We start from the raw sequence: 45,016 nt of genomic DNA on the forward strand, positions 1-45,016 counted from the left end.
GACGACGAGCACGTCGGGCTCCTCGTCCCCCGCGGCGGCGGCCGTCGCCCAGCCGGCCTCGTCGGCGCGCAGCAGCTCGGCCAGCACCTCCGGCAGCGCGTGCGGCTCGGCGCGCAGCCGCGCCACCAGGGCCAGCGCCCGGGTCGGCTCGTCCACCAGCTCGTGCGGGCGGGCCGGGACGACGGCGGTGCGCGTCCCGCCCGCCTCCTCCAGGGCCGCGCGCAGCCCCTCGGGGCCGGGCCCGCCGGGCGGCGCGGCGACGATGAACTCGTCCACCACCCCCTGGGTGTCGACCTGCACCGACAGGCCGAGGATGTTGGCGCCCCGCGCCGCGAGCGCGGCCGTGAGCAGGGCGAGCCGGCCGGGACGGTCGTCGATCTCGGTGCGGATGCGCAGCAGCGGCATGGAGCGTTCCCGTCTGTGGGGGCGGGTGCGTACCCCGTCACGATGGGCGGGCGGTGTTACGCGGCGGCTACGTCCCCGTGAGGCCACGGTTTCACCTTGCCGACGAGGCTTGAGCGATCGGCCGGGGCGGCCTACCGTGCGGTGGGTGATCGACCCTCCGAACGGGGATGTGGAGCGGCTGCCGCTGCTGCCGCCCGGACTGCTGAGCGAACGCCAGCGCGAGGTCTACGACGCGCTGACCGAGGGGCCGCGCGGCGAGCGGCCGCCCGCCTTCCGGCTGACCGACGGCGCGGGGCGGCTCCAGGGGCCGTTCAACGCGATGCTCTACAGCCCCGCCGTCGGGATGCCGCTGCAGGAGCTGGGCGCGGCGCTGCGGTTCCGGACCGCCTTCACCCGCCGGGAGCGGGAGATCGCGATCCTGGTCGTCGCCGCGCACTGGCGCAGCGACTTCGAGTGGTACGCGCACGAGGGCATCGCCCGCCACGCGGGGCTGACCGACGACGAGCTGGCGGCGCTGCGCGCCGGGCGGGCCCCGCTGCTGGCCGACGCGCGCGAGCGGATCGTCCACGAGGCGGCCCGGCAGCTGGCCGCCGAGCACGACCTGTCCGACGCGGTGCACGCCGAGGCCGTCGCCACCCTCGGCCGCACCGCGTTGGTGGAGCTGGTGACCCTGGTGGGCTACTACGCGGCCCTGGCCCTGCAACTGCGGGCGTTCCGGGTGGGGGTGCCGGACGGCGAGCCGGCGCCCGAGTGGGGGGACGATGACGGGCATCCCGGGTGACGGGCGCGGCGGGACCCTGCGGACCGGGCGGCTGGTGCTGCGCCCGGTGAGCATGAGCGACCACGCGGCGCTGCTGGCCCACTGGAACGGGCCGCTGGTGCGCCGCCACCTGTTCGACGGCCGCAAGGTGTCGCCCGAGCAGGTCACCGAGATCATCGCGGCGAGCCAGCGGGACTTCGCCACCGAGGGCTACGGGCTGTGGACGGTGCGGCCCGCGGTGCGGGGCATGGCGCGGGGCATGGCGCGGGGCGTGGACCTCGGCGACGCGGACGCGGTGCCGCTGGCGGGGGTGAGCGGGCTGCGCCGCCATCTGGGCCCCGTGGGGGCCGACGTCGAGATCGTCTACAGCGTGGAACCGGCGCGCTGGGGCCAGGGCCTGGCGGCCGAGGCGGCGCGGGCGGTGCTGGGGTACGCGTTCGACGTGGTGGGCCTGCGCCGGGTCACCGCCGAGATCGACACCGGCAACCCCGCGAGCGCCCGCGTGGCCGAGCACCTGGGGATGCGGCGCTGCCCCGACGGTCCCGACGGTCCCGACGGGACGCTGCTGTACGCCGCCGACCGGCTGCGTTGGCGCGGATCCAGTCGTGTTATCGACATGTGACGACAGAATCAGTCGAACACTGCACAATAGGGGAATGGATTCAGCGCCACTCGCCCCCGGCTTCGTCAACGGTGACGTCTCGTTCTGGTACCGCGATCTCGACCGGACGCCGCCCGGCGCGCCGCTGCCCGGACCGCGCACCGCCGACGTGTGCGTGATCGGCGCGGGCTACACGGGCCTGTGGACCGCCTACTACCTCAAGCGCGCCCAGCCGGACCTGCGCGTGGTGGTGCTGGAGAAGGAGCACGCCGGGTTCGGCGCGTCCGGCCGCAACGGCGGCTGGGTCGTCGGGGAGATCGCCGGGTCGCGGGAGCGGTACGCGCGGCGGCACGGGCGCGCGGCGGCGGTGGCGTTGCAGCGGGAGATGTTCGCGACCGTGGACGAGGTGCTGCGGGTCGCGGACGCCGAGGGCGTCGACGCCGACCTGGTGAAGGGCGGCGTGCTGACCGTCGCCCGCAACGCGCCGCAGCGGGCGCGCCTGGTCGACACCGTGCGCGAGTGCCACGCGTGGGGCTGGGACGAGGACGACATCGTTCTGCTCGGGCCGGGGGAGCGCGTCGACGTCGCCGGGTCGGCGGGCGCGGCCTGGAGCCCGCACGCCGCCCGCGTCCAGCCCGCCCGGCTCGTCCGGGGACTGGCGCGGGTGGTCCGCGACCTCGGCGTGGAGATCTTCGAACGGACGCCCGTCACCGGGATCCGCCCGCGCCGGGGGAGCGACCCGGCGGCGGCCGTCACCCCCCACGGCACGGTCACCGCCGACCTCGTCCTGCGCTGCACCGAGGGCTTCACCGCCCTGGTGCGGGGGCACCACCGCGACTGGCTGCCGATGAACAGCTCCATGATCGTCACCACGCCGCTGCCGCCCGGGGCGTGGGAGCGGATCGGCTGGGAGGGCCGCGAGGTGCTGGGCGACATGGCGCACTACTACATGTACGCCCAGCGCACCGCCGACGACCGGATCGCGTTCGGCGGGCGCGGCAAGCCCTACCGGTACGGCTCGCGCGTGGACGACGCGGGACGCACCGCGCCGGAGACGGTGGCGGCGCTGTGGCGGACGCTGACCGGCATGTTCCCCGCCGCGCGCGAGGCCCGCGTCGACCACGCCTGGTCGGGCGTGCTGGGCGTGCCGCGCGACTGGTGCGCGACGGCCGTGGTGGACCACCGCACCGGCCTCGGCCACGCGGGCGGCTACACCGGGCACGGCGTCGCCGCCGCGAACCTGGCCGGGCGCACGCTGCGCGACCTGGCGCTGCGCCGCGACACCGGGCTGACGGCGCTGCCGTGGGTGGGGTGGCGGGTGCGGCGCTGGGAGCCCGAGCCGCTGCGCTGGCTGGGCGTCCAGTCGATGTACGCGCTGTACCGGGTGGCCGACGCCCGCGAGGCGGCGACGGGCAGGTCCTCGGTCCTGGCCCGCGTCGCCGACACGATCACCGGTCACTGACGGCCGAGCCGCGCCTCCAGCTCCTCCAGGTCGGCGACGAACCACAGGTGGCGGCCCCGGTTGCTCTCCCGCACGAACGCGGCGAGCGCGTCGCCGCCCTCGGGGACGTCGCCGACGACGGCCAGGCCGACGCGGTAGTTGACGAACTTCTGCGCGACCGCGCCCGCCAGCCGGGTGCGCAGGCGGAAGAAGTCGCCGGCGAGGCGCTCCACGGGGAGGGCGACCCAGTCCGCACCGAGGTGGAAGGCGTTGCCGACCAGGTCGACGGCGTCCCGCTCCCCGCGCACCGCCGGGCCGCCGGGCGCGCACACCAGCACGGACGTGCCGCCGAGGTCGGTGAGGGCGTCGTCGTTCACGCGGGCTGCCCTCCGGGGCCGAGGAAGTCGAGGACGCGGCGGGCCTGCCCGCCGATGAGGTGACCGGTGTTCTCCAGCAGCACGTGCTCGGCCCGGGGCAGGCGGCGCAGCGTGGCGCGGGAGTCGAACATCGGGTCCCGGTCGCCGACGATGACGAGGACCGGCATCGCCAGCGAGGCCAGGTCGGCGTCGGAGAACACCGGCAGCCGGTCGCGGCGCGGCCGGAAGTTCTGGTGGACGAACGCCACGTACTCCCCGATCTCGCGGTCCTGCGGCGTCGCGGGCCGGGGCCCCAGCACGAGGTCCATGGCCCTGATCCTCGCCCGCCGCCCGAACGGCAGCAGCAGCGACGCCAGCAGCACCGCGCCGAACTTCTGCCTGCCGACGCCGCCGGGGCACAGCAGGACCAGGCGCTCGACGCGCCCGGGGCGGCGGACGGCGTAGTCGAGCGCGAGCCGCCCGCCCAGGGACATGCCCGCGACGGCGGCGCGGCCGACGCCCAGCCCGTCCAGGACCTCGTCCAGCCACAGCGCGTGCTCCTCGGTGGCGAGCGGCAGCCGCACCGGCTCGCTCAGGCCCGGCTCGCCGAGCACGTCCACGGCGTGGACGCGGAACCGCCCGGCCCACACGGGCATGTCGTCGCGCCAGGTGAGGGCGTTGCCGCCGGAGCCGTGCAGCAGGACCAGCGGCGGCGCGTCCGGCGGCCCGGCCGACACCACGAACGTGCCGCCCCGCCGTGTCGGCACGTGACGGCGTTCGATGGGGACGGGCCAGGACGCCAGCAGCTCCCGGTAACGCCCCTCGACGAGGCGCCGCCCTTCGGGGGATCGGTAGACCGCGTTCACGAGGGGCCCTCCGTCAGCGCGTGGACGACCTTCAGGATCTCGGCGGTGCCCTCCAGGCCGCCCACGACGACGACCTTGAGGGCGGAGCGGGGCTCGTCGTGGACGGTCTGGACGTGCAGTCCGTGGGCGCCGGGGCCGTTCAGCAGGGCCGCGACGGTGTTGGCGACCCGGTTGGCGGCGTCCCGGCCGATCCCGTCCACCCGCACGACCGTGGACGCCTCGGCGTACGTCTCCGCCGACGGCGCGGCCGGCGCGGGAGCGCCGGTGAACTCCTCCAGGTCCTCCCGCGCGATCCGGTACTGCTTGCCGATCCGGGTCGCCCTGAGCCTCCCGTCCCGCACATATCCCCGCACGGTCCGCACGTGGAGATCCAGAAGCTCGGCCACCTGCTCGACCGAGTAGTACTGCTGCGCCATACACCCCACCCCGAGACTCTCTATCATTACCTATCCTGCCATATGAGAGGACTGATAGGTAATTTTAGGGAGTGTCAGGGCTGTCGAAGGCGGTGGCCGGGCGTCAGGAGAACTGGGCGATGTACTCCTCGAACGGCGGGATGCCGACCTCGGCGCGGCGTTCGTCCATCCTCTCCGGCTCCACGCACGGCCACGGCACGGGCCGGCCGTCGCGGACCCCGGCGATCTGGGTGCCGTAGACCTGCTCGCGGCCCTCGTTGACCAGCGTCCGGTCCCGCAGGAACGCGTACTGCGCAGCGTCGGCCTCCCCGGCGGCCACGGCCTCGCCCATGAGCACCACGGCGCGGCGCTGCACGTCGAGCTGGCGGTCGGCGTGCTGGGCGATCAGCCAGGCGGCGCGCGCCGCGTCCGCGCCGACCGCCGGGACGGTGGGCCAGCCGTGCTCGTCGAGGATCTCGGTGAGGCGGTCGGCGTGCCGCGCGGTCAGCCGCCGCCACTCCAGCTGCTCGGCGAAGTCGTCGCTGTTGGCCTTGGGGGAGGCGGCGTGGTCGGCGGCGGCCATGGCGGTCAGTTCGTCGACGAGTTCCTTGATCATTTGCCGTATTGTGCCACCGCGCGCGGCTCGGGCTCAGAGGTCGGCGGTGCCCAGGTCGCGGACCACCCCGGCCAGGGCGCGGATCCGCTCGCACCGGGCGTCGCTCCGCCAGACCAGGCCCCACCGCAGGCGGGGGGCGTCCCGGAGGGGCAGGAACGCGACGTCCGGGCGGTTGTAGTAGCGGGCGGCGTGGGCGCCCAGGTGGTGGACGACCTCCCCGGTGCTGACGGTGGTGAGGATGTCATCCATCTGCCGGGCGACCGGGCCGCGCTCGATGGGGCGCCCGCTGGGGGTCTCGAACGGGAGGAAGGCGTCCTCCCAGTAGTCGGGCAGGGGCGCCGCCGGGCCGAGGACGCCGAAGTCGCCCAGGTCCTCGACCGAGGCGGACGTGCGCGCGGCCAGCGGATGGTCGGGCGTGGCGAGCAGCACCCGGGACTCGGTGAAGACGACCGGGCCGACGGTGAGGTCGGGCTCCTCCACCGGGAGCCAGGAGACCAGGACGTCCACGTCGCCGTTGCGCAGGGGGCCGAACGGGTCGATGAACGGGTTGTGGCGGATGCGCAGCCCCCAGTCGGGGTGGCGGTCCCGGAACGCCTCCCAGTAGGGGCGCAGGTCATGGGCGTTGCCGGGCAGCATGCCGACGCGCAGCACCGCGGTCTCGCCCCGCGCCGCCAGCCTGGCCCGCCGCATGCCCTCGCGCATCTCGCGGTAGGCGGGTCGCAGGTCGGCGTACAGCCGTTCGCCGATCGGGGTGAGGCGGACGCTGCGGCTGGTGCGCTCGAACAGCCGGGCGCCGACCTCGCGCTCCTGCTTCCTGATGGCCTGGCTGACCCGCGCCGGGCTCACGTGCAGCCGGTCGGCGGTCCTGGTGAAGTGCAGCTCCTCGGCGAGCGTCAGAAAGATCTCGATGTCACGCAGCTCCATGGCGCCCCTCGATCGTGAACCACGGTGTTAACCGATGTTGCGGAGACGGCCGTTGTTCTCCCTCGTGACCGGCCGGGATGCTCGACCTGGTCGCGCCGGGACCGCGACCGAAAGGCATTTTCGGAAGGAATTGTGACATGCGCCCGCCCGGGCGGGCGCCCGTCACGGAAGAGGCCGTTCCGCGAGCGAGGAGAGCTGATGGAGCCCACCGAGATCCTGCCGATCGTGGCGATCCTGTCGCTGGTGACGGTCGAGTTCGGCGGGCACGCGCTGCTGCGTTTCGCCACCACCGGCCGGGACCGGCTTTCAACGTTCCGTGAGCGTTTCTTCCGGGCCGGTCACGCGCACGCCGGGGTGCTGCTGGTGCTGTCACTGGTCTACCTGCTGTACCTGCCCCGCGCCGGGTTCTCCGACGGCCTTGAGTGGCTGTGCGGCGGTGTCCTGCTGGTCGGGGTGCTGGCGCAGTCGGGCGGGTTCTTCCTCCACCTGGGCGTCGGCAGGGAGGGACGGCGCTCGGCGGGCACGGCGCTCATCCGCGTCGGCGCCCTGCTGCTGGCGGCCGCGCTCATCGCCCTGGCGGCCGGGCTGATCAAGGCCGCCTGACCCTCGTCACGCACACCCAGAACGACGCGAACCGGAGTCCGACCATGCATCCCTCCCCGACCGTGAGCCCGAGCCCCCCGGCCGTGAGCCGCGCCCGCGGCAACCTGGCCCTGCTCTCGCTGTTCCTGGCCACGTTCGTCCTCGGCAGCACCGAGCTGGTGATCGTCGGTGTGCTGGACCTGATCGCCGCCGACACCGGCGTGACGGTCGGCACGGCGGGCGTCCTGGTCACCGCCTACGCCCTGGGGCTGGCCGTCGGCGGGCCCGCGCTGACCGCGGCGACCATCCGCCTGGGGCGGCGGACCCTGCTGTGGGCCTCCATGCTGGCCTTCCTGCTGGCCACCCTGGCGATGGTCGTCACCGACGGCTTCGCGTTCCTGCTGGTGGCCCGGGCGGTGGCCGGATCGCTGCACGGGGTGTTCGTGGGGGCGGCCTTCGTCGCGGTCGGCTCGTTCGTTCCCCCCGAGCGCATGGGGCGGGCCATCGCGGTCATCCTCGGCGGGATCGCCGTCTCCACCGCCATGGGCGTCCCGATCGGGACGCTGGTGGGCCGCAGCCTGGGCTGGCGCGGCGCGTTCGTCGCGATCATCGCCGTGGGCGCCGTCGTCCTGGCGGGCCTGCTGCTGCTGATGCCCGCGGTCGGCACCGGCGGCGCGCAGGGGCTGCGCTCCCAGGCCCGGGCCGCGTTCGCGCCGCGCGTTCTGGTCATGCTGGCGATCGGGGTGCTGCTGCTGGGCGGGCAGTTCACCGTCTTCACCTACATCACGCCCTTCCTGCTGAAGGTGACCGGTTTGTCGGACGCCGCCGTCAGCGGCTTCCTGCTGGCCTACGGCGTGGCCACGGCCGTCGGCACCTTCGCCGGCGGCTGGGCGGCCGACCGCGACGCCTCCCGCACCCTGGTGGTGGCCAACGTCGTCCTGGTGCTGGCGCTGGGCCTGCTGTACCTGGCCGGGGCCGTCCCGGCCCTGGTGGCGGTGGCGCTGCTGGTGTGGGGCCTGGTCGGGTTCGGGCTGGTACCGGCCTTGCAGTACCGGGTGGCGACGCTCGCCGGTCCCGCGCGCGACCTGGCCGCCAGCCTGCCCGCCTCGGCCGTCAACGCCGGTATCGCGGCCGGGGCGCTGCTGGGCGGCCGGGCCCTGTCCGGCAGCGGCCTGTCGGCGGTCGTCATCGCCGGCCTGGCGATGTGCCTGGCCTGCCTGCCGCTGACCTGGCTGACGGGACGGTGGTCCGCCCGCTGACGGTCCCGCCCGCCCCGGGGCCGGTCACGCGGCCACGGGCTCGGCGGCCGGGACCGCGGGGACCGGCTCCGGGGCGGCGCGGCGGGCCAGGAGCGGAGCGAGGGCGAGGACGCCGAGGGCGGCGGTGACGCCCGCGACGGCGGCGGTCCACCACAGCGCCGCCGGGGCGACGTGGGTGTACAGGGCGGTCCCGGCGGTCATCGCGGTGAACCGGGCCAGGCCCCAGGTCCACTGGAACGCCCCCTGGTAGCGGCCCCGGGCGTGGGCGGGCGCGAGGTTCGCCACGACCGAGGCCGCGATCCCGCTCATCCCCGCCTCGCCCAGCGACCACAGCACGACCGTCGCCGCGTACTCCCCGGGGTGGTCGGCCAGGCCGGTCGCCGCGACGCCCGCCGCGATCAGCAGGCTCGTCGCCACGTACACCGGAAGCTGCGGGAACCGGGCCAGCGCACCGGTCGCGACCGGCTGGACCAGCACCACCAGCAGCGCGTTCAGCATCGCCATCGTGCCGTACACGGCGGGGGACAGGCCGTCGTCGCGGATGGCGAGGGGCAGCGCCACCTCCGTCAGCGAGTAGATGACGAGCTGCAGGCCGAGCAGGGGCAGCAGCAGCATCAGCAGCCGGTCGCGCAGCACGACGCCGTAGCCGACGCCGGTCCCGGCCGAACGGCCCGGAGCGCGGTCGGCGGGCAGCCGCCACACCACGATCGCCGCGTACAGCAGGACGGTGACGGCGTCCACGGCGAACAGCAGCCAGTAGCCGCGCTCGGCGAGGAACCCGCCCAGCACGCCCGCCATCGCCGTGCCGATGTTGACGCCCCACCCGAACAGCGCGTACGCGCTCTGGCGGCGTTCGGGGCCGACCCGGTCGGCCAGCAGCGCGTACGCGGCCGGGCTGACCATCGCGCCGGTCGCGCTGAGCAGGACCGCCGCCAGCGCCAGGGTCACCGCGTTCGGGGCGGCGAACAGCGCGCCCTGCGCCGCCGCCGTGCCGACCAGGCCGGCCAGCATCGTCGGGCGGCGTCCCAGCCGGTCGGCGAGCAGCCCGCCGAGCGCCGGGCCGAGCAGGTTGCCCGCGCCGAGCGCGCCGAGGATCCACGGCGTCTGCTCGGGCGTGACGCCGCGCGCGGCGAGGAAGAAGACCAGGAACGGGGTGACCATGTAGCCGAGCCGGTTGACGACCGTGCCGGCGAAGACGACGTAGATCTCGCGGGGAAGCCCGCCGAACTGGGCGGACACGCTGGAACGCAGGAAGGACATGGCGGAGATCGTGCCCTCCGCCCGGCCCGGGCTCCATTGATTAAGATCAGGCGAAATCCTCGGCCCCGGGAGGCGGACATGCTGGCCGAACTGGCGTTCTCGGCGAGCGACCTGGCGCAGACGCGCTTCGTGGTGTCGCCGATGTGGGAGGTCGTGGCGAGCTACCGGACCCTGGCCGCCGACACCGTCCCCGACATCCACCGGCGCTGGGCCGGCCAGGTCCGCCCACGCCTGGGCGTCGTGCCGCCGGACGGGTGGCTGGCCCGGCTGGTCCCCGCGACCGGGCACCTGGCCGACTTCCTCACCCCGCCGCCGGACGGCCCCTTCCCGACGCTCGCGGACGAGCTCGCCGCGATCCGCGCCAGCGACCGGGACGTCCTGCGGGCGGAGGTGCCCCACCTGTCCGGGCTGGACCCCGAGCGCCGCGCCCTGCTGCGCGACGACCCCGGCACCGCCCTCGGCCAGGTCGTCGCCGAGGTCGAGCGGTACTGGGAGGTCGCGCTCGGGCCGTACTGGGCGCGGATCCGGACCGTCCTGGAGGCCGACGTGTTCCACCGCGCCCGCCAGGTCGCCGAGCACGGCGCGGCCCACCTGCTCAACGACCTGCACGACGGGGTCCGCTGGGACAACGACACCCTGCGCGTCGTGCGCCGCCACTGCGTCCTGAACCGCACGGGCACGGGCGCGGGGCTGGTGCTGGCCCCGTCGGTGTTCGTGTGGTCGCGGGTGCTGACCCTCGCCTCCCCGGCCGGGCCGCCGCAGCTCGCCTACCCGGCGCGCGGCGCGGGCACCCTGTGGGAACGCCGCGCCACCGCCTCCACCGAGGCCGTCGCCGCGGTGATCGGGCGTTCCCGCACGACGCTGCTGACCGAGCTGGAGGCCCCCGCGTCGACGACGGAGCTGGCGTCCCGCACCGGCCTGTCGGCCCCGGCGGTGTCCCAGCACCTGACGGCGTTGCGCGCGGCGGGCCTGGTCAGCGCGCACCGCGCGGGCCGTTCGGTCCTGTACGCCCGCACCACCACGGCCGACGCCCTGCTCACCGCCCCCGCCTGACGGCGACCCGCCTCACCGGACCCCGGTCAGCCGCTCGGGCGCCGCCGGTAACCCCGCACGTAGTCGACGGTGAACCGCTTGGGATAGTCGCCTCCCGGCTCGAACTCGTAGATGTTCAGCATCAGCTGCATCGGATAGCGCGGCGACTGCCGCACGGTCCTGACGCGGCGGCCGTCGACGAAGAAGGCGACGTGGTCGGGCGTCCATTCGGCCGCGTAGACGTGGAATCCGGTGGCGTCGATGGGCACGGTCTCGGCCGTGAAGTCGTCGACGATCTCCGGGTCGCCGAACGGGTGGACCCCCATCCCGATCTTCGCGCCGTCGGCGCCCACGTCCCTGCCGAAGATCTCGCACACGCAGATCTCGGCCGAGCGTTCGGGCCGGTCCTCGTACCCGATCATCCACAGCGCGACCATGCACCGGGGGTCGGCGACCGCCCTGGCGCGCATCTCGACCAGCCCGTACCGCGGGGTGTACAGGCGCACGTCGGGCTGCTCCTCGCGCACGACCGCCCGTGGATGCCGCCGGTGCTGCCCGATCGCGCTGCCGACCGGCCCGGCGAACACCCCGGTCTGGAGCGAGGACACCCGCAGCCGCCCCTCCAGCTCCTCGGACCAGGGCGGCTGGTCCTCCTCGATCAGCAGGTGCAGGTGCCCTCCGGCCAGCTCGTACCGGGCCGCCGCGCTCTCGCGACCGGTCCACTGGGGAAGGTAGAAGGGCACCCACCGGCTCTCGTCGAGCCGGTCGCCCGCGAAGTCGTCCTCGAACTCCAGCTCGTAGGCTCCCCGGTCGTACCCGTAGGTCGTCCCGGCCATGGCTGCCTCCTTGGTCTCGTTCCCCGTCCCCGGCCGAGCGGGGCCGCCGGTCACCTGGCGAAGGGACCGTCGAGCGCGGCCCACTGCAACAGCATGACCGTTTTGGCGTCCTGGATGTCACCGCTGCGGACCAGGTCCAGGGCCCGGGCGAACGGCAGCTCGACCACCTCGATGTCCTCCCCCTCGGCGGCCACTCCGCCGCCGGCGGCGGTCCGGGTGGCCCGGCTGTAGGGAGCGGCGTAGAAATGCAGCCGTTCGGTGACCGAGCCGGGGCTCATGTAGATCTGGAAGACCGGTTCGAGCCCGCCGATGGCGTGGCCGGTCTCCTCGGCCGCCTCACGCCGGATGGCGGACTCGGGGTCGTCGCCGTCCAGCAGACCGGCGGCGGTCTCCAGCAGCATTCCGTCGGGGTGCCCGTTGACGTAGGCGGGGAGGCGGAACTGGCGGGTCAGCAGGACGGTGCCGCGCCGGCGGTCGTACAGCAGGACGGTGGCGCCGTTGCCCCGGTCGTAGGTCTCCCGGCGCTGGGTGGTCCAGCGGCCGTCGGCGCGCTGGTAGTCGAAGGTGGTGGCGCGCAGCACGTACCAGTCGCACGACAGCACCCGCACCTCCCGCACCCGTACCCGCGGGTTGCCGGTGAGGTCCCTGCCCGCCCGGTCCAGGCCGGTGCGGCCGCGGGTGTCGGGCTCGTCGATTCCCGGGGTCGTCGCGGCCCCACCGGCCGTCCCGGCGGATGTGCCGCCTTCCGGGTGGGGTCGGTCCGGTTCGGCGGAGGTATGCGCGTTCATGCCGGGCTCCTTCGTCGCTGTCGTCGTCCGAGCCGTGATCGCCGGTCGTACGGCACCGCCGCTCACTCGCCGATCATCGGGATGTGTCCGCTGCGGAAGATCGACGGTAGGGGCCCGCGATCAGGATCATCATGACCCCGGACTGTATCGTGCATCAACCGGCGACAACAAGTAGAAACGTGCAGCCGAGGCCATGGCGTGGGCTGTGGAGGCCGCCACCTGGTGCTGCGGCCTTCATGGTGCGATCCGCCCGCCTCAGGGCATCCGCCGGTGCGCTACCGTGTGCATGAGTCGGCACAAGCAAGGGAGATCGTGCATGCTGGCGGCGCAGCGTCGTGACCTGCTCCTGGAGCGTCTGCACCGGGACGGACGGATCATCGCGAAGGACCTGGCGGCCGAGCTGGGCATCTCCGAGGACAGCATCCGCCGGGATCTGCGCGACCTGGCGGCGGCGGGCCTGTGCCAGCGCGTCTACGGTGGCGCGCTGCCCGCGTCCCCCGCGATCGCCGACTACGCCGCGCGCGAGAGCGTGGAGGTCCCGGGCAAGCGCCGGGTGGCGGCCGCGGCCGCCGCGCTGGTCGAACCGGGCAGCACGGTGATCCTGGACGGCGGGACCACCGCCCACGCGGTCGTCCAGGCGTTGCCGCCGGACCTGCGCGCCACCGTGGTGACGCACAGCCCGACCGTGGCCGGCGCGCTGGCCGACCACCGTGACGTGGAGGTCTACCTGATCGGAGGGCGGCTGTTCAAGCACTCGATGGTCGCCTGCGGGGCGGCCGCCGTGGAGGCCGCCCGCGGCCTGCGCGCCGACCTGTTCCTGCTCGGGGTGACCGGCGTGCACCCCGAGGTGGGGCTGACCACCGGCGACGCCGACGAGGCCGCGATGAAACGCGCGCTGGCGCGCCAGGCCGCCGACACCTACGTGCTGGCCAGCTCGGAGAAGATCGGCACCGCGTCCCGGTTCACCGTCCTGCCGCTGGCCGAGGTCGCCGGGGTGATCACCGACGCCGGCGCCGACGACCCCACCGTCCGGGCGCTGGACGCGCCGGTGATCCACGCTCCCTGAGGCGTCCGCGACCTCCTCGGTCGCCGGTCTTCCCGACGACCTGCGCGACGGGGTCCGCGCTGCTGGAACGCCGCGCCACCGCCTCCGCCAAGGCCGTCGCCGCGGTGACCGGACGGTCCGCCATGCCGCGGCGTTCGCCGCGCGGAAGCGGCGGGGCGGTCAGCGGACGTAGGCGCCCGCTCCGGCCGCGTGGGCGGTGGTGCGGGCGACCTGGTCGGCGACGGCGGTGTCCAGGGGGTCGCCGCTGACCAGGAAGCGGTAGTACAGCGGGGCCGAGACCGCGCGGATCACCTCGGCGGCGTCGGTGCCGTGGGGGGCCTCGCCGCGCTGGACCGCCTGGTCCACGCAGGGCGCCCACTCGGCGATCCGGGTGGCGTAGAAGCGGTGCAGGGCCTGGGCGGTGCGCTCGTCGGTGGTCGCCGCGCAGATCACCGCCTTGAACAGCACGCCCTGGCGCGGGTCGGTGAGGGTGTCCACCACCAGGCGGGCGTTGGCGCGCAGGTCGCCGTCCAGCGAGCCGGTCTCGGTGCGGCGGACCGACTGCTCGGCCATGTCGGCCAGCAGGTCGGCGACCAGGCCCTGCGGGGTGCCCCACCGGCGGTAGACGGTCGTCTTGCCCACCTCGGCGCGGCGCGCGATCTCGGCCAGGTCCACCCCGGCGAAACCGCACTCGATCAGCGCGTCCTCGGCCGCGCGCAGCACGGCGGCGCGGATCCGGGCGGTGCGGCCACCGGGGCGGACGGTGCCAGGAGCGGACGCTGCATCCGTCATAACGGGACTCCAGTTTCATTTAGGCCGGGTCTTCTGCTAGGCTCCCCATCATCTTAACGGAACCACAGAACCGTTAACGTCATCGAAGGGGCAGAACCATGGCCGCATCCACCACAGCCGTGCCGCCGGTCGCCGCGTCCGGGTCCAGGACCCGGATGACCGGCCGGGAACGGCTGCTGCTCACCCTGCTGCTCGGCGCCCAGTTCATGGTCGCCGTGGACTTCTCGATCCTGAACGTCGCGCTGCCCGAGGTCGGCGCCGGGCTGGGCTTCTCGCTGGCGAACCTGCAGTGGATCGCCACCTCCTTCGCCCTGGCCGCCGCCGGCTTCACCCTGCTGTTCGGCCGCGTCGCCGACCTGGTGGGCCGCAAGCGGCTGTTCGTCGGCGGCATGGCCGTGCTCGGCCTGTCCTCGCTGCTGGGCGGGCTGGCCACCGACCCGGCGGTGCTGCTGACCGCCCGCGTGCTCCAGGGGCTGGCCACCGCGGCGATCACCCCGGCCGGGCTGGCGCTGCTGACCACCGCGTTCCGCGAGGGGCCGCTGCGCGAACGGGCGCTCGGCCTCAACGGCGCGCTGATGTCGGCCGGGTTCACCGCCGGGGCGATCCTGGGCGGCCTGCTGACCAGCCTGCTGTCGTGGCGCTGGGCGTTCCTGGTCAACGTCCCGGTGGCCGCCCTGGTCGTCGCGCTCGCCCCCCGCGTGATCACCGATGACCGGTCGGGCGACCGGCCCCGCCTCGACGTGCCCGGCGCCACGACCGTCACCGCCGGTCTGCTGCTGCTGGTGTTCGGCCTCACCCAGGCGGGCGAGCACGGCTGGACCGCCCCCGCCACCCTGGTCGCCCTCGCCGCCGGGGCCGCGCTGACCGTGGCGTTCTGGTTCGTCGAGAAGCGCGCCGCCGCGCCGCTGATCCCCGTCGCGCTGCTGCGCCGCCGCAACGTGATCTGGGGCAACGCCGCCGGGCTGGTCGCCTTCGTCACCGAGACCTCGCTGGTCTTCCTGCTCACCCTCTACCTGCAGAAGGTGCTGGGCTACTCGCCGCTGGCGACCGGGCTGGCGTTCGGGGTGCTGGGCCTCGGCACCGTGCTGGGCGGCACCCTGGGCGGCCGCGTCGTCGGCCTCTTCGGCACCCGCGCCACCATCCTCGGCGGCGGCCTGGTGCAGGCCGCCGCGACGGTGCCCCTGGTCGCGCTCGGCGCCGACCAGGCGTGGCTGTGGCTGCTGCTGGCCGCCACCTTCGTCGGCGGCGTCGGCAACATGCTGGTGATCGTCGCCTTCATGGTCAGCGCCACCTCCGGGCTGCCGGACGCCGACCAGGGCCGGGCCACCGGGATCGCCACCATGACCCAGCAGGTCGGCATCACCATGGGCACCCCGATCATGAGCGCGATCGCCACCGCCGCCATGGCCGGAGCCGTCGGCGCGGACGCGGTCCTGTCGGGGGTGCGGACCGCCATCGGTGTCAACGCCGCCCTGGTCGTGGCCGGGTCCCTGCTGGCGGCGGCGTTCCTCGGACGCTCCCGGACCTCCGGCTCCGCGCCTGAGAACGCCTGACCACCCGCGTCGAAAGGTCACACCCACCATGTCCGCCACGCGCACCACACCGGCCCGGCTCACCTGGCACCAGGCTGCCGTCCCCGGGACCGACGGGACCGTTCCCGCCCGGGTCTACCGGCCCGCCGCCCCCCGGCGGTGGCTGGTGTGGGCGCACGGCGGCAGCTGGCGCACCGGCTCGGCCGCCGCCTGGCACGGCCCCGTCGCCGACCTGGCACTGGCCGCCGACGCCGTCGTCGTCAGCCTGGACTACCGGCTCGCCCCCGCCCACCGCCACCCGGCCGCCCTGCTGGACGTGCTGGCGGCCGTGGACTGGGCGCGGGCCCGGACCCCCCTGCCGGTGGCCGTCGGCGGCGACAGCGCCGGAGCGACCCTGGCCGCGACCGCCGCGCTGGTGGCGCGCGACCGGGGCGTCCGGCTCGCCGCCCAGGTCCTGGCCTATCCGCCCATCGACCCGGCCTGCCGCGCCGCCTCCTACCGCCGCGAGCCCGCCGCGTTCCCCACCCCGGCCGTGCTGCGCGCCGCCTGGGCCGACCACCGCGGCCCCGGCGGATGGCCCGGACGGCTCTACAGCACCCCGCTGGAGGCCGCCGACCTGCGCGGCGCGCCCCCGGCCGCGATCGCCGTCGGCGACGCCGACCCCGTCGCCGACGACACCCGCGCCCACGCCGACCGGCTGCGGCGCGACGGCGTCGCGGTCCGGCTGGCGGAGCTGCCCGGCCTCGGCCACGGCGCGTTCCTGACCAGCCCCCTCTTCCGGCGCCGCCTCGCCGCCGCCTACACCGAACTGGAGGACCCCCGATGAGCACCGTTCACGACGCGCTCCTGCGCCACTTCGCCGACCTGCGCGACGGCACCCACGGCGACCACGCCCGCAGCCGCGCCGACAAGGAGGCGCTGTTCCACCGGGCGGTCGCGCTGCTGGACCCGCACGCCCGCCGCGCGCTGGCCGAGGCCGACGCCGAACTGCTGCTGGGCGAGGGCCGGACCGAGGCCACCGGCGTCCGGCGGGACCCCGACGGCGGCCTGCACGCCCGCTGGACGCTGTCCTGGCCCCGGCAGCGGCGCGCGGGGATCCCGCCGATCACCCTGCACGCCTTCTACGGCGCGGGGTTCCACCACCCGCACCTGCGCGGCGGCACCGTCGGCGACTGGCCGCTGAACGTCTTCACCCCCGACCAGGCCGCCGCCGAACTGCCCACGCTGCGCGCCATCGCCGCCGCCGACGCCCACAACCTCGTCTTCCGCCGCGACTACCGGATCATCCCCGCCAGCGCCCCGCAGGCCCGGTGACGGGACCTCAGGAGGCCGGGCGCCGGAGGGTGGCGGCCAGGCGGCGAAGGGCGGCCTGGGACGGGGAGCCGGAACGGGCCGGCCACATGTCGATCCCGCTGACGTCGGGATCGGCGGGGAAGTGGAGGCGCTCGATGCGGAGTTCGAGGGGGCCGACCAGAGGGTGGTGGATCCGCATCTCCCCGCTGCTCCACTCCCGCACCTCGTGCTCCTGCCAGAGGTCCTCGAACTCCCGGCTCTGGACGCGCATCACCGCGAGGTGCCCGCGCAGCCGCTCGTCCCCGGGGCGCCGGACCGCGGCCGTGCGGAGGAAGGCGACGTTGTTGCGGGCGTGCTCCTCCCAGGTGTCGCCCAGCACCCGGCGGGCGTCCTCGTCGAAGAACACCCAGTGGGACATGGTGCGCCGTTCCGGGGGCAGCTTCTCGATGCCCCCGACCAGTGCGGAGATCAGGGGGTTCCAGGCCAGCAGCTCGGTGCGGTGGCCGGTCACCACGGCGGGGACGATCTCCAGGGAGTCCAGCAGGTCGCGTACGCCCTCCCGGACGGCCGGGGGCCCGGCGGCCCCGCCCGGCCGAACGGGGCGGACCAGGTGGTGCAGGTGGGCGCGCTCGTCGCCGGTGAGGCGGAGCGCGTCGGCGATCGCGTCCAGGGTCTGGGCCGACACGTGCTGGCGCTGGCCCTGCTCCAGGCGGGTGTAGTGGGTGATGCTGATCCCCGCCAGCTGCGCCAGCTCCTCCCGGCGCAGCCCCGGCACCCGGCGCCGCTCACCGTAGCGGACCAGCCCGACGTCCTCCGGGCGCAGCCGGGCCCGGCGCGACTTCAGGAACTGGCTCAGTTCGGCACGCACATCCATCCGGCGAGCCTATGGGGGAGGACCGCGCACGGCGGAGCCCGCCCGCCCTGCCGCTGACTGGTCAACGACTGGCTAGCCAGAACCGGCGTCTGGGTAGCGGCGCCGCCGGACAGCAGGCTGGGCGCGTACCCCTTCAACGAGGAACGGACGCATCCGTGAACGACTTCTTCGAACCGCTGACCCTGGGCAAGCTGGAGCTGCCCAACCGGCTGGTGATGGCCCCGATGACGCGCAGCCGGGCGTACGGCGGGCTGGTGGACCGATCCACCGCGGCGTACTACGCGCAGCGCGCCTCCGCCGGGCTGATCATCACCGAGGCCGTCCAGGTCAGCGAGATCGGCCAGGGCTACATCCAGACGCCCGGGCTGCACACCGCCCGGCAGGTCGAGGCGTGGCGGGCGGTGACCGACGCGGTCCACGCCGCCGGGGGCCGGATCGTCGCGCAGCTTGTGCACTGCGGCCGGATAGGCCACCCGAGCCTGTACGGCGACCGCGCCCTGCCGCTGGCCCCCTCGCCGATCCCGTCCGGCGAGCGGCTGTTCACCCCCGACGGCCTGCTGGAGCACCCGGTGCCGAAGGAGATGACCGCCGCCGACATCGCCGCCACGATCGACGACTTCGTCACCGCCGCCCGGAACGCGGTCGAGGCCGGCTTCGACGGGGTGGAGCTGCACGCCGCCAACGGGTTCCTGCTGCACCAGTTCCTGGCCGACTCCACCAACCGCCGCACCGACGGCTACGGCGGCTCGGTCGCGGGACGGGTCCGGCTGACCGTGGAGGTGGCGGAGGCCGTGAGCCGGGCCGTCGGCCCCGAGCGGGTCGGCCTGCGGATCTCCCCGGGGATCACCTTCAACGGCATGGCCGAGGGCGACACCGACGGGCTGTACCGCGCGCTCGTCCGCGCGCTGGCGCCGACGCGCCTGGCGTACCTGCACGTCTTCGAGATCCTCACCCGGGACGTGACCCGGATGATCCGCCAGGAGTGGCCGGGCGGGCTGGTGCTGTGCCCGCACCCCACCGCCGAGTCGTTCCCCGCGACGCCCGAGACCGGCCGGGCGGCGCTGGCCGAGGGGGTCGCGGACGCGGTCGCGCTCGGCACCATGTGGCTGGCCAACCCCGACCTGGACGCCCGGATCCGGGCGGGCGGGCCCTACAACGAGCCCGACCCCGACACCTTCTACGGCGGCGACCACCGCGGCTACACCGACTACGCGACGCTGGACGACCCGCGGCCGACCGAGGTCCGGCCGTGACCGCGCGGGCCCCTGCCCGGCTCGGCCGGGAGGTCCATCTCCGCGCGCGTCCCCACGGCGAACCGCGCCTGGACCAGTTCGCCCTGGTCGAGCGGGAGGTCCCCGAACCCGGCGAGGGACAGATCCTCGTGCGCAACACCTGGATGTCGGTCGACCCCTACATGCGCGGCCGCATGAACGACGCCCCCTCCTACATCCCGCCCTTCGCGCTCGGCGCCGCGATGGACGGCGGCGCGGTCGGGGAGGTGGTCGTCTCCCGGGACGAGGCGCTGCCGCCCGGCACGACCGTCTCGCACTTCCGCGGCTGGCGCGACTACGCCGTGCTCGACGCGTCCGAGGCCACCGTCGTGGACACCGGGCTGGCGCCGCCGTCCGCGTACCTGGGCCCGCTGGGCACCACGGGGCTGACCGCCTACGCCGCGCTGACCCGGGTGGCCCCGGTGCGGCACGGCGACACCGTCTACGTCTCGGCGGCGGCGGGCGCGGTCGGCAGCGTGGCCGGGCAGCTCGCCCGCCGGTACGGGGCGGTCAAGGTGATCGGCTCGGCGCGGGGCCCGGAGAAGGCCGCCCGGCTGGTGGAGGACTTCGGGTTCGACGTCGCCCTCGACCGCGACGCCGGGCCGATCGCCGGGCAGCTGGCCCGGGCGGCGCCCGAGGGCATCGACGTCTATCTGGACAACGTCGGCGGCGACCATCTGGAGGCCGCCATCGCCTCGGCCCGGACCGGGGCGCGGTTCGCCCTGGTGGGCGCCGTCTCGCAGTACAACGCGACCGGGCCGGTCCCCGGACCCCGCAACCTCTACGCCGCCTACGGCAAGGAGCTGACGCTGCGCGGGCTGCTGGTCGACTCCTACCTCCCGTTGCTTCCCGAGTGGACCGAACGGGCGGCGGCCTGGCTCGCCGACGGCTCGCTGCGCACCGCCCAGACCGTGGTGGAGGGGCTGTCCCAGGCCCCGGCCGCGCTCCTCGGCGTGCTCCGCGGCGCCAACATCGGCAAGATGCTCGTCCACCTCCAGGAGGGACCGTAGATGAGAGCCCTGATCCACGACGCCGCCGCCCCGCTTCGGCTCCGCCTCGGCACCGCGCCCGACCCGCGGCCGGGCCCCTCCCAGGCGCTGGTCCGGGTCGCCGCCGTCTCCCTGAACTTCGGCGAGATCGCCTTCCGCCCGGCGGACGCGCCGCCGGGGTTCGTCTCCGGCTGGGACGCGGCCGGGCACGTCGTCCGGGCCGCCGCCGACGGGTCCGGCCCGCCGGTGGGCACGCGCGTGGTGACCTTCGGCTGGAGCGGCGCGTGGGCCGAGCTGCGCGCCGCCGACACCGCCGACCTGGCCGTGGTCCTGGACGGGGTGGACCTCGGCGCCGCGAGCGCGCTGCCGGTCGCCGGGGTGACCGCCCTGCAGGCCCTGCGCCGGCTGGGCTCGGTGATCGGCCGGCGGGTGCTGGTCACCGGCGCCTCCGGGGGCGTCGGGCGCTTCGCCGTGCAACTGGCCGCCCTGGCGGGCGCCCACGTGGTGGCCTCGGTCGGCGACCCCGCCCGCGCGGTGGGACTGGCGGACCTGGGCGCGGCCGAGGTGACCGTGGGCGTCGAGGGGCTGTCCGCGCCGGTGTACGGCGTGCTCGACAACGTCGGCGGCGACCTGCTGGCCGAGGCGTTCATGCGGCTGGAGGACGACGGGGTGGTCCAGGCGATCGGGATGGCGTCCCGGCGCCCGACGCTCATCGACTTCGAGACCGCCCGCACCCGGACCGCGCGGGGGCGGATCGAGAACTTCAACGTCGCCGGGCCCTTCGGCCCCGACCTGGACTACCTGGTCGGGCTGCTGCGCGCGGGCCGTCTCGACCCGCAGGTCGGCTGGCGCGGCCCCTGGGAGGAGGTGTCGGAGGCGGCCGAGGCCCTCCTCGCCCGGCGCGTCCCCGGCAAGGTCGTGCTCGACCTGCCCGAACACCGCGCCTGACGCACGCCGCGATGCCGGAAGGGCTCCGAGGCGATGCGCCTCGGAGCCCCCCAGGGTTCTGACGTCGTGACCGGTCAGGTCAGCACGCCCTCATACCGGCCGGCGGGTCGGTGGTGGTGTAGAGGTGCACGGCCGGGATGTAACCCCACCTCTTGGTGACGTCGCCGTTGGTGTAGTACCAGACGTCGTTGCCTCCGTGGTGCCATTCCCCGCGCCTGTAGCAGGCGAAGACGCTGGGACTGGTCTTGAGGGTGTCGACGACCCGGCTGGTGCTGTTGGGGTGCTCGAACAGGTTGGCGTCGCGTTTGTTCTCGCAGAACAGCTTGCCGTCGGGACGGACGTGACAGGTACGGGCCGCCTTGTCGGCCGTGTCCGCCGGGGCCGCCGCCAGAGCGCCACCCGTGGTGACGCCCAGGCAGGCACCGGCGGCCAGGCCGACGACGCCCGCCTTGAGGGCCGTTCGCTTACTGAAAGGCATGGTGTTCCCTTCTCGACGTGGCGCTCGTTCGACCGCCACTCGTAACCGAGCGTAGAAATCACCGTCCGCACATACATCGTCACGCAGAATGAGAATTTTCCGTACTTCAGGTGGAGTTGATCACGTAGCGTCACATCCGCAAGTACCGCACGCGGTAGGGCGAAAGAAGCAGGTGGGAACGGGTGCGCGTCCGCCGTCGCCCCGGGCTACTGCGGCCTCGCGCCCGGACGGTGGGACGGGAACTCCGCCCACACCAGCGTGCGGGGACCGTCGGCGTGGTGCCCCCAGCGGGAGGCGAGCGCGGCGACGATGTGCAGGCCCCGCCCGCTCTCCCCTTCGGGACGGGGATGCGGTGCCGGCCGCGCCCCGCCCGCGCCGTCGTCGGTGACCTCCACCCGGAACGTCCCGGCCTCCCGGGACAGGGCGATCGTGACCTTGCCGCCCCGCCCGGAGGCGGTGTGCCGGATCGCGTTGCCCACCAGCTCGTCCACCACCAGCGCCATGTCGTCCAGCGTCTCGTCACGCTCGGTGAGATGGCCGGGGACGAGGGTGTCGCGCAGGAAACTCCGCGCGAGCGGCGCCGACCGTTCGACGCCCGGCAGCGTCAGCACCGCCAGCAGCGGCCCGTTCACGCCGCCGCCTCCGTCGCGATCCGCCGCGCCACCAGCTCCAGGCGGTCGGCCTCCAGTTCCACGCCCCGCCAGACCAACCGCCGGCACCCGCGCCGCCGCACCCCGAGAACGGGCTCGGCGTTGTGCGGGAACACCATCACGGTCGTCGCCGGAACCGCCCGCATCTCCCACACCAGCCGGACGAACAACGCGAACCGCGCCTCACTGGGCCCCATCACCGACCTCCTCACCGTCCCCGCCAGCGTCGTCGCACACCGTGACCGTCGCAACGCCTCGCACGGATCCCCGATGGATCGGCCGTCGATGAATCGAACGCCGATTTATCGGCCTTCGCGGAACAGGTTGCCGCGACGACGGAGCGTGACGACAGTGAAGAGATGTCCACAGAGGGGCGCGGACTCTACCGGCGGCGAAGGATCGGGATCGAGCTACGGCGCATCCGCGAGGAGCGGGAGTTGACGCAGGAGAGCGCGGCGCGGCTGCTGGGCCGTTCCCAGGCGTCACTGAGCGAGTACGAGAACGGCCGCCGCGCCATCCGCCCCCGCGACCTCGCGCAGATCCTCGACGGCTACGGCATCACCGACGACAGACTCCGCGCCCAACTCCTCGACCTGGCCGACAAGGGCCGCCGCGACGGCTGGTGGAGGGGTTTCGAGGAACGACTCGATCCCAACGCCGTCGACTACGCGTCGCTGGAGGGCGACGCGTCACGCATCAGCGCCTTTGAGCCGCAGTTGGTTCACGGCCTTCTTCAAGAGGAGGAATACGCCAGGACGATCATCAAGTGTTATGTCGAACGGCTTAGCCCGTCCCTCGACTGTGAGCTTGAGGTCGACTTTCGGATGCGTCGTCAGCGCGTTCTCCGCCGCGCCCGGCCGCCCCACTTGGCTGTGGTGCTCGGTGAGGGGGCGCTGCATCTGGAAGTGGGGGGTCCCGTTGTCATGCGGGCTCAACTGGATCGCCTGCTAGGGGCAGCCGCCGCGCCGAACATTGACCTTCGGGTGCTGCCGTTCAAGGCTGGCATGCATCCGGGGACGAACGGAGCGTTCTCGATCCTGGACGTGGGAGTTGGGCGGAACGAGCTTCAAGTCGTGACAGTGCACAGTCTCACGATGAGTCAGTACATCGATGATGCCGAGAACATCGGCCACTACCGTTCAGCGTTCGACAGCCTGAGGGAACTGGCTTTGCCGCAAGCGGACTCCGTGGCGTTGATCGAGCGGATAGCGTCCAGCTATGCATGAATGGCAGAGCATGAGGGGCTTGTGGCGGAAGAGCAGCCACAGTTCGGGCGCGGGCACGGAGTGTGTGGAGGTCGCGGCTCTGATGAACGCCCGAGGGGTTGCCGCGCGCGACTCCAAAGATCCGTCCGGACTGGTCCTCGCTTTCTCGGCTGCCGACTGGCGCGGGTTGGTCGAGCGGCTGGTGTCCGGGAAATGAGCGCGCCGCCGAACCGTGAGACGCGCTGGCGCAAGAGCAGTCACAGCTCAGGCCAGGGCACTCAGTGTGTGGAGGTCGCTGTTCTGACGAACGCCGAGGGAGTCGCCGCGCGCGACTCCAAGGACGCGTCCGGGCCGGTGCTCGTTCTCTCCCCGGCCGGGTGGCGTGGGCTTCTCTCCATGGTCAAGCGCGAGGGGTGACGGGCTCCTCCCGGCGCGTGTCGTAGGCGTGGCGGGCCTCCGTGATGGCCGGGGCCGCGCGGCGGGCCCAGGCGGACAGCGCCTCCAGGGGCTCGCGGATCTCCTCCACCAGCGCCGTGGTCGCGTACTCCACGCGGGGTGGGGAGTCGGGGTGCACGGTCCGGGTGACCAGGCCGTTGCGTTCCAGGTTGCGCAGGCTCAACGTCAGCATGCGGCGGCTGACGCCCTCGATCGCGCGCTCCAGCTGGGTGAAGCGGCGGGGGCCGTCGCCCAGCTCGACGAGCACCTGCGCGCTCCACTTGTCACCGATCAGGGCCAGCACCTCGCGGATCGGGCAGTCCGTGGCCTGGTCCGTTACGGCGGTGTTCCGTTGCGACAAGAAAGTGCCTCCTTCCGGAGTTTTCGATCATGGCCCAGGATGGGGCCCGTTACAAGTCGTAACGTTCCTGGACAGAGAGGTTCGGCATGCCCGTCGCGCGCAGCAACGGATTCAAAATCGCCTACGAGGTGGCGGGGGAGGGGGCCCCGCTGCTCCTGCACCCCGGAATGTTCCAGATCGGCGCGCACTGGGACCGCGCCGGTTACACCGCTCCGCTGGCGGCCGCGCACACCGTCGTCACGGTGGACCCGCTCGGGCTGGGAGCGAGTGACGCCCCTCGTGACCCGGCGGCGTACGCGCTGGAACGCCGGGCCGCGTACGTCGTCGCCGTGCTCGACGACCTCGGGATCGACCGGGCCGCGTTCTGGGGGTACTCGCTGGGCGCCCTGACCGGCTACGCGGTCGCGGCGCACGCGCCCGAACGCCTCACCCGCCTGGTCGCGGGCGCCTTCGACCCCCTCGACGGCTTCCGCTCGGCGGTCGGCCCGACCCTCGACCACCTCGGCCTGCCCGCCGACACCGACCCCTACCCGCTGATGGAGCGGGGGGCCGCCGCCGACCCCGCCCAGGCTGCGGTCATCGAGAACGGCGACCCCGAGGCCCTGCGCGCGAACTACGCGGCGTTCTCCCGCGAACCCGGCCTGCACGCCGAGCTGGCGGCTTCCGGCGTTCCGACGCTGATGTACGCGGGCACGGCCGACCCGTGGCACGAGCCGATGCGGACGTTCGCCGAACGCACCGGCACCGCCTTCTTCTCCGTGCCCGACGCCGACCACCAGGGCGGCTGGGACCGGGCCGCCGACGTGCTGCGCCGGGTGCGGCCCTTCCTGGACGCCCCTCAGTCCTCGGGGAAGGAGAAGTAGAGCCAGTCGCTGTAGAACGACGCGAAGTTGTCCTGCCACCCGGCGCGGACGGAGGCGAGCCAGGCGTCGTCGTCCCCGGCGATGGCCGCCTCCGCCCGGGCCACCTCAGCGGGGATGTCGTACTCGACCAGGCCGCGCACCGCCTCCTCGGGGTCCTCGTCCCCGAGCGAGACCATCTCGCCGGTCTCCAGCAGGAAGTACTTCGCGCGCTGCTTGTCCAGGTGCGCGGTGGTCCTGGCGACGCACTCGGCGAAGTCTCCGTCCGGAAGTCCCTGGCCCACCACCCGCAGCAGGTCGGTCAGCAGTTCGGCCCCGGCGTCGTAGTCCCCGGCGATGCCGATGCGCGGGTTCCAGATCATGGACGGGACGACGGCGGTGCCGCGTCCGACCAATATCTTGTGGGCGAGCGGGATGCTCCAGTTGTGCTCGGAGACGCACCGGATCGGCTTCGGGTTGCTCTGCTCGGTGGGCAGCCCGTCGGCGGAGTAGAGGTAGGAACGATTGGCCACGGCCGCGACCATAACAGCGCGCGCCGACAAGATCGTGGAAGGGCGGAACATGACGAAGGTCGTTCTCGCGTCGGGCTCCCCGTCGCGCCTGGACATCCTGCGGCGCGCGGGCGTGGAGCCCGTGGTGATGCCGAGCGACGTCGACGAGACGCCACTGCCGGGCGAGACGCCGTCGCGGCTCGCGCTGCGGCTGGCCGAGGCGAAGGCGTCGGCGGTGGCGCGCGGCGTGACCGAGGGCTTCGTCATCGGCGGCGACTCGGTCCTGGAGCTCGACGGGACCGTCTACGGCAAGCCGGGCGATCCGCAGACCGCCGTCGAGGTCTGGCGGCGCATCTCCGGCAGGGAAGCCGCCTTCCACACCGGCCACTGCGTGATCGACGTCGCGGCGGGCCGGACCGTCACCGCGCTGGGCACCACGACCGTGCGCTTCGCGAAGCTGTCGGACGAGGAGATCGCCGAGTACGTGAAGACCGGCGAGCCACTGGCGGTGGCCGGGGCGTTCAAGAGCTCCCACAGGGGTGGCTGGTTCGTGGAGGGCATCGACGGCGACCCCACCAACGTGCAGGGCCTCTCCCTGTCGATCCTCCGCCGCCTGTTCACCGAACTGGGCGTGAGCGTGGCGAGCCTCTGGAACGCCTGACCCCCCGCCTCACCGGCGGGCCGGGCCGGTGAGGTCGAGGACCCAGTCGTTGCTGCGCATCAGCGTGCCGCTGCCCCTGGGGTACTCGAAGTCGCAGGGGCCCAGCAGGGTGAAGCCGAGGCGGCGGCAGAGCGCGTTCGAGGGGGCGTTCCGGGCCGAGGGGAACGCGTGCAGCATGCGGGGCGCGCCGGGGCGGCGGGCGGCTTCCCGCACGACGTCGACCAGGGCGGCACCGGCCGCGGCGGCGACGCCGCGCCCCTGGTAGGGCGGCAGGACGCTCCAGCCGGTCTCGTAGATCTGCTCGCCCCGCCAGTCGTGCCGGTGGTAGTTGATGCTGCCGACCATCTCGTCGTCGAGCAGGACGGCGAACACGCGGCCGTCGCCCGCCTCCGTCATGGCGAGGTAGCGGCGATGCCGGGCGAGCAGCTCCTCCTCCGACTCGGGGCCGCCGACCCAGCGGCGCATCTCCGGGGTGTTGGTCCGCCTCAGGAGATCGAGTGCGGGTTCCGACCAGGGCACCAGACGAACGTTCATGCCGCGTAGCCTGGCACTCCCCGAGGCCGCCGAGCTCCCCATTTTGGCCGGCCGGACCCGTCCGCCCGGGGACGCCTGGCCCCTGGGTGCCAGAAGCCGGACAACGCTCACGGGTGAAGCGCCTCCGCGTCCCGGATTCCTAACGTGACGTCCCACAAGATCCAAGGGAGGCGTCATGATGCGAAGCACGAAGGCCGTTGGCGGAGCGCTCGTCCTGGTGCTGGCCGCGGGCGGGGGCACGGCCTCGGCGGGCGCCGGGCACGCCGGGCTGCGGGACGCGCTGCGGCGGCTGACCGCCGAGGCCGGGACGCCGGGGGCGCTGGCCGTGGTGCGGGACCGGAACGGCGCCACCGAGGTCCGCAGCGGCGTCGGTGACCTGCGGCGCGGCACGCCGGTGCCGCCGGGCAGCCGGTTCCGGATCGGCAGCGTGACCAAGGCGTTCACCGCGACCGTGGTGCTCCAGCTCGTCGGCGAGGGCCGGGTGGACCTCGACGCGCCGATCGAGCGCTACCTGCCCGGCCTGGTGCGGGGCAACGGCAACGACGGGCGGGAGATCACCGTCCGGCACCTGCTCGGGCACCGCTCGGGCCTGCCCGACAACGTGGAGCACATGGGGATCGGGGAGGCCGTCGAGCACCCGCTCAAGCACCGCGACCCCCGCGAGCTGCTCGGGTACTCGCTCGCCCACCCCCGCCTGTTCAAGCCGGGCGAGGGTTACAAGTACTCGGGGGCGAACTACGTCCTCGCCGGGCTCCTCATCGAGAAGGTGACCGGCCGCCCCTACGGCGAGGCGATCCGGAAGCGCCTCCTGAGGCCGCTGGACCTGCGCGGCACCTCGGTCCCCGGGGACCGCGCCGGCATCCCCGACCCGCATCCCAGGGGCTACCTGCGCACGACCCCGGGCGAGCAGCCCCGCGACTACACGCGGATCAACCCGTCGGTGGCCTGGGCCGCCGGGGAGATGATCTCCACGGCCCCCGACCTCAACCGGTTCTTCGCCGCCCTGCTCGGCGGGCACCTGCTGCGCCCCGCCGAGCTGCGCGCGATGAAGCAGACCCGGCCCACCGGCAACTCCGGCGGCGCCGAGTACGGTCTCGGCCTGATGCGCGTCCCCCTGACCTGCGGCGGCGAGTACTGGGGCCACTCGGGCGACATCCTCGGCTTCTCGACCATCGCCGGGGCGACCACCGGCGAGCGTCAGGCCACCGTCATGGTGAACCTCGCCCCCGGCGGCACCCAGGCCCAGAAGGACGGCCTGCGCGCCGCCGTCACGACCGCCCTGTGCGACGACTGAGCAGATCCAGCAGCTCGGTGCAGGCGACCGGGGTGCGGTCGTACGCCGTGTAGCCCTCGACGTTCTCAAGATCGGGGTCGGCGCCCGCGTCGAGGAGCACCCGCGCGGCGGCGGCCGCCCCGGCGTCGCAGGCGCGCATCAGGGCCGTCCACCCCGTCGGCGGCCGCGCGTTGACGTCCGCGCCCTCCGCCAGCAGCAGCCGCACCATCGCGACGTCGTCGCGGGAGGCGGCGAACATCAGCGCGGTCTCCCCGTCGAGCGGCCAGCAACGCGGGTCGAGCGCCTCGACGTCGGCTCCGCGCGCCAGCAGCGCACGCGCCCCGTCGGCGTCCCCGCGCCCGACCGCCTCGAAGAACGCGGTGTGCAGGGGAGCGGCGAGGCGTTCGGCGGCCAGCGCGAGGAGCCGCCCGGTGAACGCGGGATCGCCGCCGGCGGCCCGCGCCAGCCGGGCGACGTCGTCCAGCCACCGCCCGGTGGCGCGGTCGTCGGCGCCGAGCCGGGCGAACCCGCGGTCGAGCAGGCCGCGGGCCTCCCCGGGCCGTTCGCGGGCCAGCGCCCTGACCGCGTCCAGGACGTCGTCCAGGGCACCGGCGGGCCCGTGCTCCGGACCGTCGGCGGCCGACGCGGCCCGCACGTCCAGGTCCAGCCGCCAGAACAACGGCACGTCCCGGAACCGCACCGACAGCAGCCACCGGTCGGGGCCGGGGGACGCGCGCACCTCGTCCACCGGCTGCACCGTCCCGAGAACGTCCGGAGCCTCGGCCACCGCCCGCGCGAACGCCTCGTCGGGGACCACCCACCGCACGTCGATGCCGCTGTAGAGGTCGCCCCCGCCCGCCGCCGGCGACCCGGTCGGCTCGGCCCGCGACCCGGGGCGGGCGGCCGTCAACGCGGCGCGGACCTGCTCCGCCATCCGCGCCCGGTCGATCCGCAGCCCCATTCCGCCCACCCTAGGCGGATCCGGGCCTACCAGTGCGCGGGGCGCGTGAGCGTCGCGGGGATCCGGGTCGCGGCGTCGCCGCGGGCCGCGTTCACCTGGGCCTGGGTGAGGAACAGCGCGCCGGTCAGGTCCGCGCCCGCCAGGTTCGTGTCGCGCAGGTCCGCGCCGATCAGCTCGGCGTCGCGCAGGTCCGCCCCCGACAGGTCGGCCGCGATCAGGCAGGCGCCGCGCAGGTTCGCCCCGCGCAACCCGGCGTTCCCGAGGCGCGCGCCCACCAGGTCGGCCCCCCGGTGGTTCCGGGTGCGGCCGGGCAGCGCGGAACGCACCAGGTCACCGGCGCGCAGCAGGATCTCGTTGACCCCGGCCCGGACGCCGGGGACGTCGACCTTCAGCAGCGCCTCGGGGGTGCCGAGGGTCAGCGCCTCCACCTCCTCCAGCGCGCGGCGCGCGTCACCGTGGACGGGACGCGCCTCGGAGCGTTCCAGGACCTCGGTCAGGTACCACAGGAACTCCTGGAGCTGCCGCATCACCGGGAAGACCTCGAACATCAGGCGTCCGGTCGCCCGGTCCGCCCGCCAGGAGCGCCCCCCGAACGTGTGCTGCGACACCTTCTGCCCCGCGCCGAAGCAGTCGAAGACCGTGCAGCCCCGGAACCCCTTGTCCCGCAGGCCGGAGTGGATGCCGCAGCCGTAGTCGGCGAGCAGGTTCGCGCACGGTCTCCCGGCGGGCTTGTCCACCGCGAAGTCGGCCGAGGCGGCGAAGGGGAGCGCCACGCAGCACAGGGCGAAGCAGCGGGAGCAGTCGGCGTGAAGGTCCTGGCGGGACAAACTGAACGGTCTCCTGTCACGGGGCGGGCCGGAACCCCCATTGTGGCCGCTCCGGGCCCCGGACGCGGCATCGGCCCGCCGGTCACCGCCCGTCGGGCTCCCGCACCCAGCAGGCCGAGGACCACGGGACCGGGCACGGGCCGGGGTGCTCCAGGTCCGGGCAGGCCAGGCGGGGCAGCTCGGCGCCCAGCGCGTCGGCGGGGGCGGGCAGCAGCGTCTGATCGACCTCGGCCTCGGCGTACAGCTCGTACAGGGCGCGGTCGCCGGGGTCGCGGCCGGGCTGCTCGATCCGCCACTGCTCGACCAGGTCCTCGTACATCTCGGCGACGGTCAGCGCGTCGTCCAGGCGCACATGGGCCTCCCGGACCTCCACGGTCCAGTCCCGCACCCCCCGCCGCTCCCGCAGCCAGGAACCGAGCCGGTCGACCAGCCGGTCCCGGTCGCCCGGCGTCGCGTAGACACCGAGCCGCAACTCCACCGTCTCGTTCACCGCTCCAGGTCATCAGGGTCGGCGGTGAACGTCAAACACCGTCGGCCCCCACGGCGGCCCACAGCGTCCGCGCGCACAGGTCGAGCAGCTCCTCGCGGGTGACGCTGCGGTGGTCCAGCCAGTCCAGGATCGCCGCCGTGACGAACGCCAGCCACCCGTTCACCGCGATCCGCGTGGTGTCGTCGACCTCCGTCACCGCCGCCAGGCCCGCCAGGATGCGGTCGCGCTGGGCGGCGGTCCGGGACCGCTTGACCCGGCGGATGTCGGCGTCGCTGTCGGCGGCCCGCTGCGCGACCCGGAACCCGTCGGGGTTGCGCTCGGCGTAGTCGACGTAGATCTCCAGGCCCGCCCGCAGCTGCTCGGCCGGCGGCAGCGCCGGATCCGGGGCGCTGGCCTCCAGCAGCCGGGCCGACTCGGCCTCCACGATCGCCAGGAAGAACGCCCGCTTGCTCGGGAAGTAGTGGTACAGCAGCCCCCGCGAGACCTGCGCGATCTCGGCGACCTCCTCGACCCACACCTCGTCGTAGGGGCGGTGGGCGAACAGCTCGGCGCCGATCGCCAGGAGCTGCGCGCGACGCCGCTCGGTGCTCAGCCGGGTCCGCATGGCCTGGATCCTACCTATTGACACGAGTTCAGTAACGCGCGCATCGTGGGGCCTACTGAACTCGATTCAGCAAGCCGGAGGCCCCGTGGACACCGCCGCCATCCCCCATCCGCCGCACCGCCTGCCGCTGCTCGGCGACGTCGTCGGCCTCAGCCCCCGCCGCCCCGTGCAGTCCTCGCTGCGGCTGGTCCGCGACCTCGGGCCGATCTCGGTCCGCCGGGTGCTCGGCACCGACATCGTCACCGTCGGCGGCGCGGACCTGGCCGCCGAGGTCGACGACGACCGCCGCTTCGCCAAGCACGTCGGCCTCGGCCTGCGCCCGCTGCGCCTGGTGGTCGGCGACGCCCTGTTCACCGCCGAGGACGGCGAGCCGAACTGGCGGCTCGCCCACGACATCCTGCGGCCGGCGTTCACCCGCGAGGCGATGCGCGGCTACCACGCGACCATGCTGGACGTGGCGCGGGAGCTGCTGGCCTCCTGGGACGCCGCCGCGCGGGCGGGCGCCGAGGTCGACGTCGCCGCCGACATGACCCGCCTGACGATGGAGACCATCGGCCGCACCGGGTTCGGCCACCGCTTCGGCTCCTTCGAGCACGAGCGCCCGCACCCGTTCGTGACCGCGATGACCCGCGTGCTGCGGTTCGCGCAGCTGTCGGCGTCCCCGACGCTGGTCCCGGTCCGGCGGCTGCTGGCCGGGTCCGCGCGCCGCAACCGCGCCGACCGGGACCTGATGAACCGCCTGGTCGACGACGTGATCGACGCCCGCCGCCGGGGGGAGACGCCCGACCGCGACGACCTGCTGGGCCTGATGCTGCGCACCGCCCACCCCGGGACCGGGCGGACGCTCGACCCGGTGAACATCCGGCGGCAGGTCATCACGTTCATGGTCGCGGGCCACGAGACGACCTCCGGGGCGCTGTCGTTCGCGCTGTACCACCTGACCCGCCGTCCCGAGATCCTCGCCAGGGCGCAGGCCGAGGTGGACGCGCTGTGGGGGGAGGGCGACGACCCCGCCCCCGCGTTCACCGACATCCCCCGGCTCCGGTACGTGCGGGCCGTGCTGGACGAGGCGCTGCGGCTGTGGCCGACCGCGCCCGCCTACTTCCGCGCGGCCCGCGAGGACACCGTGCTCGGCGGCCGGTACCGCCTGGAACGCGGCGACTGGGTGATGGTGATGCTGCCGCTGCTGCACCGGGATCCGGCGGTGTGGCCCGACCCCGAGCGCTTCGACCCCGACCGGTTCGCGCCCGGCGTGGCCAGGCGGCGCCCCGCGCACGCCTACCGGCCGTTCGGGACCGGGCAGCGCGCCTGCATCGGCCGCCAGTTCGCGCTCCACGAGGCGGTGATGGCGCTCGGCCTGGTGCTGCACCGCTACCATCCGGTCCCCGATCCCGGCTACGACCTGCGGATCACCGAGACCCTCACCCTCAAGCCCGACGGGTTCCGGCTCACCCTGACCCGCCGCGTCCCCGCCGAACGCGCCGCGAACGCCGGGGCCGGCGGGACGCCCCTGTCCACCCGCTGACCCCGGGCGTTCCTCGCGCCGCCCTCCGCGCCGCCCGTCACTTCACCTCGCGGCGGTGCAGCCGCACCAGGCCCACCACCAGGGGGAGCAGCAGCCACACCGCCAGCGACACCGCCAGCCGCGTCCACTCCCCGGCGGTGACGCCGGGATCGCCGATCGCGCCCATGGTGCGGTTGGTGTCCAGCCATCCGGCGGCCCGCTCCAGCTTCGACACCATCGCGCCGATCGCGCTCCACAGGTTCGGCAGCAGGAAGTACAGCACGATCGCCAGCGGCGTGTTCATGAACAGCATCCCGAACGCCACGCCCATCGACACCGAGATCAGCGCCAGCAGCGCGACCTTGCCGAGCTGCTCGGGCGCCAGCTCCCAGCTCCCGCCCGACCGGTTCAGCACCTCGCCGACGGCGCGGCCCGCCACCGCCACCAGCACCGAGGCCGCCGCCAGCGCCAGCGCCAGCGCCCATCCGGCCGCCAGCTTGGCGGCGGCCACCCGGTGCCGGTCGGGCACCAGCGTGAACGTCGCCAGCGACGTGCGCTGCGACCACTCGGTGGTCACCGACAGGATGCCCAGCACCGGCAGCAGCAGCGCGATCCCGAGCTGCGCCGCCGAGACCATCTCCGCCAGGCTCTGCTCGTGGCGCGGCGCGGCGAACAGCATCACCGGCATCATCGCCACCGCGCTCAGCGCGATGAGGGCCAGCAGCCAGCGGCCCGACCGGGTGTCGACCATCTTGCGGATCTCGACGCGGACCAGCCGCGGAAGCGGCGGCCGCGTGGGCTCGTCCAGTGACGCGGCGGGAACGGCGGCGGTCGGCGTCGTCGTGGTGGCGGTCATCGTGTCTCCCGCGGTCCCGAGGTCACCATCATGAACAGCTCCTCCAGCCCGCCCCCGCCGGCCTGGCGGAGCTCCAGCAGCACCACGCCCGCCTCGGCGGCGGCGCGGCCCACCTGCTCGGCGGTCGCCCGCACCGCGAACGCGCCCGCGCCGTCCGGCTCCGCGACCAGCCCCACCCGCCGCAGCGCCCCCTCCAGCGCCTCCGGGTCGAGCCCGCGCACCACCATCCCGCCGGGTGCGGTCAGCAGCTCGGCCTTGGTGCCCTGCGCCGCGATCCGGCCGCCCGCGATCACCACGAACCGGTCGGCGACCGCCTCCACCTCGCGCAGCAGGTGCGACGACAGCAGCACCGTCCCGCCCCGGTCGGCGAAGTCGCGCAGCAGCGTCCGCATCCAGAAGATGCCCTCGGGGTCCAGGCCGTTGGCGGGCTCGTCCAGGATCAGCACGCTCGGGTCGCCCATCAGCGCCTGCGCGATGCCGAGCCGCTGCCGCATGCCCAGCGAGTACCCCCCGACCCGCCGCCGGGCGGCCTTCGGCGACAGCCCGACCGCCTCCATCATCCGCCCGACGCGCGCCCGCTCCACCCCCAGCAGGTCGGCGGTCAGCGTCAGTACCTCCCGGCCGGTCCGGCCCGGGTGCTGGGCGGCGGCGTCCAGCAGCACGCCCACGTGCCGTCCCGGGTTGGCGATGCGGCGGTAGGGGACGCCCCTGACGGTGGCGGCGCCGCCGGTCGGCGGCGTCAGCCCGCAGATCATCCGCATGGTGGTGGACTTGCCCGCCCCGTTGGGACCGAGGAAGCCCGTCACGGTGCCCGGCTCGCACCGGAACGACACGTCGCGCACGGCCGGGACGTCCCCGTACCGCTTGCTCAGACCGCTGACTTCAATCATGGGTCCAGCGTCGCGGCCCCGGCCGGGGCGCCGCGTCGGCCGATGGTCGCGACCAACGGTGACCGAAGTCGATTTCCCGGCGTCCGAAAGGCGTCCTCCGGCGGACGCCCCGCCGTCCGGTCGGCCGTCCGGTCGGCCGTCCGGTCAGCCGGGCGGGGTCACTCGGTGGGCTCGGTGAGCCCGGCGTCGTGGACCAGCAGCGCGATCTGGACGCGGTTGTTGAGCTCCAGCTTGGTCAGCAGCCGCGACACGTACGCCTTGACGGTCGCCACGCTCAGCGACAGCTCCCTGCCGATCTCGCTGTTGGTGCGGCCCCGCCCGACCAGCGCCGCCACGGCGCGCTCGCCCTCGCTGAGGCGGCCCAGCAGCGCGCGGGCGCGGTCGCGGCGCGGGTCCACGCCGGTGTCGGCGACATAGCTCATCATCTTGCGCATCACCGCCGGCGACAGCATGGGCTCGCCCGCCGCGACCTGCCGGATCGCCCGGATGATCTCCGGGGGAGGGGTGTGCTTGAGCAGGAACCCGCTGGCCCCGGCCCGCATCGCGCGCAGGATGTGGTCGTCGGAGTCGAACGTGGTCAGGATGATGATCTCGGGCGGCTCGCGGCGGGCGCGCAGCCGCTCGGTGGCCGCCAGGCCGTCCATCCGCGGCATCCGGATGTCCATCAGCACCACGTCGGGGCGCAGCTCGTTGACCGCCGGGATCACCTCGGTGCCGTCGGCGACGTCCCCGACGACCGTCAGGCCCTCGGCCCCGGCCAGCATCATCGACAGGCCCGCGCGCACGAGGGCGTCGTCGTCCACGATCAGCACGCGGATGGGTGAGTCCATACGGGCCACTCTAGAGCCCCGGCGCCCCGCCCGAGGAACGCGCGACGACCGCCGGGGACGGCCGGCGCGACCTGCAATGATCTACAAGGTAAAGGCGCGGGGCGTCACGGCTTCTCCACGGGGAACGGCAGCCAGGCGTACAGCCGGAACCGGTCGTCGGCGGTCACGCCGTGCTCCAGCATCCCCTTGAGCAGGGTGACGCGTTCGCGCAACCCGAGCAGGCCCGCGCCCGCCCCGGGCGGCTTCGGGGGGCGCGGGCCCGGCGGGATCGGGTTGCGGATCTCCAGGGACAGCCCCGCGTCGCCCGGCACGTCCATGGTGATCGTCACCCGCGCGCCGGGGGCGTGCTTGCGGGCGTTGGTCAGGCCCTCCTGGACGATGCGGTAGGCGTCGCGGCCGATCCGGGCGGGGACCCCGGCGGGGTCGGGGACGCGGTCGTCCAGGTCGACGGGGGTCCCGGCGGCGCGGGCCTCCTCCAGCAGGGCGGGCAGGTCGGTGAGGGCGGGCTGGGGGCGTTCGGAGTCCTCGGCGCGGCTGCCCTCGCGCAGCACGTGGATCACCTCGCGCAGGTCCTCCATCGCCTCGTAGGCGCTGCGGCGGATCACCCCGGCGGCCGCGCGCTGGTCGGCCGGGGCGTCGGCGTGGAACTCCAGCGCCCCGGCGTGCACCGCCAGCAGGGAGATGCGGTGGGCGAGGACGTCGTGCATCTCGCGGGCGATGCGCTCGCGTTCCAGCAGGCGGGCCTCCTCGACGCGCAGGCGCTGGCCCTCCTCGGCCTGGCGGGCGCGTTCGCGCAGCGACTCCACCAGCAGCCGCCGGGACCGCGCCAGCATCCCGGCCACGATCAGGACGGTGTAGCCGAGCAGGAACACCGCGACCGAGGTCAGGTAGTCCTTGAAGGACTGGTCGGGCATCAGCGAGAACAGGGGGACGACGAGGGCGGCGTTGAGCAGGCCGAGGCTGACGGAGGTCCGCCAGCCGCGCTGGGAGGCGACGTTGTAGAGCGCCACCGCGCCGACGCCCATCGCGGTGGAGGAGTAGAACAGGGCGAACGCCAGCACCAGCGCGATCTGGACGGGCCAGCGGCGGCGGTACAGCAGCAGGACCACGGCCGCGACGAGGCCCAGCAGCAGGTCGCGGGGCACCCGGATCTCCTCGGCGGGGAAGTCCTCCAGGGACCCGGCGAGCACGAGCAGGCCGAGCAGCAGCCCGAGGCCCGCCACGCCCGCGTCGTTCAGCCACTGGTGCGCCGATCGCCGGAGACTCACGGATGCCACGCTACCCAGGTCGGGGGGCGGTGGGAGTAACCGCCGGTCGAGGCGGGTGCGACTTTGGTCGACGGGGCTGTCCACGGGGCTGTCCATGGGGCTGGCACCCGTGCGGGGCACCGGCTGGCCGAACGTCCGATCGGGGAGACGGCTCTACTGTGCGGGCGTTCCGGGGTGCCTAGCGTCACAGGGCATGAGGGTCGGACATGTGATGACGGCGGGTACGGCCGCCGCCGCCGTCCTGGTGGCGGGGGCAGGGGCGGCGACGGCGGCCGAACGGCGGCCGGCCGGGAAGGGGTGCGGCGACCAGCGGGCGGTGCAGCGGGTGCTGGACCGGTTGACGCGCGTCCACCGGATACCGGGCGTGGCGGTGCGGATCGACGATCCGCGGTGCGGGACGTGGACGGGCGCCAGCGGGGTGGCGGACCTGCGGGACCGGCGGCCGATGCGGGCCGGCGAGCGGGGCCGGATCGCCAGCGTCACCAAGACGTTCACCGCGACGGTGCTGCTCCAGCTGGCGGGGGAGCGGAAGGTGGATCTGGACGCCCCGGTGGAGCGGTACCTGCCGGGGGTGGTCCGGGCGAACGGCCACGACGGGCGGAAGATCAGCGTGCGGTCGCTGCTGCGGCACACCAGCGGGCTGCCCGACCACATGGAGGCGTTCGACGACCTGGAGGACTTCCGCTGGAAGCACTTCGAGCCCGCCGAGCTGGTGCGGATGGCGCTGGCGCGGCCGAAGCCGACCACGCGCTGGCACTACTCCACGACCAACTCGGTGCTCGCCGGGATGATCGTGCGGCGGGTCACCGGGAGCCGGGTCGAGGACGAGGTCGTCCGGCGGATCATCCGGCCGCTGCGGCTGCGCGACACCTACTGGCCCGGTGACGAGACATGGATCCGGGGACCGCACCCGCGCGGCTACCTGCGGGAGGAGAAGAACGGGGCCGTGCGCTGGCGGGACGTGACCGAGCTGAACGCCTCGGCCGGGGGCGCCGGGGGAGCGCTGGTGTCGGGGACGGCCGACGTCAGCCGGTTCTTCGGCGCGCTGCTGGGCGGGCGGCTGCTGCCGCTGCGGCTGCTCGGGGAGATGAAGCGCACCGTGCGCGCCGACCCGGACCGGACCTGGCCGGGCGCGCGGTACGGGCTGGGGTTGATGAGCACGCCGCTGCGGTGCGGCGGCGAGTGGTACGGGCACGGCGGCCACCTGTACGGATGGAGCGCGTTCGGGGTCGTCGGGCCGGACGGGCGGCGCGCGGCGGTGATGTTCAACGAGAACACCGCCACCGAGGCCGCCGCCAAGGACGAGCTGGAGTTGTTGCAGACCGCGCTGTGCGGGGAGGAATCGTGAAGAGGACCATCGTGACCCTGGCGGCCTTCGGTGTCGCGGCGGCGGGGCTGGCGGCCCCGGCGCGCGCCGGCGGACCGGCCCGAACCGACGGGCTGGAGCGCTTCCACCGCCAGCCCGTCGTCTGGAAGAAGTGCACGCTGGGCCCGGACGACCAGGTGGGCAAGGACCTGGACAAGGCCGGGGCGCGCTGCGCCGACGTCACCGTGCCGCTCGACTACGCGAACCCGGGTGGCCGCACCATCACGATCGCGATCTCCCGGCTGAGGGCCACCGAGCGCCGCATCGGCACGATGATCCTCAACGGGGGAGGACCCGGTCCCGCCCTGGACATGCCGCCCTACATGCGCGGCCTGATGAGGGAGGCGGGGACCCGGTTCGACCTGGTGGGGATGGACCCGCGCTCCATCGGGCGCAGCGCCCCGGTGGACTGCGGGTGGCCGACGGCGACGTGGATCCGCTCGGCGGGGCTGAGCCGGGCCTCGTTCGACCGCGCTGGCCAGGGATCTCGCGCGGCGCTGCGGGGAACGCCACGCCGACCTGCTGCCCCACATCTCCACCCGCAACATCGCCCGCGACATGGACGTGGTGCGCGCCGCGCTCGGCGAGCGCCGGATCTCCTACAGCGGCGGCTCCTACGGCAACTACCTGGGCGGGGTGTACGCGACGATGTTCCCCGGCCGGCTGGACCGGGCCGTGCTGGACAGCGGCGTCGACCCCGCCGTGTGGGGCGGTCTGCTGGGCAAGAGCATGGTCGGCGCCAACGAGCGGGCGTTCGCGCGCTGGGCCGACTGGGCGGCGCGGCGGCACCGCACCTACGGGCTCGGCACCACCCGGGGCGCGGTCCTGGCCACCGTGCGGAAGACGATCGCGGCGTCGGGGCGCGAGCCGCTGCGGCTCGGGAGGTACCGGGTGGACGACACGGTGACCCCCGTCGTCCTCCTGAACCTGCTCCAGGAGGACCGCGACCCGGCGCGCGCCACGCTGGCCGACGCGGCGGCGCAGATGGCCCGCGCCGCCGCCGGGCGCCCCGCGCCGCCCACCGGGGCGCTGAAGGAGAACCTGGAGTTCCTGCTGACCGGGGCCGAGTCGCGGTACGGCAGCGCGCAGATGGCCCTGATCTGCGGCGACGGCGGCGCGCCCGGCGACCCGGAGTACTACTGGCGGGAGATCGAGCGGAACCGCGCCAAGGCCCCGATCTTCGGGAGCATCGGGCACAACATCAACCCGTGCGCGTTCTGGCCCGTCAAGCCGCGCGAGCCGATGACGCGGATCGGCGCGCACACGCGGGCGCTGCTGGTGGGCGCGACCGGCGACACCCGCACCACCTACGAGGGCACGCGGATCCTGCACGGGCTGCTGCGGGGCTCGCGGCTGGTCACGCTGCGCGGCGCCGACGTCCACGCGCCCTACCAGATCGGCTACGGCAACGCCTGCGTGGACGACGCGGTGCACCGCTACGTGCTCACCGGCCGGGTGCCCGCCCGGAACATCACCTGCGAGAAGTGATCCGGCGCGTCACTTCAGGGGCGTCCCCGTCACGGGGGCGCCCAGCGCGCTGCCCTTCAGCCAGTCCTGCCAGGACTTGGCCCACGGGGTGGGGCCGTTGCCGAACCGCAGCCTGCGGGTGGTGCCGGTGACCTCGATGACGTCGCCGCGCTTGGTGAAGTCGTAGAACCACTTGGCGTCGGAGGGGGAGGCGTTGACGCAGCCGTGGCTGACGTTGGCGCTTCCCTGCGAGCCGGTCGACCAGGGGGCCGAGTGGATGAAGGTGCCGCTGTAGGTCATGCGGACGTTCCACTTGGTGGGGGTGCGGTACTCGCCGGGGTTGCCGGTGGTGGCCGAGTCCATCACCATCGCCGGGTTCTTCTCCTGCGCGATCATCACGCCGGTGTAGCTGTCGTCGCCGGGCTTGCCCAGGCTGACCTTCATGCGGCGCACGACCTTGCCGCCGTCGGTGACGACCGCCTCGTGCTTCTTGGCGTTGATGGTGGTGACGTGGCGGGGCCCGACGGTGAAGTTCAGGACGCGGTCCTTGGCGCCGTAGGTGCCCTCGGCGACCTTGAGCCCGGCCAGCCGCGCGACGACCTGGACCTTCTGTCCCGCGGGCCAGTAGTCCTTGGGGCGGAAGTCCACCTCCTTGTCGCTGATCCAGTACCAGGCGCCCTGGACCGGCCTGGACATGCGCACCTCAAGGCGCTTCTCCAGCTCGGCCTTGGCCTGCTTGGTGGTGACCGGCAGGCTCAGCAGGAGCTGGACGGGCATGCCGACGCCGACCTTCTCGTCCTCCAGCGGCGACATGCCGGTCTCCAGCTCGCGGCGCGCCTTCAGGGTGGTGAACGTCGAGGTGGCGGTGCCGCCCTCGCCCTGGGCGGTGACGGTGTAGGTGGCGTCCGGCCGGAGCCCCCAGCGGGTCTGCCAGGACCTGCCGTCGGCGGACAGCGCGCCCTCGGGCTTGTCTCCCTTGGGCCCGGTCACCGTGACCTTGGTGATCCGGCCCTTGTCGCTCCTGACCGTGACCGGCTGGTCCGGGGCGACCTGCTTGGTCCCGTTGGCCGGGGTGATGACCGGCGGCGCGGCCTTGGCGTCGCCGCCCTCGCCGCCGCCCTTGCCGCCGTCCCCGCCGGACGAACATCCGGCCAGGACGAGCGTCAGCGCCCCGGTGACCGCCGCTCCCGCCGTCGCCGTCCGACTCCTCAGCACCGTGTCCTCCTCGTCGGTCCTCGGCTCTTCCCCTGTCACCACGGGTCTTCCCCACCTGCCGGGACTATGCAAACGATCGGAGGGCCGGTCCGGGACGGATCCCGGACCGGCCCTCGTCGCCGGGGCGGCCGCAGGTCAGGGGGCGTCGGAGCCCGCCACGCCGGGCGGCAGCCCGCCCGCCGCGGCGGCGTCGAGCAGGAACAGCGTCTGCTCCGCGCCGCGCGCCCCGGCCACCGGGGCCTCCAGCGGGTCGGCGGCGGGTGACAGGCCGAGCCCCACGGCGTGGGCCTTGGACCCGCCGGCCGCCAGGATCCACACCTCGCGGGCCGTCCGGATCGCCGCCATGGTCAGCGAGATCCGGGTCGGCGGCGGCTTGGGCGAGTCGTGCACCGGGACCACCGTCCGCTCCTCGGACGGGTCGAACATCTTCGGGAACAGCGACGCCACGTGCGCGTCCGGGCCGACGCCCAGCATCAGCACGTCGAACGTCGGCAGCCCCGCCCCGCCGTCCGGCCCCTCGTCCGGCTCGCCGCCCGCCCTCTCGGCCCGGGCGGCGGCGGCCAGTTCGGCGGCGTAACGCCCGGCGGCGGCCTCGGGGTCGTCGCCGTCGGGACCGTCGGCCGCGGGCATGGCGTGCACGCGCGCCGGGTCCAGGTCCACGTGGTCCAGCAGGGCCTGGCGGGCGCCGGTCTCGTTGCGCTCGGGGTCCCCGGCCGGCAGGAACCGCTCGTCGCCCCACCAGACGTCGAGCCTGCGCCAGTCGACCGAGCCGCGGTTGCGGGCCCCGTTCAGCGCGGCCAGCACGGCGGTGCCGACGCCGCCGCCGGTCACCACGATCGACGCCGACCCGCGCTGGGCCTGCGCCTCGGCGATCCGCGTCACCAGCTTGGCCGCGACCGCCTCGGTCAGCGACTGCTGGTCGGCGTGGACCACCACCGCCGGGGTGCTCACCTGCCTCCCGCCTTCCCGCGCGACGACGACTTCTTGGCGCCCGCCTCGGACTTGCCCGCCTCGGACTTGCCCACGTCGGACTTCCCCTCCGCGGACCTGCCCTCCTCGGGCCTGCTCTCGGCGACGACGTCGGGGGAGCCGCCCGCGGAGTCGCCCTTGGACTGCGCGGCGGCCAGGTCCTTGGCGAACCGCGCCGACGCGTCCTGGTACACCTCGTCGGGGTCGAGCCGCCGCAGCTCCTCGGCCAGCAGCTCCGACATCGGGCGGCGCATCAGCGACACCTGGCGGTCGGGCTGGCCGGGCCGCGACAGCGTCGCCACCCGCCCGTCGGGGCGCGACACCTCGATGTCGCCCTCCCCGGTGGTCATCCGCACCCCGGTGATGCCGGGCCCCTCGGACACCTCGCGGGTCACCGGGACTCCCAGCCGCACCGACAGCCACGCGGCCAGCAGCTCGGCGCTCGGGCTGTCGGGCTCGGCCGACACGCAGCCGGACAGGATGTCGTCGTGCGGCTGGTCCAGCGCGGCGGCCAGCAGCGACCGCCACGACGTCAGCCGCGTCCAGGTGAAGTCGGTGTCGCCGGGCCTGTAGGCCTCGGCGAGCCGGGCCAGGGTGCCCAGCCGGTCGCGGGCGGCGTAGGAGTCGGTGACCCGGCGCTGCGCCAGCCGTCCCAGCGGGTCCTCGGCGGGGGCCTTGGGGACCTTGCCGCCCGGCCACCACGTCACCACGGGGGTGTCGGGCATCAGCAGCGGCACGACCACCGAGTCGGCGTGCTCGGCCAGCGGGCCGTACATGCGCAGCAGCACGGTCTCGCCCGGACCGGTCTCACCCATCCGGATCTCGGCGTCCAGCCGCGAGGACGAGCCGCGCGCGTCGCGGGAGATGACCGTCAGCACCCGGCACGGGTGCTCGCGCGCGGCCTCGGTGGCGGCGCGCACCGCGTCGTACTGCGCCGACTCGTCGGTCACGATGATGAGGGTCAGCACCATGCCGACCGCGGGGCCGCCCATCAGGTGCCGCGCCTGGGTCAGCGCGTCCTGGATGCGGCGGGTGCTGGTGTCGGTGAGGTCGATGTTCATGCTTAGAGTCGCCTCCAGGCGCGTCCGTCGCGGGCCATGAGCTCGTCGGCGCTGTCGGGGCCGTAGCCGCCGGACCGGTACTGCTCGATCCTCTTCTGCGTGGCCCAGTGCTCCTCGATCGGGTCGAGGATCTTCCAGGACAGCTCGACCTCCTCCTGCCGGGGGAACAGCGGGGGGTCGCCGATCAGCACGTCCAGCAGCAGCCGCTCGTAGGCCTCGGGGGAGGACTCGGTGAACGACTCGCCGTAGGCGAAGTCCATGTTGACGTCGCGGATCTCCATCGAGGTGCCCGGCACCTTCGACCCGAACCGCACGGTGATGCCCTCGTCCGGCTGGACCCGCATCACCAGGGCGTTCTGCCCCAGCTCCTCGGTGTCGGTCTGGGAGAACGGCAGGTGCGGCGCCTGCTGGAACACCATCGCCACCTCCGTCACCCGGCGGCTGAGCCGCTTGCCGGTGCGCAGGTAGAACGGCACCCCGGCCCACCGCCGGTTGTCGATCTCCAGCTTGATCGCGGCGTAGGTCTCGGTGCGCGACTCGGCGGGGATGCCGTCCTCCTCCAGGTACCCCCGGACCTTCACCCCGCCCTGCCACCCGGCGGCGTACTGGCCGCGCGCGGTGGCCTGCGACAGGTCGCCGGGCACCCGCACCGACGACAGGACCTTGGCCTTCTCCGCGCGGACCGCCTCGGCGCTGAAGGAGGTCGGCTCCTCCATCGCCGTCAGCGCCAGCAACTGGAGCAGGTGGTTCTGGATGACGTCGCGGGCCGCGCCGATGCCGTCGTAGTACCCGGCCCGGCCGCCGATGCCGATGTCCTCGGCCATGGTGATCTGCACGTGGTCGACGTGGTGCCGGTTCCAGATCGGCTCGAACATCGTGTTGGCGAACCGCAGCGCCAGGATGTTCTGCACGGTCTCCTTGCCGAGGTAGTGGTCGATCCGGAAGATCGACTCCTCGGGGAAGACGCGGTGCACGGTGTCGTTGAGCTCCTTGGCGCTGGCCAGGTCGTGCCCGAACGGCTTCTCGATCACCACCCGGCGGAAGCCGCCGTGCTCGTTGGCGGGGTCGGCCAGCCCGCTGGCCTGCAACTGCTCCACCACCGTCTCGAAGAACTTCGGCGGTATCGACAGGTAGAAGGCGTAGTTGCCGCCGGTGCCGCGGTTGGCGTCCAGCTCCTTGACGGCCATCGCGAGGGCCTCGAACGCGCCCGGGTCGTTGAACTCGCCGGGCACGAAGTGCATGCCCTCGGACAGGTGCGTCCAGACGTCCTCGCGGAACGGCGTGCGCGCGTGCTCCTTGACCGCCTCGTAGGCGATCTGCTTGAAGTCCTGGTGGTCCCAGTCCCGGCGGGCGAACCCGACCAGCGAGAAGCCCGGCGGCAGCAGCCCCCGGTTGGCCAGGTCGTAGATCGCCGGAAGCAGCTTCTTGCGGGACAGGTCCCCGGTGACCCCGAACAGCACCAGCACGCTCGGCCCGGCCACCCGGGGCAGCCGCTTGTCGCGCGGATCCCTGAGCGGATTGGGTGTGTTGGTCACGTGGCGGCCCCCTCTTCTCGCGTCATGCCGTGGACCGTTCCTGCCCACTGTTTCGTTGTGCTATCCGAACGGCTGTCATCACTGTCATCGGTACGTATCGCCGGTGGCGACGGGCTCATGCCTCTCCTCGAGCGGAGTCCAGCAGCCGGGCGAGTCCCGCCCGGCGGTCGTGCAGGTGCAGCCGCAGCACCGGCCGCCCGGCGGCGCTCGCCGCGCGGGCCACGCCCGACGCCCGGGCGCGCGCCAGCGCGCCCAGCGTCCCGCGACGTCCCGGCACCGGGACGTCGCGGGCGGCGTCGCCGGTCAACACCAGGTATACGCCCTTCTCGCGACGATCATTCCCGAACGCCGGGTAACGGCAACCCCAGGCGATCGTCACGGGGCGGGCACACCGGGCCGCCAGCAGCGCGGCCAGCCGCCGCACCTGCGCGCCTTCCCCGTGGACCGGATCGGGGTCCAGGAAGGCGACGATCGTCAGGTGTCCCTCACCGGCCGCCCGGTCGGCGACCTCGGCCACCAGATCGTCCAGCGACGCGGCGGCCGCGAACGCCGGATCGGCGGTGGAGGCGGCCACCTCGCGTGCGGAGGGGCCGGAGGGGGACACCGGGTCCGCGGCGGACGCGGACCGGTCGGCACCCGTCCCCGGGACCGGGGACGGGGCCGGATGCGGAACGGGGGCGAACGGGTCGGCGCCCACCAGGTAGGCGGCGACGGCGGCGGCGTACTCCCACACCACCAGCTGCTCGGCGAGCGGCCCCGACACGGTCGCGTCGTCCTGGCGGGGACGGCCGTCCAGCGTCACCAGGAACAGGTCGTCGGCGGGCTGCACCGGCAGGCCGCCGTGCTGCACCAGCGGCAGCAGCCGTCCGCGCGTCGCGTCGGTCAGCAGCAGCGCGATCCAGTCGGCCAGTTCCGGCAGCGCCGCGGCGTAGCCGCCGAGCACGACGGTGTCGCGGCCCGCGCGGGCCGCGCCGCCCAGGATCGCGCCCAGCACCAGGCCCGGGTTGTTCTCGGGGCGGGTCAGCGCGGGCAGCATCGCCGAGGCCCGGTCCAGCAGCCCCGCCACGTCCGCCCCGGCCAGCCCGGCGGGCACCAGCGCCTGCGGCGACAGCGCCGCGAACGGCGCCGCGGCGGGCGCCTCGACCAGCGGGTGCCCGGCCTCCCCGGCGTACTTGGCGGCGGCCGTGCCCGGCTCGGCGACGGTCACGAACCGGTCGGCGGGGGACAGGTCCCGCTCGCGCAGCAGTCCGGCCAGCACCCGGGCGGCGGCCTCGTGGTCGGGGTCGTCGCCGGTCAGCACGAACACCGCGCGCGCCAGCCGGGCCGCGTCGTCGGCCAGCCGCAGCAGCGGGCCCGGCTC

The 45,016-nt window shown here is 74.4% G+C and carries 51 protein-coding genes and 1 pseudogene; 22 read left to right on the top strand and 30 right to left on the bottom strand.

Annotation, left to right across the window (positions count from 1 at the left end; all coding sequences use genetic code 11):
* On the bottom strand, positions 1–405 hold a 405-nt coding region (locus AKI01S_RS27980; RefSeq protein WP_157420198.1), incomplete at its 3' end, for an ACT domain-containing protein.
* Between the two features lie 145 nt (positions 406–550).
* On the opposite strand from AKI01S_RS27980, the gene AKI01S_RS27985 reads away from it, so the two are divergent.
* From AKI01S_RS27985 to AKI01S_RS27995, 3 genes are read left to right on the top strand one after another with little or no spacing between them, the layout of a single operon-like run.
* The gene (locus tag AKI01S_RS27985; protein ID WP_245681811.1) at positions 551–1,186 is read left to right on the top strand and encodes a carboxymuconolactone decarboxylase family protein; all 636 of its coding nucleotides are present in this window, start codon (positions 551–553) and stop codon (positions 1,184–1,186) included.
* Complete coding sequence (locus AKI01S_RS27990; RefSeq protein ID WP_067824472.1) at positions 1,167–1,787, top strand: GNAT family N-acetyltransferase; 621 nt, start codon at positions 1,167–1,169, stop codon at positions 1,785–1,787. Before AKI01S_RS27985 ends, AKI01S_RS27990 begins: the two co-directional genes overlap by 20 nt.
* Positions 1,788–1,821: 34 nt before the next feature.
* Positions 1,822–3,228: an NAD(P)/FAD-dependent oxidoreductase gene (locus tag AKI01S_RS27995; RefSeq protein ID WP_067824473.1), complete on the top strand. Its 1,407-nt coding sequence runs from the start codon at positions 1,822–1,824 to the stop codon at positions 3,226–3,228.
* On the opposite strand, the gene AKI01S_RS28000 is transcribed toward AKI01S_RS27995, so the two are convergent.
* The 5 genes from AKI01S_RS28000 to AKI01S_RS28020 form a co-directional block, all read right to left on the bottom strand.
* Complete coding sequence (locus AKI01S_RS28000) at positions 3,222–3,584, bottom strand: DUF4180 domain-containing protein (RefSeq protein ID WP_067824474.1); 363 nt, start codon at positions 3,582–3,584, stop codon at positions 3,222–3,224. The two genes, AKI01S_RS27995 and AKI01S_RS28000, sit on opposite strands and share 7 nt — an antisense overlap.
* Positions 3,581–4,429, bottom strand: a complete 849-nt coding sequence (locus AKI01S_RS28005) for an alpha/beta fold hydrolase (RefSeq protein ID WP_067824481.1) — start codon at positions 4,427–4,429, stop codon at positions 3,581–3,583. Before AKI01S_RS28005 ends, AKI01S_RS28000 begins: the two co-directional genes overlap by 4 nt.
* The gene (locus AKI01S_RS28010; protein WP_067824483.1) at positions 4,426–4,845 is read right to left on the bottom strand and encodes a helix-turn-helix domain-containing protein; all 420 of its coding nucleotides are present in this window, start codon (positions 4,843–4,845) and stop codon (positions 4,426–4,428) included. Before AKI01S_RS28010 ends, AKI01S_RS28005 begins: the two co-directional genes overlap by 4 nt.
* Before the next feature lie 103 nt (positions 4,846–4,948).
* Entirely contained in the window at positions 4,949–5,440 is a 492-nt protein-coding gene (locus AKI01S_RS28015) for a DUF6624 domain-containing protein (RefSeq protein WP_067824486.1), read from the bottom strand.
* Positions 5,441–5,473: 33 nt separating this feature from the next.
* Entirely contained in the window at positions 5,474–6,364 is an 891-nt protein-coding gene (locus tag AKI01S_RS28020; RefSeq protein WP_067824491.1) for a LysR family transcriptional regulator, read from the bottom strand.
* A 198-nt stretch (positions 6,365–6,562) separates the two neighbouring features.
* Here AKI01S_RS28020 and AKI01S_RS28025 point away from each other — a divergent pair, with 198 nt between their 5' ends.
* Complete coding sequence (locus AKI01S_RS28025; protein ID WP_067824493.1) at positions 6,563–6,967, top strand: hypothetical protein; 405 nt, start codon at positions 6,563–6,565, stop codon at positions 6,965–6,967.
* Positions 6,968–7,050: 83 nt separating this feature from the next.
* Entirely contained in the window at positions 7,051–8,205 is a 1,155-nt protein-coding gene (locus AKI01S_RS28030; protein WP_218009828.1) for an MFS transporter, read from the top strand.
* Between the two features lie 24 nt (positions 8,206–8,229).
* On the opposite strand, the gene AKI01S_RS52545 is transcribed toward AKI01S_RS28030, so the two are convergent.
* Positions 8,230–9,465 carry an MFS transporter gene (locus tag AKI01S_RS52545; protein ID WP_067824497.1) on the bottom strand — a complete coding sequence of 412 codons (1,236 nt, stop codon included), beginning with the start codon at positions 9,463–9,465 and terminating at the stop codon, positions 8,230–8,232.
* Between the two features lie 78 nt (positions 9,466–9,543).
* On the opposite strand from AKI01S_RS52545, the gene AKI01S_RS28040 reads away from it, so the two are divergent.
* Positions 9,544–10,518, top strand: a complete 975-nt coding sequence (locus tag AKI01S_RS28040; RefSeq protein ID WP_174567421.1) for an ArsR/SmtB family transcription factor — start codon at positions 9,544–9,546, stop codon at positions 10,516–10,518.
* Positions 10,519–10,544: 26 nt separating this feature from the next.
* Here the strand turns inward: AKI01S_RS28040 and AKI01S_RS28045 are convergent, their stop codons facing one another.
* Together AKI01S_RS28045 and AKI01S_RS28050 are read right to left on the bottom strand one after the other, a co-directional pair.
* Positions 10,545–11,333 (bottom strand): glycoside hydrolase family 16 protein, encoded by a 789-nt coding sequence (locus AKI01S_RS28045; RefSeq protein ID WP_067824499.1) that lies wholly within the window; start codon positions 11,331–11,333, stop codon positions 10,545–10,547.
* Positions 11,334–11,383: 50 nt separating this feature from the next.
* On the bottom strand, positions 11,384–12,121 hold the full coding sequence (locus AKI01S_RS28050) for an NUDIX domain-containing protein (protein ID WP_084000329.1): 738 nt from the start codon (positions 12,119–12,121) through the stop codon (positions 11,384–11,386).
* Positions 12,122–12,437: 316 nt separating this feature from the next.
* On the opposite strand from AKI01S_RS28050, the gene AKI01S_RS28055 reads away from it, so the two are divergent.
* Entirely contained in the window at positions 12,438–13,187 is a 750-nt protein-coding gene (locus AKI01S_RS28055; RefSeq protein WP_067824502.1) for a DeoR/GlpR family DNA-binding transcription regulator, read from the top strand.
* A gap of 159 nt (positions 13,188–13,346) precedes the next feature.
* Here the strand turns inward: AKI01S_RS28055 and AKI01S_RS28060 are convergent, their stop codons facing one another.
* Positions 13,347–13,958: a TetR/AcrR family transcriptional regulator gene (locus tag AKI01S_RS28060; RefSeq protein WP_067824504.1), complete on the bottom strand. Its 612-nt coding sequence runs from the start codon at positions 13,956–13,958 to the stop codon at positions 13,347–13,349.
* A gap of 98 nt (positions 13,959–14,056) precedes the next feature.
* Here AKI01S_RS28060 and AKI01S_RS28065 point away from each other — a divergent pair, with 98 nt between their 5' ends.
* From AKI01S_RS28065 to AKI01S_RS28075, 3 genes are read left to right on the top strand one after another with little or no spacing between them, the layout of a single operon-like run.
* Positions 14,057–15,511 carry an MFS transporter gene (locus AKI01S_RS28065; RefSeq protein WP_067824506.1) on the top strand — a complete coding sequence of 485 codons (1,455 nt, stop codon included), beginning with the start codon at positions 14,057–14,059 and terminating at the stop codon, positions 15,509–15,511.
* Between the two features lie 28 nt (positions 15,512–15,539).
* Entirely contained in the window at positions 15,540–16,316 is a 777-nt protein-coding gene (locus AKI01S_RS28070; RefSeq protein WP_067824507.1) for an alpha/beta hydrolase fold domain-containing protein, read from the top strand.
* Complete coding sequence (locus AKI01S_RS28075) at positions 16,313–16,804, top strand: hypothetical protein (RefSeq protein ID WP_067824509.1); 492 nt, start codon at positions 16,313–16,315, stop codon at positions 16,802–16,804. Before AKI01S_RS28070 ends, AKI01S_RS28075 begins: the two co-directional genes overlap by 4 nt.
* A 7-nt stretch (positions 16,805–16,811) precedes the next feature.
* On the opposite strand, the gene AKI01S_RS28080 is transcribed toward AKI01S_RS28075, so the two are convergent.
* The gene (locus tag AKI01S_RS28080) at positions 16,812–17,657 is read right to left on the bottom strand and encodes a helix-turn-helix domain-containing protein (RefSeq protein WP_067824513.1); all 846 of its coding nucleotides are present in this window, start codon (positions 17,655–17,657) and stop codon (positions 16,812–16,814) included.
* Positions 17,658–17,812: 155 nt separating this feature from the next.
* Between AKI01S_RS28080 and AKI01S_RS28085 the strand changes: the two genes are divergently transcribed.
* The 3 genes from AKI01S_RS28085 to AKI01S_RS28095 are packed head-to-tail and all read left to right on the top strand — an operon-like array spanning position 17,813 to position 20,865.
* Entirely contained in the window at positions 17,813–18,910 is a 1,098-nt protein-coding gene (locus tag AKI01S_RS28085; RefSeq protein WP_067824515.1) for an alkene reductase, read from the top strand.
* Complete coding sequence (locus AKI01S_RS28090) at positions 18,907–19,938, top strand: NADP-dependent oxidoreductase (RefSeq protein WP_067824517.1); 1,032 nt, start codon at positions 18,907–18,909, stop codon at positions 19,936–19,938. The genes AKI01S_RS28085 and AKI01S_RS28090 overlap by 4 nt, the downstream gene beginning before the upstream one ends.
* A complete protein-coding gene (locus tag AKI01S_RS28095) occupies positions 19,939–20,865 on the top strand; it encodes a zinc-binding dehydrogenase (RefSeq protein WP_067824519.1) in 927 nt (308 codons plus the stop codon).
* A 79-nt stretch (positions 20,866–20,944) separates the two neighbouring features.
* Here the strand turns inward: AKI01S_RS28095 and AKI01S_RS28100 are convergent, their stop codons facing one another.
* The 3 genes from AKI01S_RS28100 to AKI01S_RS51840 all read right to left on the bottom strand — a co-directional run bounded on the left by AKI01S_RS28100 (position 20,945) and on the right by AKI01S_RS51840 (position 22,190).
* Entirely contained in the window at positions 20,945–21,343 is a 399-nt protein-coding gene (locus AKI01S_RS28100) for a hypothetical protein (RefSeq protein ID WP_067824522.1), read from the bottom strand.
* A 206-nt stretch (positions 21,344–21,549) separates the two neighbouring features.
* A complete protein-coding gene (locus AKI01S_RS28105; RefSeq protein ID WP_067824524.1) occupies positions 21,550–21,975 on the bottom strand; it encodes an ATP-binding protein in 426 nt (141 codons plus the stop codon).
* Entirely contained in the window at positions 21,972–22,190 is a 219-nt protein-coding gene (locus AKI01S_RS51840) for a hypothetical protein (RefSeq protein ID WP_067824527.1), read from the bottom strand. The genes AKI01S_RS28105 and AKI01S_RS51840 overlap by 4 nt, the downstream gene beginning before the upstream one ends.
* A 162-nt stretch (positions 22,191–22,352) precedes the next feature.
* Between AKI01S_RS51840 and AKI01S_RS28115 the strand changes: the two genes are divergently transcribed.
* The 3 genes from AKI01S_RS28115 to AKI01S_RS49515 are packed head-to-tail and all read left to right on the top strand — an operon-like array spanning position 22,353 to position 23,615.
* Positions 22,353–23,219 (top strand): helix-turn-helix domain-containing protein, encoded by an 867-nt coding sequence (locus AKI01S_RS28115; RefSeq protein WP_067824530.1) that lies wholly within the window; start codon positions 22,353–22,355, stop codon positions 23,217–23,219.
* 10 nt (positions 23,220–23,229) lie between these two features.
* On the top strand, positions 23,230–23,415 hold the full coding sequence (locus tag AKI01S_RS28120; RefSeq protein ID WP_312898253.1) for a DUF397 domain-containing protein: 186 nt from the start codon (positions 23,230–23,232) through the stop codon (positions 23,413–23,415).
* On the top strand, positions 23,412–23,615 hold the full coding sequence (locus AKI01S_RS49515; protein ID WP_084000331.1) for a DUF397 domain-containing protein: 204 nt from the start codon (positions 23,412–23,414) through the stop codon (positions 23,613–23,615). Before AKI01S_RS28120 ends, AKI01S_RS49515 begins: the two co-directional genes overlap by 4 nt.
* Here the strand turns inward: AKI01S_RS49515 and AKI01S_RS28125 are convergent.
* On the bottom strand, positions 23,599–23,994 hold the full coding sequence (locus AKI01S_RS28125; protein WP_067824534.1) for a winged helix-turn-helix transcriptional regulator: 396 nt from the start codon (positions 23,992–23,994) through the stop codon (positions 23,599–23,601). The two genes, AKI01S_RS49515 and AKI01S_RS28125, sit on opposite strands and share 17 nt — an antisense overlap.
* Positions 23,995–24,080: 86 nt before the next feature.
* Between AKI01S_RS28125 and AKI01S_RS28130 the strand changes: the two genes are divergently transcribed.
* On the top strand, positions 24,081–24,857 hold the full coding sequence (locus AKI01S_RS28130) for an alpha/beta fold hydrolase (RefSeq protein WP_067824536.1): 777 nt from the start codon (positions 24,081–24,083) through the stop codon (positions 24,855–24,857).
* Here AKI01S_RS28130 and AKI01S_RS28135 read toward each other — a convergent pair.
* A complete protein-coding gene (locus AKI01S_RS28135; RefSeq protein ID WP_067824575.1) occupies positions 24,833–25,366 on the bottom strand; it encodes a DUF7822 domain-containing protein in 534 nt (177 codons plus the stop codon). The genes AKI01S_RS28130 and AKI01S_RS28135 overlap by 25 nt on opposite strands.
* Before the next feature lie 49 nt (positions 25,367–25,415).
* Between AKI01S_RS28135 and AKI01S_RS28140 the strand changes: the two genes are divergently transcribed.
* Positions 25,416–26,006 (top strand): Maf family protein, encoded by a 591-nt coding sequence (locus AKI01S_RS28140; RefSeq protein ID WP_067824538.1) that lies wholly within the window; start codon positions 25,416–25,418, stop codon positions 26,004–26,006.
* Between the two features lie 9 nt (positions 26,007–26,015).
* On the opposite strand, the gene AKI01S_RS28145 is transcribed toward AKI01S_RS28140, so the two are convergent.
* The gene (locus AKI01S_RS28145) at positions 26,016–26,540 is read right to left on the bottom strand and encodes a GNAT family N-acetyltransferase (protein WP_067824540.1); all 525 of its coding nucleotides are present in this window, start codon (positions 26,538–26,540) and stop codon (positions 26,016–26,018) included.
* A 175-nt stretch (positions 26,541–26,715) separates the two neighbouring features.
* Here AKI01S_RS28145 and AKI01S_RS28150 point away from each other — a divergent pair, with 175 nt between their 5' ends.
* Complete coding sequence (locus tag AKI01S_RS28150; protein WP_067824542.1) at positions 26,716–27,834, top strand: serine hydrolase domain-containing protein; 1,119 nt, start codon at positions 26,716–26,718, stop codon at positions 27,832–27,834.
* Here AKI01S_RS28150 and AKI01S_RS28155 read toward each other — a convergent pair.
* The 4 genes from AKI01S_RS28155 to AKI01S_RS28170 form a co-directional block, all read right to left on the bottom strand.
* Positions 27,809–28,774, bottom strand: a complete 966-nt coding sequence (locus tag AKI01S_RS28155) for an ankyrin repeat domain-containing protein (protein ID WP_067824544.1) — start codon at positions 28,772–28,774, stop codon at positions 27,809–27,811. The two genes, AKI01S_RS28150 and AKI01S_RS28155, sit on opposite strands and share 26 nt — an antisense overlap.
* Before the next feature lie 26 nt (positions 28,775–28,800).
* Entirely contained in the window at positions 28,801–29,601 is an 801-nt protein-coding gene (locus tag AKI01S_RS28160) for a pentapeptide repeat-containing protein (RefSeq protein WP_067824546.1), read from the bottom strand.
* An 82-nt stretch (positions 29,602–29,683) separates the two neighbouring features.
* Entirely contained in the window at positions 29,684–30,091 is a 408-nt protein-coding gene (locus AKI01S_RS50905) for a hypothetical protein (RefSeq protein ID WP_067824548.1), read from the bottom strand.
* Positions 30,092–30,122: 31 nt separating this feature from the next.
* Positions 30,123–30,695: a TetR/AcrR family transcriptional regulator gene (locus AKI01S_RS28170; RefSeq protein WP_157420200.1), complete on the bottom strand. Its 573-nt coding sequence runs from the start codon at positions 30,693–30,695 to the stop codon at positions 30,123–30,125.
* 85 nt (positions 30,696–30,780) lie between these two features.
* Between AKI01S_RS28170 and AKI01S_RS28175 the strand changes: the two genes are divergently transcribed.
* Positions 30,781–32,220, top strand: coding sequence for a cytochrome P450 (locus tag AKI01S_RS28175; protein WP_218009833.1), 1,440 nt, complete (start codon positions 30,781–30,783; stop codon positions 32,218–32,220).
* Positions 32,221–32,257: 37 nt separating this feature from the next.
* On the opposite strand, the gene AKI01S_RS28180 is transcribed toward AKI01S_RS28175, so the two are convergent.
* From AKI01S_RS28180 to AKI01S_RS28195, 4 genes are all read right to left on the bottom strand, one after another.
* Positions 32,258–33,055 carry an ABC transporter permease gene (locus AKI01S_RS28180; protein WP_067824550.1) on the bottom strand — a complete coding sequence of 266 codons (798 nt, stop codon included), beginning with the start codon at positions 33,053–33,055 and terminating at the stop codon, positions 32,258–32,260.
* A complete protein-coding gene (locus AKI01S_RS28185) occupies positions 33,052–33,945 on the bottom strand; it encodes an ABC transporter ATP-binding protein (protein WP_067824552.1) in 894 nt (297 codons plus the stop codon). The genes AKI01S_RS28180 and AKI01S_RS28185 overlap by 4 nt, the downstream gene beginning before the upstream one ends.
* Before the next feature lie 158 nt (positions 33,946–34,103).
* Positions 34,104–34,775, bottom strand: coding sequence for a response regulator transcription factor (locus tag AKI01S_RS28190; RefSeq protein ID WP_067824555.1), 672 nt, complete (start codon positions 34,773–34,775; stop codon positions 34,104–34,106).
* A 104-nt stretch (positions 34,776–34,879) separates the two neighbouring features.
* A complete protein-coding gene (locus AKI01S_RS28195) occupies positions 34,880–36,043 on the bottom strand; it encodes a histidine kinase (protein WP_157420201.1) in 1,164 nt (387 codons plus the stop codon).
* A gap of 193 nt (positions 36,044–36,236) precedes the next feature.
* On the opposite strand from AKI01S_RS28195, the gene AKI01S_RS28200 reads away from it, so the two are divergent.
* Together AKI01S_RS28200 and AKI01S_RS50910 are read left to right on the top strand one after the other, a co-directional pair.
* A complete protein-coding gene (locus AKI01S_RS28200; RefSeq protein ID WP_218009836.1) occupies positions 36,237–37,391 on the top strand; it encodes a serine hydrolase domain-containing protein in 1,155 nt (384 codons plus the stop codon).
* Positions 37,392–37,967: 576 nt separating this feature from the next.
* Complete coding sequence (locus AKI01S_RS50910) at positions 37,968–38,897, top strand: alpha/beta hydrolase (protein ID WP_157420202.1); 930 nt, start codon at positions 37,968–37,970, stop codon at positions 38,895–38,897.
* A 9-nt stretch (positions 38,898–38,906) separates the two neighbouring features.
* Here the strand turns inward: AKI01S_RS50910 and AKI01S_RS28210 are convergent, their stop codons facing one another.
* The 5 genes and pseudogenes from AKI01S_RS28210 to AKI01S_RS51845 all read right to left on the bottom strand — a co-directional run.
* Positions 38,907–40,091: a L,D-transpeptidase gene (locus AKI01S_RS28210; protein ID WP_245681812.1), complete on the bottom strand. Its 1,185-nt coding sequence runs from the start codon at positions 40,089–40,091 to the stop codon at positions 38,907–38,909.
* Between the two features lie 135 nt (positions 40,092–40,226).
* Positions 40,227–41,042: a 6-phosphogluconolactonase gene (pgl, locus tag AKI01S_RS28215; protein ID WP_067824560.1), complete on the bottom strand. Its 816-nt coding sequence runs from the start codon at positions 41,040–41,042 to the stop codon at positions 40,227–40,229.
* Positions 41,043–41,203: 161 nt separating this feature from the next.
* Positions 41,204–42,121, bottom strand: a pseudogene (opcA, locus tag AKI01S_RS28220) (glucose-6-phosphate dehydrogenase assembly protein OpcA); the annotation flags it as partial.
* A gap of 2 nt (positions 42,122–42,123) precedes the next feature.
* Complete coding sequence (zwf, locus tag AKI01S_RS28225; RefSeq protein ID WP_067824565.1) at positions 42,124–43,656, bottom strand: glucose-6-phosphate dehydrogenase; 1,533 nt, start codon at positions 43,654–43,656, stop codon at positions 42,124–42,126.
* Positions 43,657–43,771: 115 nt separating this feature from the next.
* Positions 43,772–45,016: hypothetical protein (locus AKI01S_RS51845; RefSeq protein WP_067824567.1), on the bottom strand; the 1,245-nt coding region annotated here is incomplete at its 5' end.

Source organism: Actinomadura kijaniata NBRC 14229, assembly GCF_001552175.1.
Taxonomy (GTDB): Bacteria; Actinomycetota; Actinomycetes; order Streptosporangiales; family Streptosporangiaceae; genus Spirillospora; species Spirillospora kijaniata.

What these genes read in the sequence shown, in the direction of transcription:
- AKI01S_RS27990 (WP_067824472.1), top strand. Translation starts at nt 1,167, where the DNA reads ATGACGGGCATCCCGGGTGACGGGCGCGGCGGGACCCTGCGGACCGGG.
- AKI01S_RS27995 (WP_067824473.1), top strand. Translation starts at nt 1,822, where the DNA reads ATGGATTCAGCGCCACTCGCCCCCGGCTTCGTCAACGGTGACGTCTCG.
- AKI01S_RS28010 (WP_067824483.1), bottom strand. Translation starts at nt 4,845, where the DNA reads ATGGCGCAGCAGTACTACTCGGTCGAGCAGGTGGCCGAGCTTCTGGAT.
- AKI01S_RS28015 (WP_067824486.1), bottom strand. Translation starts at nt 5,440, where the DNA reads ATGATCAAGGAACTCGTCGACGAACTGACCGCCATGGCCGCCGCCGAC.
- AKI01S_RS28020 (WP_067824491.1), bottom strand. Translation starts at nt 6,364, where the DNA reads ATGGAGCTGCGTGACATCGAGATCTTTCTGACGCTCGCCGAGGAGCTG.
- AKI01S_RS28025 (WP_067824493.1), top strand. Translation starts at nt 6,563, where the DNA reads ATGGAGCCCACCGAGATCCTGCCGATCGTGGCGATCCTGTCGCTGGTG.
- AKI01S_RS52545 (WP_067824497.1), bottom strand. Translation starts at nt 9,465, where the DNA reads ATGTCCTTCCTGCGTTCCAGCGTGTCCGCCCAGTTCGGCGGGCTTCCC.
- AKI01S_RS28040 (WP_174567421.1), top strand. Translation starts at nt 9,544, where the DNA reads ATGCTGGCCGAACTGGCGTTCTCGGCGAGCGACCTGGCGCAGACGCGC.
- AKI01S_RS28045 (WP_067824499.1), bottom strand. Translation starts at nt 11,333, where the DNA reads ATGGCCGGGACGACCTACGGGTACGACCGGGGAGCCTACGAGCTGGAG.
- AKI01S_RS28050 (WP_084000329.1), bottom strand. Translation starts at nt 12,121, where the DNA reads ATGAACGCGCATACCTCCGCCGAACCGGACCGACCCCACCCGGAAGGC.
- AKI01S_RS28055 (WP_067824502.1), top strand. Translation starts at nt 12,438, where the DNA reads ATGCTGGCGGCGCAGCGTCGTGACCTGCTCCTGGAGCGTCTGCACCGG.
- AKI01S_RS28060 (WP_067824504.1), bottom strand. Translation starts at nt 13,958, where the DNA reads ATGACGGATGCAGCGTCCGCTCCTGGCACCGTCCGCCCCGGTGGCCGC.
- AKI01S_RS28065 (WP_067824506.1), top strand. Translation starts at nt 14,057, where the DNA reads ATGGCCGCATCCACCACAGCCGTGCCGCCGGTCGCCGCGTCCGGGTCC.
- AKI01S_RS28070 (WP_067824507.1), top strand. Translation starts at nt 15,540, where the DNA reads ATGTCCGCCACGCGCACCACACCGGCCCGGCTCACCTGGCACCAGGCT.
- AKI01S_RS28075 (WP_067824509.1), top strand. Translation starts at nt 16,313, where the DNA reads ATGAGCACCGTTCACGACGCGCTCCTGCGCCACTTCGCCGACCTGCGC.
- AKI01S_RS28080 (WP_067824513.1), bottom strand. Translation starts at nt 17,657, where the DNA reads ATGGATGTGCGTGCCGAACTGAGCCAGTTCCTGAAGTCGCGCCGGGCC.
- AKI01S_RS28095 (WP_067824519.1), top strand. Translation starts at nt 19,939, where the DNA reads ATGAGAGCCCTGATCCACGACGCCGCCGCCCCGCTTCGGCTCCGCCTC.
- AKI01S_RS28100 (WP_067824522.1), bottom strand. Translation starts at nt 21,343, where the DNA reads ATGCCTTTCAGTAAGCGAACGGCCCTCAAGGCGGGCGTCGTCGGCCTG.
- AKI01S_RS51840 (WP_067824527.1), bottom strand. Translation starts at nt 22,190, where the DNA reads ATGGGGCCCAGTGAGGCGCGGTTCGCGTTGTTCGTCCGGCTGGTGTGG.
- AKI01S_RS28115 (WP_067824530.1), top strand. Translation starts at nt 22,353, where the DNA reads ATGTCCACAGAGGGGCGCGGACTCTACCGGCGGCGAAGGATCGGGATC.
- AKI01S_RS28120 (WP_312898253.1), top strand. Translation starts at nt 23,230, where the DNA reads ATGAGGGGCTTGTGGCGGAAGAGCAGCCACAGTTCGGGCGCGGGCACG.
- AKI01S_RS49515 (WP_084000331.1), top strand. Translation starts at nt 23,412, where the DNA reads ATGAGCGCGCCGCCGAACCGTGAGACGCGCTGGCGCAAGAGCAGTCAC.
- AKI01S_RS28130 (WP_067824536.1), top strand. Translation starts at nt 24,081, where the DNA reads ATGCCCGTCGCGCGCAGCAACGGATTCAAAATCGCCTACGAGGTGGCG.
- AKI01S_RS28140 (WP_067824538.1), top strand. Translation starts at nt 25,416, where the DNA reads ATGACGAAGGTCGTTCTCGCGTCGGGCTCCCCGTCGCGCCTGGACATC.
- AKI01S_RS28145 (WP_067824540.1), bottom strand. Translation starts at nt 26,540, where the DNA reads ATGAACGTTCGTCTGGTGCCCTGGTCGGAACCCGCACTCGATCTCCTG.
- AKI01S_RS28150 (WP_067824542.1), top strand. Translation starts at nt 26,716, where the DNA reads ATGATGCGAAGCACGAAGGCCGTTGGCGGAGCGCTCGTCCTGGTGCTG.
- AKI01S_RS28155 (WP_067824544.1), bottom strand. Translation starts at nt 28,774, where the DNA reads ATGGGGCTGCGGATCGACCGGGCGCGGATGGCGGAGCAGGTCCGCGCC.
- AKI01S_RS28170 (WP_157420200.1), bottom strand. Translation starts at nt 30,695, where the DNA reads ATGCGGACCCGGCTGAGCACCGAGCGGCGTCGCGCGCAGCTCCTGGCG.
- AKI01S_RS28180 (WP_067824550.1), bottom strand. Translation starts at nt 33,055, where the DNA reads ATGACCGCCACCACGACGACGCCGACCGCCGCCGTTCCCGCCGCGTCA.
- AKI01S_RS28185 (WP_067824552.1), bottom strand. Translation starts at nt 33,945, where the DNA reads ATGATTGAAGTCAGCGGTCTGAGCAAGCGGTACGGGGACGTCCCGGCC.
- AKI01S_RS28190 (WP_067824555.1), bottom strand. Translation starts at nt 34,775, where the DNA reads ATGGACTCACCCATCCGCGTGCTGATCGTGGACGACGACGCCCTCGTG.
- AKI01S_RS28200 (WP_218009836.1), top strand. Translation starts at nt 36,237, where the DNA reads ATGAGGGTCGGACATGTGATGACGGCGGGTACGGCCGCCGCCGCCGTC.
- AKI01S_RS50910 (WP_157420202.1), top strand. Translation starts at nt 37,968, where the DNA reads ATGGACGTGGTGCGCGCCGCGCTCGGCGAGCGCCGGATCTCCTACAGC.